This is a genomic window from Chitinophaga pinensis, from assembly GCF_007896845.1.
Classification (GTDB): Bacteria; Bacteroidota; Bacteroidia; order Chitinophagales; family Chitinophagaceae; genus Chitinophaga; species Chitinophaga pinensis_C.
This window is the reverse complement of record NZ_VOHS01000004.1, coordinates 288,358-339,069: the sequence shown is the minus strand read 5'-3', so window position 1 is coordinate 339,069 and position 50,712 is coordinate 288,358. Positions and strand designations below refer to the sequence as shown.

The 50,712-nt window shown below is 44.7% G+C and carries 48 protein-coding genes (1 of these 48 only partly in view); 16 read left to right on the top strand and 32 right to left on the bottom strand.

Annotated features, from left to right (window positions below):
- The 3 genes from FEF09_RS06425 to FEF09_RS06410 all read right to left on the bottom strand — a co-directional run.
- Positions 1–404, bottom strand: a 404-nt coding sequence (locus FEF09_RS06425; protein ID WP_146304348.1) for a DUF1398 domain-containing protein, incomplete at its 3' end; no start/stop codon positions are given.
- A 986-nt stretch (positions 405–1,390) separates the two neighbouring features.
- A complete protein-coding gene (locus FEF09_RS06415) occupies positions 1,391–1,582 on the bottom strand; it encodes an AI-2E family transporter (RefSeq protein WP_261387362.1) in 192 nt (63 codons plus the stop codon).
- Between the two features lie 50 nt (positions 1,583–1,632).
- Entirely contained in the window at positions 1,633–2,175 is a 543-nt protein-coding gene (locus FEF09_RS06410; protein ID WP_186774215.1) for an AI-2E family transporter, read from the bottom strand.
- An 18-nt stretch (positions 2,176–2,193) separates the two neighbouring features.
- Between FEF09_RS06410 and FEF09_RS30625 the strand changes: the two genes are divergently transcribed.
- The 7 genes from FEF09_RS30625 (at position 2,194) to FEF09_RS06385 (ending at position 7,798) form a co-directional block, all read left to right on the top strand.
- Positions 2,194–2,358, top strand: a complete 165-nt coding sequence (locus FEF09_RS30625; protein ID WP_186774214.1) for a hypothetical protein — start codon at positions 2,194–2,196, stop codon at positions 2,356–2,358.
- A gap of 155 nt (positions 2,359–2,513) precedes the next feature.
- On the top strand, positions 2,514–2,642 hold the full coding sequence (locus FEF09_RS32740; RefSeq protein WP_261387358.1) for a hypothetical protein: 129 nt from the start codon (positions 2,514–2,516) through the stop codon (positions 2,640–2,642).
- Complete coding sequence (locus FEF09_RS06405; RefSeq protein WP_146304345.1) at positions 2,639–3,184, top strand: DUF6910 family protein; 546 nt, start codon at positions 2,639–2,641, stop codon at positions 3,182–3,184. The genes FEF09_RS32740 and FEF09_RS06405 overlap by 4 nt, the downstream gene beginning before the upstream one ends.
- A gap of 294 nt (positions 3,185–3,478) precedes the next feature.
- Positions 3,479–4,906, top strand: coding sequence for a S41 family peptidase (locus tag FEF09_RS06400; RefSeq protein WP_186774213.1), 1,428 nt, complete (start codon positions 3,479–3,481; stop codon positions 4,904–4,906).
- Between the two features lie 118 nt (positions 4,907–5,024).
- On the top strand, positions 5,025–6,224 hold the full coding sequence (locus tag FEF09_RS06395) for an SPFH domain-containing protein (protein WP_146304343.1): 1,200 nt from the start codon (positions 5,025–5,027) through the stop codon (positions 6,222–6,224).
- A gap of 2 nt (positions 6,225–6,226) precedes the next feature.
- Positions 6,227–7,201, top strand: coding sequence for a hypothetical protein (locus FEF09_RS06390; RefSeq protein WP_146304342.1), 975 nt, complete (start codon positions 6,227–6,229; stop codon positions 7,199–7,201).
- Positions 7,202–7,225: 24 nt separating this feature from the next.
- Positions 7,226–7,798, top strand: coding sequence for a DUF6620 family protein (locus tag FEF09_RS06385; protein ID WP_146304341.1), 573 nt, complete (start codon positions 7,226–7,228; stop codon positions 7,796–7,798).
- 60 nt (positions 7,799–7,858) lie between these two features.
- Here FEF09_RS06385 and FEF09_RS06380 read toward each other — a convergent pair whose 3' ends face one another.
- The 7 genes from FEF09_RS06380 to FEF09_RS06350 form a co-directional block, all read right to left on the bottom strand.
- Positions 7,859–8,728, bottom strand: a complete 870-nt coding sequence (locus FEF09_RS06380) for a hypothetical protein (protein WP_146304340.1) — start codon at positions 8,726–8,728, stop codon at positions 7,859–7,861.
- Between the two features lie 38 nt (positions 8,729–8,766).
- Positions 8,767–10,506, bottom strand: a complete 1,740-nt coding sequence (locus tag FEF09_RS06375; protein ID WP_146304339.1) for an alpha-L-arabinofuranosidase — start codon at positions 10,504–10,506, stop codon at positions 8,767–8,769.
- A gap of 75 nt (positions 10,507–10,581) precedes the next feature.
- Positions 10,582–11,841, bottom strand: a complete 1,260-nt coding sequence (locus FEF09_RS06370; RefSeq protein WP_146304338.1) for a glycan-binding surface protein — start codon at positions 11,839–11,841, stop codon at positions 10,582–10,584.
- 16 nt (positions 11,842–11,857) lie between these two features.
- A complete protein-coding gene (locus tag FEF09_RS06365) occupies positions 11,858–13,501 on the bottom strand; it encodes a RagB/SusD family nutrient uptake outer membrane protein (RefSeq protein ID WP_146304337.1) in 1,644 nt (547 codons plus the stop codon).
- A gap of 20 nt (positions 13,502–13,521) precedes the next feature.
- Positions 13,522–16,719: a SusC/RagA family TonB-linked outer membrane protein gene (locus FEF09_RS06360; protein ID WP_146304336.1), complete on the bottom strand. Its 3,198-nt coding sequence runs from the start codon at positions 16,717–16,719 to the stop codon at positions 13,522–13,524.
- A gap of 198 nt (positions 16,720–16,917) precedes the next feature.
- The gene (locus FEF09_RS06355) at positions 16,918–20,001 is read right to left on the bottom strand and encodes a hybrid sensor histidine kinase/response regulator transcription factor (protein ID WP_146304335.1); all 3,084 of its coding nucleotides are present in this window, start codon (positions 19,999–20,001) and stop codon (positions 16,918–16,920) included.
- 17 nt (positions 20,002–20,018) lie between these two features.
- The gene (locus FEF09_RS06350; RefSeq protein WP_186774212.1) at positions 20,019–21,011 is read right to left on the bottom strand and encodes a two-component regulator propeller domain-containing protein; all 993 of its coding nucleotides are present in this window, start codon (positions 21,009–21,011) and stop codon (positions 20,019–20,021) included.
- Between the two features lie 143 nt (positions 21,012–21,154).
- Between FEF09_RS06350 and FEF09_RS06345 the strand changes: the two genes are divergently transcribed.
- Genes FEF09_RS06345 through FEF09_RS06335 form a run of 3 tightly spaced genes read left to right on the top strand, consistent with a single transcriptional unit; the run spans position 21,155 to position 23,117 of the window.
- Positions 21,155–21,991: a hypothetical protein gene (locus FEF09_RS06345; RefSeq protein ID WP_146304333.1), complete on the top strand. Its 837-nt coding sequence runs from the start codon at positions 21,155–21,157 to the stop codon at positions 21,989–21,991.
- A 20-nt stretch (positions 21,992–22,011) separates the two neighbouring features.
- Positions 22,012–22,554: an RNA polymerase sigma factor gene (locus tag FEF09_RS06340; RefSeq protein WP_146304332.1), complete on the top strand. Its 543-nt coding sequence runs from the start codon at positions 22,012–22,014 to the stop codon at positions 22,552–22,554.
- The gene (locus tag FEF09_RS06335; RefSeq protein ID WP_146304331.1) at positions 22,551–23,117 is read left to right on the top strand and encodes a hypothetical protein; all 567 of its coding nucleotides are present in this window, start codon (positions 22,551–22,553) and stop codon (positions 23,115–23,117) included. The genes FEF09_RS06340 and FEF09_RS06335 overlap by 4 nt, the downstream gene beginning before the upstream one ends.
- Positions 23,118–23,209: 92 nt before the next feature.
- Here FEF09_RS06335 and FEF09_RS31380 read toward each other — a convergent pair whose 3' ends face one another.
- The 11 genes from FEF09_RS31380 to FEF09_RS06290 form a co-directional block, all read right to left on the bottom strand.
- The gene (locus tag FEF09_RS31380; RefSeq protein ID WP_222596927.1) at positions 23,210–23,464 is read right to left on the bottom strand and encodes a helix-turn-helix domain-containing protein; all 255 of its coding nucleotides are present in this window, start codon (positions 23,462–23,464) and stop codon (positions 23,210–23,212) included.
- Between the two features lie 14 nt (positions 23,465–23,478).
- Positions 23,479–23,949 carry an AraC family ligand binding domain-containing protein gene (locus tag FEF09_RS31375; RefSeq protein WP_222596926.1) on the bottom strand — a complete coding sequence of 157 codons (471 nt, stop codon included), beginning with the start codon at positions 23,947–23,949 and terminating at the stop codon, positions 23,479–23,481.
- Positions 23,919–24,050 (bottom strand): hypothetical protein, encoded by a 132-nt coding sequence (locus tag FEF09_RS32735; protein WP_261387357.1) that lies wholly within the window; start codon positions 24,048–24,050, stop codon positions 23,919–23,921. The genes FEF09_RS31375 and FEF09_RS32735 overlap by 31 nt, the downstream gene beginning before the upstream one ends.
- 123 nt (positions 24,051–24,173) lie before the next feature.
- Complete coding sequence (locus tag FEF09_RS06325; protein WP_146304330.1) at positions 24,174–25,085, bottom strand: alpha/beta fold hydrolase; 912 nt, start codon at positions 25,083–25,085, stop codon at positions 24,174–24,176.
- Between the two features lie 75 nt (positions 25,086–25,160).
- Positions 25,161–25,745 (bottom strand): TetR/AcrR family transcriptional regulator, encoded by a 585-nt coding sequence (locus FEF09_RS06320; RefSeq protein ID WP_146304329.1) that lies wholly within the window; start codon positions 25,743–25,745, stop codon positions 25,161–25,163.
- Positions 25,746–26,202: 457 nt separating this feature from the next.
- The gene (locus tag FEF09_RS06315; RefSeq protein ID WP_261387356.1) at positions 26,203–27,075 is read right to left on the bottom strand and encodes an NAD(P)H-dependent flavin oxidoreductase; all 873 of its coding nucleotides are present in this window, start codon (positions 27,073–27,075) and stop codon (positions 26,203–26,205) included.
- A 31-nt stretch (positions 27,076–27,106) separates the two neighbouring features.
- Positions 27,107–27,262 carry a nitronate monooxygenase gene (locus FEF09_RS06310; RefSeq protein WP_146304327.1) on the bottom strand — a complete coding sequence of 52 codons (156 nt, stop codon included), beginning with the start codon at positions 27,260–27,262 and terminating at the stop codon, positions 27,107–27,109.
- A gap of 46 nt (positions 27,263–27,308) precedes the next feature.
- Positions 27,309–27,551 carry an Atu4866 domain-containing protein gene (locus FEF09_RS06305; protein ID WP_146304326.1) on the bottom strand — a complete coding sequence of 81 codons (243 nt, stop codon included), beginning with the start codon at positions 27,549–27,551 and terminating at the stop codon, positions 27,309–27,311.
- A gap of 10 nt (positions 27,552–27,561) precedes the next feature.
- Entirely contained in the window at positions 27,562–28,110 is a 549-nt protein-coding gene (locus tag FEF09_RS06300; protein WP_146304325.1) for a hypothetical protein, read from the bottom strand.
- An 81-nt stretch (positions 28,111–28,191) separates the two neighbouring features.
- Entirely contained in the window at positions 28,192–29,034 is an 843-nt protein-coding gene (locus FEF09_RS06295; RefSeq protein ID WP_146304324.1) for an oxidoreductase, read from the bottom strand.
- A 102-nt stretch (positions 29,035–29,136) separates the two neighbouring features.
- Positions 29,137–30,030 (bottom strand): helix-turn-helix domain-containing protein, encoded by an 894-nt coding sequence (locus FEF09_RS06290; protein ID WP_146304323.1) that lies wholly within the window; start codon positions 30,028–30,030, stop codon positions 29,137–29,139.
- Positions 30,031–30,261: 231 nt separating this feature from the next.
- Between FEF09_RS06290 and FEF09_RS06285 the strand changes: the two genes are divergently transcribed.
- The gene (locus tag FEF09_RS06285; protein WP_261387355.1) at positions 30,262–30,978 is read left to right on the top strand and encodes a 2OG-Fe(II) oxygenase; all 717 of its coding nucleotides are present in this window, start codon (positions 30,262–30,264) and stop codon (positions 30,976–30,978) included.
- A 94-nt stretch (positions 30,979–31,072) separates the two neighbouring features.
- On the opposite strand, the gene FEF09_RS06280 is transcribed toward FEF09_RS06285, so the two are convergent.
- The gene (locus tag FEF09_RS06280) at positions 31,073–32,068 is read right to left on the bottom strand and encodes a zinc-dependent alcohol dehydrogenase family protein (protein ID WP_146304322.1); all 996 of its coding nucleotides are present in this window, start codon (positions 32,066–32,068) and stop codon (positions 31,073–31,075) included.
- Between the two features lie 288 nt (positions 32,069–32,356).
- Here FEF09_RS06280 and FEF09_RS06275 point away from each other — a divergent pair, with 288 nt between their 5' ends.
- Complete coding sequence (locus tag FEF09_RS06275) at positions 32,357–33,586, top strand: serine hydrolase domain-containing protein (RefSeq protein ID WP_186774211.1); 1,230 nt, start codon at positions 32,357–32,359, stop codon at positions 33,584–33,586.
- 6 nt (positions 33,587–33,592) lie between these two features.
- On the opposite strand, the gene FEF09_RS06270 is transcribed toward FEF09_RS06275, so the two are convergent.
- A complete protein-coding gene (locus tag FEF09_RS06270; RefSeq protein WP_146304320.1) occupies positions 33,593–33,841 on the bottom strand; it encodes a hypothetical protein in 249 nt (82 codons plus the stop codon).
- A gap of 123 nt (positions 33,842–33,964) precedes the next feature.
- Here FEF09_RS06270 and FEF09_RS06265 point away from each other — a divergent pair, with 123 nt between their 5' ends.
- Complete coding sequence (locus tag FEF09_RS06265; protein WP_146304319.1) at positions 33,965–35,209, top strand: WG repeat-containing protein; 1,245 nt, start codon at positions 33,965–33,967, stop codon at positions 35,207–35,209.
- A gap of 51 nt (positions 35,210–35,260) precedes the next feature.
- On the opposite strand, the gene FEF09_RS06260 is transcribed toward FEF09_RS06265, so the two are convergent.
- Positions 35,261–35,881, bottom strand: a complete 621-nt coding sequence (locus tag FEF09_RS06260; protein WP_146304318.1) for a hypothetical protein — start codon at positions 35,879–35,881, stop codon at positions 35,261–35,263.
- 58 nt (positions 35,882–35,939) lie between these two features.
- On the opposite strand from FEF09_RS06260, the gene FEF09_RS06255 reads away from it, so the two are divergent.
- Positions 35,940–37,124 carry an acetate/propionate family kinase gene (locus FEF09_RS06255; RefSeq protein WP_146304317.1) on the top strand — a complete coding sequence of 395 codons (1,185 nt, stop codon included), beginning with the start codon at positions 35,940–35,942 and terminating at the stop codon, positions 37,122–37,124.
- A 10-nt stretch (positions 37,125–37,134) separates the two neighbouring features.
- Complete coding sequence (locus FEF09_RS06250; RefSeq protein WP_146304316.1) at positions 37,135–39,498, top strand: phosphoketolase; 2,364 nt, start codon at positions 37,135–37,137, stop codon at positions 39,496–39,498.
- 355 nt (positions 39,499–39,853) lie between these two features.
- Here FEF09_RS06250 and FEF09_RS06245 read toward each other — a convergent pair whose 3' ends face one another.
- The 3 genes from FEF09_RS06245 to FEF09_RS06235 form a co-directional block, all read right to left on the bottom strand.
- Entirely contained in the window at positions 39,854–40,306 is a 453-nt protein-coding gene (locus tag FEF09_RS06245; RefSeq protein ID WP_146304315.1) for a MarR family winged helix-turn-helix transcriptional regulator, read from the bottom strand.
- Between the two features lie 118 nt (positions 40,307–40,424).
- Positions 40,425–41,420: a type IX secretion system membrane protein PorP/SprF gene (locus FEF09_RS06240; protein WP_146304314.1), complete on the bottom strand. Its 996-nt coding sequence runs from the start codon at positions 41,418–41,420 to the stop codon at positions 40,425–40,427.
- Positions 41,421–41,424: 4 nt separating this feature from the next.
- A complete protein-coding gene (locus FEF09_RS06235) occupies positions 41,425–45,852 on the bottom strand; it encodes a gliding motility-associated C-terminal domain-containing protein (RefSeq protein WP_186774210.1) in 4,428 nt (1,475 codons plus the stop codon).
- 326 nt (positions 45,853–46,178) lie between these two features.
- Here FEF09_RS06235 and FEF09_RS06230 point away from each other — a divergent pair, with 326 nt between their 5' ends.
- Positions 46,179–46,613: a DUF2147 domain-containing protein gene (locus tag FEF09_RS06230; protein ID WP_261387354.1), complete on the top strand. Its 435-nt coding sequence runs from the start codon at positions 46,179–46,181 to the stop codon at positions 46,611–46,613.
- A 120-nt stretch (positions 46,614–46,733) separates the two neighbouring features.
- Here FEF09_RS06230 and FEF09_RS06225 read toward each other — a convergent pair whose 3' ends face one another.
- The 5 genes in view from FEF09_RS06225 to FEF09_RS06205 are tightly spaced (at most 25 nt apart) and all read right to left on the bottom strand, a layout consistent with a single transcriptional unit that may run on beyond the window.
- Positions 46,734–47,624 (bottom strand): DUF5777 family beta-barrel protein, encoded by an 891-nt coding sequence (locus FEF09_RS06225; protein ID WP_146304311.1) that lies wholly within the window; start codon positions 47,622–47,624, stop codon positions 46,734–46,736.
- Positions 47,625–47,631: 7 nt separating this feature from the next.
- Positions 47,632–48,174, bottom strand: coding sequence for a YceI family protein (locus tag FEF09_RS06220; protein ID WP_146304310.1), 543 nt, complete (start codon positions 48,172–48,174; stop codon positions 47,632–47,634).
- A gap of 11 nt (positions 48,175–48,185) precedes the next feature.
- The gene (locus tag FEF09_RS06215) at positions 48,186–48,593 is read right to left on the bottom strand and encodes a c-type cytochrome (RefSeq protein ID WP_146304309.1); all 408 of its coding nucleotides are present in this window, start codon (positions 48,591–48,593) and stop codon (positions 48,186–48,188) included.
- Between the two features lie 11 nt (positions 48,594–48,604).
- On the bottom strand, positions 48,605–49,027 hold the full coding sequence (locus tag FEF09_RS06210) for an OB-fold protein (RefSeq protein WP_146304308.1): 423 nt from the start codon (positions 49,025–49,027) through the stop codon (positions 48,605–48,607).
- A 25-nt stretch (positions 49,028–49,052) separates the two neighbouring features.
- On the bottom strand, positions 49,053–50,712 hold the 3' portion of the coding sequence (locus FEF09_RS06205) for an outer membrane beta-barrel protein (RefSeq protein WP_146304307.1). The gene runs 287 nt beyond the window's last position; only the last 1,660 of its 1,947 coding nucleotides appear in the window; its start codon lies off the right edge, out of view; its stop codon occupies positions 49,053–49,055.

The window sequence follows — 50,712 nt, the reverse complement described above, 5'->3', positions numbered from 1 at the left end:
TCAGGCATAATCACCTTGTGGAATGGGTCTTCTACCAGTATTCCCCCCTTTCTATCCAGATAAGTACATACCATCCGCTCTGTATCGATCACCCATTTTTCCACACCTGCATCCGCTGCCTGCTGACAGAAAGTAAGAAAAGCCGTCTGCCCTGTTGATGAATAGTAATCGTATGTCTTAAAGCTATTGCAGAGCATGGTATTGATCGCTTTCTCCTCATAGATCGGCAAGCTTTGTACCTGATGACCGTTATCACCGTAATAAACAGTGTTACCGTCTGTTACAAAGTATTCATATCGTCTCAGCCCCAATGCTTTAATCTCCTGTATATAGCGTGGAAAATCTGCGCCTGTCTTAACTCTGGCGTGTGCCGCTTTAATTGCTGTAATGTGAACATATGTCAATGATTATGCAGCAAATTACCTCTGTATCAACAGGGGAATTGTAAAAAACCGTTTATTTCAGGAAAATGGTGCATCAGGATGACGAAGAAAAAAATTGATCTGGTGTCTCTCCTGTGAAACGTTAAATTCCTGATAAAATGTGTGTCAAGAATCCGGCATCATATCCTAATGTTGTGAGAGAAGTATCCGGCGAATATTGCTGAATAGCATTTCTGAGGCGTACCAGCGACGCAAACTTTTTTGGGGAAGCACCTACTGCTTTGCGGAATCGCTTTTCAAGCGGACTCGGACTCGTGGTAATGTTTTAGCCAGATCAGCAATCCGGATATTGCCCTTGTAGCTGTATATCAGCCTCAATGCGGCAGCTACCAACGGATCAGGAGTCGTCTGCTGTAAAACGCGTTATAAAGAACTGCTCTACCAGCTTAATCCGCTGCAGGTCCTGCCCTGCCATTGCCAGTGCTCTTCCAATATTGCCAGCGCTGACTGTGTCACAAAATTATCCAGCGATACTGACTGTCTGAACAACTCATGCACCGGTGCCTTAAAAAAAGCCGGTAACCCTGCTTCTTTAAAATACACCAATATCGTCCCTATATCCGGCGGTTCCTAAAAAGACGATACCCATCCTGCAATCCGGTGATACCCGCTTTTGACAAAGCTATCGCTGCATTGTCAGTAATCGCCGATAATTGGCCTTTATATTGAAAACCGATCACCAGACTGGTATCAGGAAAAACTTTGTACACAGACGCCTCTTCCGCCTCAGCAACAACAAATTTCTGATATACGGCTGCAACATCTCACAAGGAATGTAGGCGTCAATTTCATCGCTGAACGGTTGGATATTTAGTGTTTATCAAAAGTAAAGAAAATATCCCCACCTGCTTCGTTGGTCACGGGAGCCCCTTCTACTTCTTTACCTTCTTCTCCTGTCCCAGCAGATACCCGTATGGCTGAAGCACAGGTATATGGTCAAGATACTTTCATCTGCCCATCAAAGGGATCGCCATCACCATCCCCGGAATGCCCCACAATAGTTCACCAGCTACCAAACCTACTATTGTCGCCATCGGATTGAGATCTACACCCGATCCAACCACCAGTGGTTCCAACAAATATGTCTGGATAAACTGCACTAATCCATAAGTCACTAAGATCCCCACTACCAACGTCATATCTCCACCCTGTACCAATGATCATTAGTGTCAGTGCTGTACCTGTAAGATTACCCACAAATGGGATGATCTCCAGCAAACCACATAAGATGGCAAAAAAGAATGCATGCTTTACGCCCACGATCGAAAAACCAATTGCATACATGATCCACAGGGAAATGATCATCAGCAATAATCCTTTCAGATACTGCTGTGCTGTTCCTGAGTTTTATGAATACAGGCAATAGTCTTTTCTTTCTCATTATGAGGTACCAGACGCAAATAAATCCCCTTATACGTCCTCTGAAAAAGGTAAACAGGAACACATATACCAACACCAGTAAAAAGTCTGTCAGAAAGCCGCCAAATCCGCTAATGATCGCTGTCAATGCTGCACCTGCTTTCCCTGAAGAAGAAGCCTGCTGTTCCTTTAACATCTGCTCCTGTTGCTCCTTACTGATACCATACTCCGTACTTAACCACTGCCGCAACTGCTGATACTTTGCCATCAATTGTTGCTCCAGTTGTGACGCATTTTCTGCAACATCAGCTATTTGCCAGCTGATAAACAAAATCACCAATGCCAGAAAACCCACAAAAAGTAATAAAGACAATAGAATAGCTACAGCGTTATGAACACCTTTTTGTGCAACCACTTACTGACCGGCAATAATAACATCGCTAAAAGACCCGCAAAGGCAATGGGTACAAAGAATGGCTTGCCATACACAAGGATCAGCACTACCAACGTCAATATCAGCAAAACAGCAGCCGCATTGATAACTTTTGTCCGATAAATCATAATGGGTAAAATCAGTTTATACTCATGTCAGTCACAACAACGATGCCATGCACTATCCTCATACCGGTTCGGCAGTATGCGCTGATACAGATGAGTCAGACTGCCCATTATTCTCCGAAACATTGTAGCTTAGTTGAAAATAAGCGCATCTTGAAAACCATTATCACTTTATTAAAATTCCTCCTGCTGAGCGAATACCCTTCCGGTTCAGCCATCAGTTACTATAACGACCAGTTGTTATTGAAGGCGCTACCCTTGCCGGCAAGCATCTCATATTGAGCAACCGTGGCAATGAAAATAACCCGGTCAATCATCTGATCATCACTACACCTGATTTCTGGCAACAACAGGAAAATGCAGCTATCGACATTGCAACAATCAACATTCCCTTCAAACTGCCGGGGTTTGCCGGTATCTCGGAATTATGCTACGTCGCACAGGAAGACCTGCTATTGGTACTGTTGTCAAGTGAAGCTACGGGTAATACCTACGATGACGGTGCTATTGGTGACAGCTATATCGGCTGGGTGACCCATTTCAATCAAAAACTAACTATCGGAGATATACCGCTTGATGGTATTATTAACCTGTCGGAAACAGATCCGGCTTTCAAAGGTGAAAAGATGGAAGGCATCTGTCTGGCTTCCATAAAAAACAATGAATGGTACCTCCATCTTGTCGCAGATAATGACAAAGGCGAAAGCAAAATATTTCATGTAAAAATGGTGGTCGACCAGCCGCACGCAGCCATCCAAAATGATTTACCAATACGGCGCAGCAGCCCGCTGATTATACTTTTGTTTATTATCAACATCATGTAGCTATTTATTTCAGCTGCAAATTACCCCTTGTTTCCGGTCAGATCAGACCAATGTCCACAGGACGCATTTTCATGTGCACAGGACGCCAAAATATGGGGACGGAAAATCAGCGCCTTGTCTCATATGTCGTACTATATCGCTATTAATCCGCCATTACAGCGGCATTATTCCGTTCATAACCGGAACAATAACGACCTGATTGCGATACAATGCCCTTGTAATGGGACAAGCAAAACTTTGATATTATTCAAACATCTCCTTATCTTACCTACAGATACTAATCCACAACCCGTTATGAAAAAAGGCATATCCATATTCATTGTATCCTGTTTTATTATATACAATATATCAGCACAAAGCATCAGTTGTAACTGCCTCAGTAACCTCGATTCCGTTATCAGTCATACAAGTACCAATTATGCCGGGTTTCCTGTAAAGACCAGTGGCAGTAAGGCTACAGGTTATAACAATATGGTAAGCTCCCTGCACAAACGGGCAACTGGGATCACTGATCCTGTTAAATGTTTTGCAGTCATTAAAGACTATGTATCATGGTTCAAAGACAGGCATTTCGATTTCTCCTATGCACTGGACAGCACACAGTGGCATATCTCCACATTCAATGAAGATCATTTCAGAAAAACACTGCCTAAAAAACATCACCCCCTTGAAGGCATCTGGCGGAATCCTGATTCCACTCTGCAGATAGCAATCAGACAAACAGCTCAGGGCAACTATGAAGGCATCGTAATAAACAGTCAGGATAAGAAAATTCCTTCCGGCTTAGTCTATTGTACCATCACCAAAACAACCCGTGGTTATGCCTATAGAAAATATAATTACATGACGATGGACTATCCCGCCCAACAACAAGGTGGTTTATTACGACTCTGGAATACCGAACTATGGGGCAAAGTCTATCCGGAAGAAATGAATGCTGCAGAAAAAACAGAGTTATCCACATGGAAGAATTATAACTTTGGATTAAGCTTCAAACAAGCAGACCCGCAAACTGCTTATCTGAAATTACCCACTTTCAACAGAGATAACCTTGTTCAAAAACTGATCAGTGACAATGACTCCATTATCCGTCAGTCAAAATACCTGATCGTTGATCTCAGAAGTAACGGTGGTGGCAACACGGGATGGGCTTATCTGCTACCCTATTTAATGACCCAACCGATAGATCAGGGGAATAACTATCTGCGGCTTTCTCCACAAAACACACAAAGAGCACTGGCCGAAATAAAACCTTTGGTGGAAAATCCTATTCCTGACGAATTGAAAAAATATTATACAAGGTCCCTTGTACAGCAATACCAGCATATATACAAAGAAATGCCACTTGCCATAACACCGTTCTATCCCATTCCTTCCATTACAATACCACTTGATATTGTTATACATTATCCCACTCAGATAGCGCTTATTTTTGATGATCTCTGCGGAAGCTCAACAGAATACTTCTTCCAGCTGTCCAAACAAAGCAATAAGATAAAACGCTACGGCACGGCTACACTGGGTATGATGGACTATGTCGGTATGCATCAACCGACACCGCTTCCATTTAGTGGATATTACCTTGTTATCCCAGATACAAAATCCAGCTGGACAGATACCGCTCCCATCGATGCCACTGGTCTGCAACCAGAAAAAGATTTGAGCAAAATACCTCAGGATGAATGGGTTGATTTTATCCGGAGAGACTTAAAGCAGTATTAACATTTTTTATATAGAAAATCCCGATTTTCAGTTATATCTTTCGGCCCGTTATGTATATATCTTTGTAGCATAATTAATAAACGGACACCCCAGCATTTATTAGTTATAACTGAAAACCATGAACTTACCATTTATTGAAATCATTGAGTGGACCGAGAAAGACCCAAATCTGCTCATGTGGAAATTCCCTCACCGGGATGCAGACATTAAAAACGGCGCAAAACTGATTGTACGTGAATCCGAAAAAGCACTGCTGTTAAGTGAAGGTAAACTCGCTGATGTATTTGAAGCCGGCACGCATACACTGAGCACAGAAAACATTCCGCTGTTAACCAGACTGAAAGGATGGAAATACGGCTTTCAGGCACCGTTTAAAGTAGATGTCTATTATCTCTCTGCCAAACAATTCGTCAACCTCAAATGGGGAACCCCTGCTCCGATTATGTTGTCTGACGCGCAGTTCGGACAGGTCCGTGTAAGAGCCTTCGGTAGTTACAACGTACGCATTGCCGATACGGCGAAGTTCTTCCGGGAATATGCAGGCACATTGCCATGGTTATCTGTAATGGATCTGCAACACAAACTGAGAGATTTTATTGCACCTAAATTCGGTGAAGCATTAGCCGCTGCCAACATTCAGGTACTCGATATTGCAGGCAATCTGACTGTACTGAACAATAAGATAAGACCGCTTATTCAGCCTTATTTTGACGCCTTTGGCATTGAGGTAACGGAGTTTGTTGTCAGCAGTGTCAACCTTCCTGATGAAGTAGCCAAACATTTTGACACCATGACTAATATGAACATGGTGAAAGATATGGATGCTTATCTGAAATTCAATCAGGCTAACGCTGTCGGACAAACAGGAACAGCATTAAACGATGCTGCACAGCAAGGTGCCGCCATGGCCTATATGATGAGCGCTATGAATGCACAGAAGACGGAACAAAAACCCGCAGATGATCTTGAATCCAGATTAAAACAGCTGAAAACGCTGCATGATAATGGACTGATCGATGCAGAAGAATACAAAGCAAAAAAGCCGACATCTTATCCAAACTATAAGAGGATGGAGCATGAAAATAAAAAGCTGTCGTTCATAGAACGTATGAAGCAGCGCGCCGTATCACAAGAACCTTACAGTGGAAAAGCCGAAGATTTCAACGCCGGCACCAACACTTCCACCTGCCCCAATTGCGGCGCCGGACGCGCTCAACAGGACGGACTGACACACTGCGCCTACTGCGGACATACCTTCATCATAACAACGCTCAGCGACGGACACTATATAAAAGGATCTGATAATTCTACAATTTAGTTATGGGTTTATTTAACCGCGGACAATCAAAAGAAGACAAACTCCAAACCGAAGCCATTCAAAGTGAACTGGCAGCCCTCGAATCAAGGCTGGACAATTTCCTCACAAAACTGAATGATCGGGTAGACATCCTGATCGAAGGTTTCATCGCTGAAGCACCTGCTATCATGGCGACTGATGACCGTTTCGGACAAGCCTATTACCGCTTCGCTTCCGGCATGAAAGGACAAGCCACCAATATGCGGGAGAAAGTAAGAGAAGTACTGGAGACACAGATAGAGCCTACTTTCAGCCGTTATACGGATACATTACCTGTCGGTACTGATGCCTATCGACTGGTACACGATTGGCGTCACCGGTGCGCTGATAAAGCCAATACGTGGGAAGACCAGCTGCAACACCGGGTAGATGCCGCTACCGAACAGGTAGAAAGGAAAGACTATGAACCCATCTTCCGGGATATGGTCAATCAATACCTGCAGCAATGTAAATCCATTCATTGTACACAATGTGGAGACAATCTGCAGATAACACAGGTCTACTATCACAGTGCCTATGTTGCATGCCCGTCCTGTAATACACAGAATATATTCGAGCCCGGCGTCATTGCCCGCGACCTCGAACAAAACGCCCGCAAACTGGCAGAACAGCGCAGCAAACATTTCATGGATGCACACGAGCAGAAAAGAGCGGAAGAAGAAGACCTCTATCAACAAATGCATACCCTGCAACTGAAGATGAGCTTTCAGGAACTGCAATCTAAAAGTGGACCGCTGTATGCACAACTGCTCGCATTGAATAAGCAACGTGTGGAAGCAGAAAACGAAATACCGGCGCAACTGGATAAATATTACAGAAACATATTCGATGAACTGAATGCCCTGCTCCCCGACCTGAAAGAACATCATGAAAAATTCTTCATATCGCTTCAGAATAACTACAAGCAATATGATAGTAAACGTAGCGTAAACCTTTAGTAAAATATAAAAAACAACAGAACCATGAGTCAGAACAACCCCCTTTTCGAACCTATTCACGGTATCAGCTTATTCGATTATTCCGCTGCCAACGCAAAACTGGCAAACGGTATTGGTGTTGATACGATCTGTGCTGCTCTCGGAGTAGAAATTCCGGTATGGGAAGACGCAAGCCAGGGATGGACACAGCGTATGCAGGAAGATTCCGACTTCATTGTGATCACGCAGATGGGTACTTACTTCGCGCAGGCTGGTGAACACCCGAAATTAGGTCATCTGCAACCTGCAGCTGGCGCAGGTAATGCAGCTAATCTGCAAAGACTGGCTACTGACCGTTATTTCTACGAAGAACTGTGTGGTGCGCGTACTGCCGCATATGAAGCTGGTATGGACGGTGCACGATGGATTCAGACCAACTACGGTATCTCTCTTGGCGACTTTCAGGAAGTAGCTATGCAGTGGATGCAGCAGCAATCGTCTCAGACAACAGAAGAAACCCTGGAATACGTAAACTATATGGATGCGAAAAGACAGGAATACGCGAGAAAATTTGCCGATGAAAATGGCGGCAATATCGCTGATGATGTTGACTTCTAATCAAATTAAAAAGCCTTTCAGCACTACACTGAAAGGCTTTTATTTTATATACACAACCAACTAAAAAACTTCGTCCGTCCGCTCCTGTACAAATGCAGGATGACCATTGATCCATCCACGCACGCCATTGTACATCACCTCATACCAGATCCATTTCTTCCCATCTGTTACTACTTGTTGCATATTGGCACCCATAAATCCCAGCACTGATTTTTCAGGGATCATAAGGATCGGTGGTAAAGTAGAATCAGCCGCTTCAAACATCGGTACATCTGCCACTGTCAGCAATTGCAGATCTCCTTTTAAAATGACCGCAGGCACATTAAACCGGATCTTATTCCGCGGATATAATTGTAACAGATCAGCTGCCTCGCGGATCAGATGCCCCATCTTTGCATCTTCCGCTCCCTCCGGCACATTTATCAACCTGAAATGACCCTGTCCGCTTCTGTTGAAAGAAAAATAACTGCCATCCCGTCTGAGCACATTGTAGATATGTGTATCTCCATATGCCAGCTCACTGACGATCGGATAGTCTTCAAAGAAATACATATTACCTATACCCGCAGCAGCACCGCCATCTTCAAAAAGTGTATACGTCATTTCAACCGGATTCCCATTATCATGGTAAAGCGTCGCATTCAGGGTATCTCCGCTACCTGCCGGCGGCAGACTGGCATTTGTAAGATGTAATGCCGGCTCAGAGATCAATGCGATTAATCCGTCAATAATATACATTTCCCTCTGCATAGAGTCTGGCTCCTCTATAATGGCTGTTGTCGCAATAATACTGTCAATGCCCGATGCGGCACTGTCAGTCGCTATACTATCGGTCGGAGGAGAACTGTTTGCATGGGAAATACAACCGACAGCTAAAAACGCACCTAAAGTGCTCAGGATAAATATGTTCACATTTTTTATCCAATTCATGGCACAGGAGTTATATTATTGATTTCTCAAATATAACTCTATTTCTTTTCTATCACCATATTCACCACTCCCATTGGTGGTAAAGATACCTTTACCCCCCCTGTTGCAGCAGCTCCATAAGGAGTCAGTCCAGCGTAATTATCCGGACCGCCGGATACACCTGTCGGACCAGCTCCGTTTACAAATACTTTCCGGGAAAAACCGGTTACACCTTCTCCGCCGGTCAGCACATACCAGTAAAAACGCGCGCCGGTCTGAAAGTTCTTAAAGTTCACTGTCACATTACGTGTCATATTAGCTCTGTTCACCAGTGTCAATCCTATTTCTCCTGAACTGAATGTGGAAGCGTAGGCACTGATACTCGAATTACTATCTGATACAATCGCCTTAATGCCTCTGTCACCCAGAAATTTCTGAAAGAAATATTGATAATAAAACGCGGGTCTTGGTGTCCATTTTGTTTCACCTGAAAGCGATTCGCCCTGACTGAATAATCCGTGATCATTCCCATTCTCCCATGCATTTGCCAGATCCCAGCGACTGGACATACCAAATTTATTACTGATCAATTCTCCCCATACCATCACGGCATGCATACCTGCCACCTGTGATACCATCTGCTGGGACCCTACCGCAAATATATTCCACTCCGTCAGAGCGATCGGTTTTGCGGCTACACTATTCGCAGCAAAAGAGCCATTGACATGATTATAGATCGCTTTCGTAACGGTTGCAGCAGATGCCAGTATTTCCTGCGGATTTGAATTCGTATTGTAAGGCGTGAAATAACTGTGTACAATATAAAAATCTGCTGAAGCACCTACCTGTTGTAACACACCTGCATTCCACTTCTTATCCGTATCGGTTGCCCAGATTGCCGGCTCATGCTCCAGCAACTGGGCGCCGATGTAGATTGTCCTCCCTGTTTCTGCTGCTGCCTTCCGCATGGAGTCAGCAAATATCTTATAATGACGTCCGTATAATTCGCCGCTGATCACCTGTGGCTGTGCATCTTTATTCTGTGTCACATCTATTCTGTAACCAGCCTGCCATGTACCATTACTTTCATTACCAATCTCCCAGTATCTTGTGCGTCCGTTATCATATCGTACCCAATCCGCTGCGAGATGTGCTGCGGCAGCTACCGGATTCGCAGCAGTACTATATCTGGCGTAGCCATAATTTACCGTAATCATCCCTTCGTTGCCGGTCTGCTGTAACATGTTGTAATAGTTATTCACAGATAGTGTCCAGTCTGCCGTATTGTTACCATACCAATATCCGGGATCTATCTTATTACCATCAGCATCGGTCAGTTGCGCAGGCGCATCCGCAGGCGGTACACCCACCTGTCCGTTCCAAAAATAAACACTGCTGATATTTCCTCCGGGAAAACGGATAATACCCGGATGCAGGTTAGTCAGATGTCCCATCAGTTTTGGCTGATTCACCATCTGGCTCATATAGGGATTACTGTTATTCCCGAATAGCGCCGGAGAGATCTTTGTGGTGATCGTCGATGCATCTACTGTGACAATATATGGCGCAGCAGCTGGCAGTGCCGACTCAGTAAAAGGACCTGCCTTAAAAGTCTTTGGCGCCCATGACGACATAAAGAAACCTATACTGGCAGCCAGTACCGGATCTTCAGGTACTATCACCGTAGTACCGGAGGTATCCGTCTCTTCTTCCTCGTACTGTTCACCGCTGTTTTTGTTGCAGGCCGTGCACAACAATATTTCCGAACATAAAAAAAACAGGACCAATATGCGCTTCATTCTTAAATACGTATTAATAAGTTTTTGCCATAACAGGTCCGTAATACAACTACTGCGGACCTGTCATTGATATTTCTATCTGATCTTCACTATCCTGAAATTGTCATATGCAGCATTGTAGACATCTACAGGTGCATCTTCTGTAATGAAACGATATCCAAAGGCAACGACACCACCGGCTTTCAACAGATCTCCCATTGTCTGGGCACCTGCGCCGGTTCCTTCTTTACCATCTGCCACTGTTTTGAAAGCAGACAAAGGAACAGTTACTGTCTGCCATGCTCCTTTCGTTTCAAACTTTGCACCTGCTGCACCTGACCATGGCATATAGCGATAGGCATAATTATCTCCGAAACGCAACACATTTACACCTGCTGTCCACGGCTCTTTTGTGCTGATCTCAAATTTCAATGCATAGTTAGCAGCCTGCTCTGTCATGATAGCGGCAGTGAACATCGGTACGTCATTGAAGTTACCCGAACGGTTGCCATTCCACCACGCGCCATCACCGGCGCCCACTCCACCAAAAATATTCTGTAGATAACCGCCCCGCGTACCCGGGAACAAATTTGCATCCGTCGTTCTGTTAGCCCCCCACCAGGCCCAGTTGAAAACAGCCTTCTCACCTGTCTCCCCGTCAGCCGTCAGATTACTGATCACATTTCCACTCTGGTGATCATTCAGCGGACCATCTGATACCGCGTTACCATATTTGGCCTGTATGAGCAATCTGCCGGTATCATCCCCCAGCGCTGGCATGATCATCCCTATCCTCGTACCTGCATCGTCTGCGATAAAATCGGTCACTTCTCTACCTCCAGGGAACACGATCTTATCAATCAGCCATAAACTGGAACCATAGATGATAAGGGAATCTCCTGCCAGCGCATTTTCATTCGATATGGCGGCGATCGATGGAGGAGGAATCTCTAGCGTAAATGAATAACTGGTTTCACCATGATTAGTGATAATGTGGATGGTATTGGGTACATCCGGATCTGTTGCCTCTGTAGGCGCATTATCCGGGATAGTGACAATCAGGTGCGTACTGGTATTGTAAGTCGGATTAAAGTACGCTGACTGTCCGTTAAAAGCTATTTTAACGATGCCATCAAGGTTTTGTCCTGTGATCAGGATTAAGGTACCGGGTAGTGTACCGGTAAATGTACTGTCAGTCTTGCTGGCATCCAGCAAGCTGACACCTGTTACTACAGGAGGTGCTCCGCTACCGCTGTCATCTTTGGAACAGGCAAAACAAAACACGGTGAACAGGATCAATAAATACAACGGCAACCTGTTCATATGACGGATAAACGTGAATATATTACGGGTCATGATCAATCAGTTTTAATTAGAATTTATAAGGCACCGGAGGCTTCCTTAAATTAGGTGCAGCAGTCAGCTCAGCTGCCGGCAACGGCAACAGGAAATTGCTTTGTGTCACAGCATAGAATGCCGGTACATCGGAAGTGATCGTCCACGATGTTGCATTCGTAGCTGCATTAGCTGCAACCCGATAAGTACCTCTGTCCTGTGCATTGATCAACGAAATCGCTTTCGCCGGGTCATAGTAATACAACCTTACGAGGTCATACCATGCTTGTCCTTCCATGGCCAATTCCAACCTTCTTTCAATGTAGATATCATCCCATGTAAGCACTGTCTTTTCAGGTACGCCTGCTCTTTTCCTCACCTTGTTGAAGTATAACAAAGCCTGTGCATTGGTTGTAGAAGCAGATTTACCCAGCAATGCTTCTGCATAGATCAGATAAACGTCTGCCAGTCGTAACATATAGGTGTTGATCTCTGTATGTTGCTGGGTTACTTTGCCATCATTATCTTCCGGACGTCCCACCACGTACTTCTTCACCCATGCCCGCGCATTATAACGCTCTGTACCTACATAGTTCCATGGCACCTGCAACTCCTGTATGATCTTCTTGCCGGGATTATTAGGATCATCTACTGACTGATGGATATAGGAATAATGATCGCCGGGGAACATAAACGTTCCTTTACGACGTTTATCATCTATCCTGTATAATTTCAGCTGATCCAGAGAGGCGCCAAGATCACCTCCCCAGCCATCACCAAAACCTGTTATTTCAGATCCGTAAGCAAGGAAGGCCTGCACACTATTCTGTGTACCCCAATCGCCGTCATACTTCCATTGCAGGGCAAACAGGCTCTCTGAATTATTGTTATTCTTCATCAGAAAGAGATCTTCATAATTGTCCATCAATGCTGCACCACTGTTCATGATCACATCATTGGCATACCATGCGGCGCTATCCAGATCTGTCTGATTCTTTGAACCGGAAATACCGGCGCGTGTCAGGTACATCTTCGCCAGCATACCTTCAGCCGCCCATTTTGTAAGACGGCCTTTCTGCATAGGCGCTGCCGGAAGATTCTCCGCTGCAAAACGGATATCACGGATGATAAATTCCCATACTGATGCTACGGTATTCCGGCTGATAGAAGTATCTGTCAACAACACTTTATTATCTGCGATAATCGGTACCGCGCCCCAGTTCTGTACCAGATAGGAATAAGCCACTCCTCTCATAAAACGACCTTCTGCAATACCGGCCTGTTTCACATTCTCAGGAACTGTCGGTGCGGTATAAGTAACCAGATTACTGATAATCTGATTGGCCTGTGCCACCACATTAAAGAAAGAAGTCCAGGAACTATATACTTCCGGTGTCACATCCGTCGTCTGCATACGGATATTATCCACCTGATAAGAACCTGACATCAGGATACCGGCCCTTCCATCTCCGATACCATGAGAGGCTTTATCATTATAGGCAAACCATACAATGTTGTACAATGGTGCCGTTCCTGCGAGTATCTGGTCAGTGGTCTGATAGAAGTTCACATCTACGATCGCATCTTCCGGTGGTCTGTTGAGAAAGTCTTTACTACAGCCCGATGCAAAAAGTGTACAGGCAAGGGCGATCAGATATATATGATAATTTGTCTTTTTCATACTGTCAGTTTTAAAGCTCATTAAAAATCAACCGCGATACTTGCACTATACAAGCGGGTCAACGGATAGCGGCCTGCATCCACACCTATCAGCTGGCTGCTTAACTGTACTTCCTTACCGAGATAAGAACCTACTTCAGGATCATATCCTTTGTATTTTGTGAAAGTGGCGAGGTTTTGCACACCCGCGATCAGGCGGATATTTTTAACGACAGACTGTTGTCTCAGCAATGCATGCGGAATGTTATATCCGAGCTGTACATTTTTGATACGGATATAAGATCCGTCTTCCACATAGAGGTTTGTAAAACGGTTACCATTACCGTTTACATCTGTACCAACGATCCTGGGTACATTGGCGCCGGGATTTTCTAAAATGGTCTTTCCACCTACATCTCCGACGCGTGCATAATTGAATGATTCCTGTAACAAGTTCCGGCCGAGATTGATATTATTGGGATTCGTATTCTCAAAACGGAGATAATTGAAGATGTCATTTCCCTGTGCACCGGTCACCAGCACACTCAGGTCAAATCCTTTCCATGAAAAAGTATTGGTAAAACCAAAGGTCAGCTTTGGCCATGGGTTACCGATAAATGTCTGGTCACGTGAATCGATGATATTATCACCATTCAGATCCTTGTATTTGATATCACCTACCCATACACCACCATCTTTCGCAACGGGTAAACGGGTTCCGTCAGATTGTGCGGGAATAGCACTGCTGTTGATCTCATCGACGGACTGGAACAGTCCTTCTGCGACATAACCATAGAACTGCCACGGCGCATCTCCGATCACAGAACGGGAAGTGAAATTATTCATGAACCACGCAGACCTTGAGAGGAAGGCTGCATCAGAATAGAACTTCGTGATCTTTGTTTTGAAAGCGGAGATATTGAAATTGGTCTTCCAGCTGAAACCTTGTCTGTTATCCACATTCACGGTATTCAGCGTAATACCAAAACCCTTATTCTGCATCGCACCAATGTTTACGATAGGTGCATTAATAGCTCCTTCTCCCTGTGTGCCCATGTAGGCAGGCAGTGGATTGGGCATCAGCAGGTTGTCTGTTTTCTTGATATAGAAATCGCCTTCCAGTTGTATGCGATCTTTTAACACACTCAGATTAAATCCGATATTTTTTGTTTCGGTGGATTCCCATTTAAGTCCGGAGTTACCATATTGTCCGGTACGGAAACCTGCACCCCATGGTGTAGTCACAGATGTCAGGGAAGAAAACTGTGCACCGCCACTACCATTGTTACCGGTAGTGCCATATTCTGCACGGATCTTCAGTTCATTGATAAAGGGTAATGATTTCATGAAATCTTCCCCTGTCAGACGCCATGCCACTGATACGGATGGAAAATATCCCCACCGGTCATCTGCACCAAAGTTGGAAGAGCCATCTGCCCTGCCGGCCAGTTGAACGATATATTTGTTATCATATGTATAATTCACACGACCGAGGTAAGACTCCAGTGCGCCGGATCCTTTATAACTACCGGTCGTCTGTCCTAATGCATTTCCAAGATTGAGAGAAGGAATACTATTGCTGGCAAATCCGACACGCTGCGCAGAGAAACCCTGATAGTTCCATGCCTGTGCTTCATGGCTGACCATCACACTGAAACTATGTTTACCGATATCTCTTGAGTATTGTAATAACTCATTCAGGTTCCAGTAGAAGTTCTTACCATTGGAAACAGCGAGTGATGCTTTTTCATTCACGTTATAACCCAACTGATAGGTAGGAATAAACTTACTGCCATCTGTATATTCGAAATTACCATTGAAGCTGGTACGGAAGGTCAATCCTTTGATGATAGAGATTTCGGCAGTAGCGCCTCCCAGACCACCGGTACGTTTATAATCGTTACTCACAAGGCTGGCGATAGCAACCGGATTAAGCGGTGCATATTTTGCATTTGAGCCATATTCATTCTCCGTAGCACCACCCCAGCTACCGTCTGCATTTTTCACCGGAATATTAGGCGCGAGATTAATGGCATTTCTGATCACGTCTTCACTGGTAGACGCCAGCTTCTCTTTTGTCTGATAGAAGTTCAGGGAGGTACTCAGTTTCAGCCATTTGAAAGCCTGATTATCGAGATTGAGACGGAAGGAATAACGGTTGAAATCAGAGCCGATAGCCACCCCTTCCTGATCAAAATACTCCCCTGACATATAATAAGTCGTATTGCTGGCGCCACCACTGATATTCACCTGATGCTTCTGTAATGAAGCGGTGCGGAACAGGCCATCCTGCCAGTTCGTTCCTTTACCTAATACAGCCGGATTCTGAAATTCCGGCGTCGGTGTGCGGTTCAGCAATTGGGCAATTTCATTATTCATGATGGCGAACTGCTGCAAGGTCATGGTGTTCACCGCTTCTGGTTTGTCCTGCAGAGAGTAGAGATAGTTATAAGACAGTTTCATCTGTCCGGACTTCCCTCTTTTGGTGGTCACGAGGATTACCCCGTTGGTCGCTCTGGAACCATATACAGCGGTTGCAGAAGGCCCTTGCAGGATCTCTAATGACTCAATATCTGAAGGGTTGATACCTGCCAGTGGATTCACAGAACTGGTCGCACCATAAGAAACGGTAGCCGGTTGCATTTGTACACCATCGATGACATACAGTGGCTCGTTTGTTCCGCTGAGGGTATTGACCCCGCGGATATTCACCGAAATACCACCACCCGGCTGACCGGAGTTCTGTGTAACATACACACCGGCGGCACGACCCTGTATGGCCTGATCGATGGTTGTATTGATGGTACGGTTGACCTCTGTGGAGGTAATGGAGACCTGCGCACTGCTCTGGTCTGTTTTCTTCATTTTACCATATCCGACTACCACCACATCATTGAGTTTACGGTAATCTTCCTGCATCACAATATTAATAGTGGCGGAATTACCTACTTTCAATTCCCGGGTGATAAAGCCCATAGAAGCAATGTTAATGACTTCTCCGGGAGAAGCCGGGATACTAAAGTTCCCTGCTCCATCAGTTGTGGTCATTCTTTTTGTTCCTTTAATAGTAATTGAAGCCCCCGGAACAGGTGTACCTGTTTCTCCGGCGGTAACGCTGCCGGAGATCTTTCGTCCCGGATCAGACTGGGTTTGTGCTTGCGCAGGCATAGTGACAGCCCAAAAGAAAATCATTACCCATACCGTCAGGTACGATTTTCCAGTAATACTGGCTCGTTTCATAGCGTGGAAGAATTAAGTTTTTAGATTAATGCGCGATTCATTTGATTTTGGTCATCATTGCTCATATCGTGTTCCCCTTGTATGATAAAAGTATCATCCCTCCCTGAGAAAGAGGGCTGTAGAATGTTTATTAAATAGGATAAAATGTTGCAGGAGGGGTATCAAATGTTGCCTTACGGGCATCATTTATTGCAATACTTACTTTCTGGCTGCAGTTGCGTAAGCAGAAGGCAGCATGTTATACGCCATTTTGAAGTACCTCGCGAAGTATTTTGGGTTGTTGAAACCAACTTCATAGGCCACCTCGGTGACGTTCATTTCAGTTTTGGATAATAACTGTGCGGCCCTTTTTATACGGATCATCCGTATAAACTCCACCGGTGTCTGTCCGGTCAGGTTGAAAATACGCCGGTAGAGGGACACCCGGTTCATAAATAGTTCCCGGCTGAGTTCCTCAACGGAGAAACCGGCATTGGACAGGTTCTGCTCTACTATTTCTAAAACACGGCGGAGGAACTTTTCATTGGGAGAAACTTCCTGTTCAGCGCTTTTTAATTCCGGCAGACTCACCTGATGTTTGGCCGGCAATGGTCTGGCCAGCAGATTACGTACCCGGGACAGCATGATTTCAAAATTGAAGGGTTTTACCAGATAATCTGCGGCTCCGGCTTCCAGTCCGCGGAGTTGCTCCTGTTCACCAGCTGCTGCAGTTACCAGTATCACGGGAATATGTCTGGTCCGGGGGTCAGTTTTGATCTTACGGCACAGGTCTATCCCGTTCATCCCCGACATATTCACATCACTCATGACCAGATCCGGGTGCCCTGACAAAGTTTTCTGCCAACCGGACAATCCATCTGCTCCTTCAATAATATGGTAACAGTCCTTCAGGTTCTCTTTCAGATAAAAGCGGAAGTCCTCATTATCTTCTATCAACAGGATCGTCTGCCGTTGGGTATCCCCTTCCATGACGCCGGCTGACAATTCCTCCTCCAGGTCTTCCGGTAACAGGGGTTCATCCATTAAGGCTTCTTCTGCTGCCGCTTCGGGTACCTCGTTTGGCACCTCGGGTTGTTCACAGGTTTCCAAAGGCAGTATAACGGTAAAACAGCTGCCTTTATTCACCTCACTATCTACCGTGATGGTCCCATTATTCAGTTTTACAAATTCCCGGGTAATAGCCAGTCCGATACCACTTCCCCTGTTCATCAATCCGCCCGGCATATCGCTCTGGAAGAACTGTTCGAATACCTTCTCATGTCTTTCCGCAGGAATACCGATACCGGTATCTTTTACCTTCATTTCCAGCCGGGTTTTTCCTTCTTCATCTTTGGTACTGCTTAGTTCAACATGTACTGAGCCGCCGCTGGGGGTGAACTTAAATGCATTGGACAGGAGGTTAAACAGGATCCGCTCTATCTTATCATTATCAAAATAGGTATAGATATGCGGGGTATTACTTTTATAGGAGAAGACAATTTGTTTCCTTTCCGCCAGATCTGCAAATGAAAAGGCTACCTCCCGGATGAATACGGCGATATCTCCCCAGGTAGGATTTAAACGCAGTTCCTGCATTTCCATCTTGCGGAAATCCATGAGTTGGTTCACCAGTATCAATAAGCGTTTTGCATTCCTGTAGATCAGCTGGAATTTACCTTTCTCTTTCTGATCTCCGCTTTGTTGCATAATCTCTTCCAGAGGTGACAGGATCAGGGAAACAGGTGTTCTGAACTCGTGACTGAGGTTTGTAAATAAACGGATCTTCATCATATCCATTTCATGCATACGTCTGGCTTCCTGTCTTTCCTGTTCCAGAGTAAAGCGTTTGTGTGCCCTTTTGATCACACTACGGCGCAACAGTAATAAAATGGCGACTGTCAGAAGTACATAGATAATATAGGCCAGAGGCGTTTTCCAGAAAGGAGGTTTCACAATGATCTTCAGGGAAATCCCTTCTTCATTCCAGAAACCGTCTTCATTGGCAGCTTTTACCTGTAATGTATAAGTACCGGGACTGATATTGGTGTAGGTAATACGGCGTGTGCTGCCATCTGCGACCAACCAGTTGTCATTAAACTGATCGAGGCGATAAGCGTATTTATTCTTTTCGGTATTGATAAAATTCAGCGCAGCGAATTCAACCGAAAAATCATTCTCGTTGTGCTTCAGCACAATTTCTTTTGTGACAGATAAGGCTTCCGGCAATAAAATCCTGTCATGTACTTTCGCATTCACTTCAATATTACGATCGAACAGGCGAAGTCCGGTGAATACAACATCAGGACGGGTTTTATTGCGCGGCAGTGAAGACGGATCAAACAGGTTAAATCCATCGGCACCGCCGAAAATGAGTTCGCCTGTACTGAGTTTAAAAGCAGCATTCACGTTAAATGCCTTGCTTTGTAAACCATCTTTGTCGTCATAGTTGCGACAGCTGATACTAAGTCCTTCCGGACCGTCTTTCACCGCGATGCGGCTAAGGCCGTTGGAAGTACTTACCCACAGATAGCCTTCATTATCTTCCAGCATGGTGATAATGTTATTATCCGGCAGACCGTCCTTTACGGTAAATGACCTGAATTGTTGTTCTTTTTCGTCAAATACATTCAGTCCGGCGCGGGTTCCGGCCCACATATGTCCCCGTTTGTCATAGAGCAGCGAACTGACATTATCATTGCTCAGCTGATGAGTGGAACTGAGGTAGTGTACAAAGACACCTTTTGAATTATCGAGTACATCGATACCATAAGCGGTGGCAATCCATAGATTGCCCCGGTTATCTTCTGCGAATCCGGAGATATAATTGGAATGAACGGACGCCGGCATATTTACATTGTTATGGTAAAAGATGCCATTACCCGGATCAAACCGGTCTAGTCCTCCGCCCAGTGTGCCTACCCAGAAATTGTTTCGCTGGTCGCGATATATCTTCCAGACGGATTTATTCGCCAGACTATTCGGATCATCATCTTCATGGCGATAGTGGTTAAAGCGTCCATTGCTGTAGAAGTCCATGCCACCAAAATAGTAGCCTATCCACAGGTCATTATTGTTATTCACATAGAGACTTACGATCACATCTTTGCTGATGCTGTTGTCATTGGCCGGATCGTGCTGAAAGCGTTTGAATGTCTGGTTAACACGGTCGAAGTAAATCAGTCCGCCGCCATTCGTACCGATCCATATATTCCCTTTTTTATCTTCTTCGAAGCAGTTGACGTCATTATAACTCAGGCTATTATTATCCGCATGACTGTGCTTATACAAGGGGAATTTCACCATATTCTCCGTGAAATAACTCAGGCCTCTTTATACGTACCGCACCAGATGATGCCAAAATTATCTTTATAGAGTGCGTAGACGGCATTCTCCGCGAGCGTCTTCAGATCGCCTTCCTTATTCAACAGAAAGCGGGATTTGAAATTGTTATTTTTGTCAATCAGGTTAATACCTCCATGATCGGTACCGATCCAGATGATATGTTTATCGTCTTCCACAATGCTGTTGACGATATCGTTATTCAGGGCGCCTGTTTTGCTGGACAGCATCTTCACTTTTCCGTCTGTCCTGCTCAGATAAGCTACGCCGAAATCACTTCCCGGCATATACACCCACATGTCTTTTGCATCGTCGATAAAGATGCGCAGTGCTAAGGGAGTTTTACCGATATATTTTCTGATGGCTGTGTTCCGGTAGATAATTTTGTTACGGGTAATATCCAGTTTTTCCACATCTCCATTCAGGTAGAGAATGACGAGTTGATTTTCGCCCTCACTCTGCAGATCTGCGATAGCGGCATTGGCTCTATCGGGTAATAATATGCTGGTAGTACGTCCGGTGCTGTCTGTTTTGTACAGGCGGGCATCACCATAAGCGATCCACCAGTGATTACCTGTTTGTGCCAAACCGGTGATCCCATATTCAGACAAGCCTCTTTTCTTTAGCCAGACGGTCGCATCGGAGAATTGTTCCGTGACAGGATTATAGAAATTATCCCCGTTCCTTGTGCGGATAAAAAGCTGATTGTCGGGTGCCGGATAGATACCAGTGATGTAGTCATCGTTAATGGCGCCGGGTTCTGCGCTATGCCGGAATGTTTTAAAGGTATACCCATCATAGCGGTTCAATCCGCTCATGGTACCAAACCACATAAATCCTCTGGCATCTTTATAAATGGAATTCACCTGGTTATTGGATAAACCATTGTTCACATCTAAAGAAGAGAACTGGTAGGATGGCTGTGCATAGGCATAGCTTACCAGCAATAATAGTGGAAGCAGCAAATTTTTCATTAACATGGAATACGACTCAGTGCGTTATATTAAAAATAAGCTTTTTGGATCAAAAAAAATTTCCCATCTTAACCCAACCCTTTCCCCTCCCCCGGGGTATTACCTATATCACTGAAACTAATTAATATTGACAAATGATACGAATGAGACACATACTCTTACCTATATTACTTGCTGTAATCGTCTCCTGTAGCACCACAAAGCTGGCCGTACCTGACCAATTCAGCAGTGTATCAACACGTTATCCCGTTAAAGGAGCACAGGGTTGGCTGGTAAACCAACACCTCAGTTTTGGGGATTATTCGACCTCCCGTATCAAAAGGGGCTGGCATATCAAATCCAGCGTCCGCTATAATAACATATGGATCCCGCCGCAGGATGTGCTGATAAATATATTCGGGGCAGAGGTGATGGAAGAGGGAAAGCATGAAAAAGCCAAAATCAGGTATACGCTGACCAATAGTCATAACAGCGCCGAGATTTTTGGTTCTGAGTTTTATAACAGCCATGATGTGGTATTGAACGCCGGCCGCATTCCGGTCATCGGAGGAGAATATTCCACGCTGCTTAGTTCCAGCTATATCTATACGGCGGCTATTGTACCCAATGACACCAGTGGTACAGGGCTCTGGTCTTTGCTCATGGCCCGCGACTATGATATCAGCAAAGACACTTCGCACCGTATTTTAGATGCGCCTTATGTGAAAGAAGAAGGTTATGCAACCAACGGCAGGGATACCGTCAGGATAAGAACACTCAACCTCAATACTTTTATGACCAAAAGCGGGAAAGTGTCCAATACCCTGCTGGGTGCAAGGATACTCTCGGGTTATGAACTGAGCACTACAGACGGGGTTGTCGGTATCATCGATTCTATGGATAAAGCAATCTGGCTGTACAATGATCAGGAAGAAAAGTTAAAGTTCATCCTGTCTGCCATGGGGACAGCCATTCTGTTGAAACAAATAGAAAAAGAATAAGCCTTTATATCTGAATAACATTGCAAAGCCAGGAGCAGGACATATCACTCCTTATTGAAGGCTGCCTTGCCAATAACCGCAAGGCGCAGGAACAGCTTTACCGGCTGTTCTATGGCTTTGCTATGTCCATTGCGATGCGCTATGCCAGAAGCGAAGCGGATGCTGCAGATATCATGAGCCATGCTTTTGTGAAAATCTTCAAAAGTATGCATACCTACGATGCATCGAAAGGAACGATGTATGCGTGGATAAAACGGATTGTTGCCAATGAAGGCATAGATTATATCAAAACTCAGAGTAAATTCAATCCTATCGAACTGGAAGAAGCGATGGCGCCATCCATCGACAACTCCGTTATTGCCAGACTGGAGGCTGAAGATATCATGGATATGATCAAAAAGCTGCCACCTGCCACCCACGCGGTGTTTATACTATATGTCATGGAGGGACATACGCACAAAGAAATAGCCGTCAAACTAAACATCAGCGAAGGCACCAGCAAATGGCACCTGAGTGAAGCCAGAAAAATACTTAAACAAACATTACAGTTACAAACTGAATGAATCAAAAAGAAACATATGAAATCATCATCGCCCAAAAGCTGGAACAGCTGCCTGTTCCTGCTATGGAAGACGCTATCTGGAACCGGATAAGCGCACAGCTGGACATTGAAATGCCCGAGACAACACCACCTGATAATACTCCTCCTGATAACAGCGCATTGCTGAATATTGCCACACTTTTTGTACTGCTCACCGCACTTTCCTGTTACCTGTTTATTGAATTTTTCCATCAGACGCCTAAAGCGGTAACACCGCCAGCAATACCAGCCACGATCATCAAAGACAGTATCTGGCATGAATTACCACCGGCACTGTTACCACCACCGGACAAGCAGCCCGTTGAAAAGAAGAAGACTATAGAGCCTGACACAGTGAATGCGGTTCATCCTGTTATAGCAACACCAATACCTGACAGTATTGCAACAGATCCACCCGAACAGATCATTACACCGCCGGTAATTGCACCATCACCGCCAGTAGTGGACACTACTCCTAAGAAGAAGCCCAGAGGGGTAAAAGGTCTCACTGATGATGATTACAGAATAGCACCTAAAAAGCATTAAATAGGGAAGCTGAATGACAGTCTGATTGGACTTGTATGTAAAATTTGTACATCTAACATAGTTAATTTGTACATTTTTACAATAATAATATTTTAGGAAACTGGCAGGTTTTTGCGATATTCTGAAGGGTTCATCCCTTTTTGCTTCTTGAAGAACTTGTTAAAATGGCTCTCGTCAGCAAAACCCAGTTCATCGACTATTTCTGACAGCCGCATTGTGCTGTAGCGCAGTCTGTTTTCGATGAGTTTAGTTTTATAGGAAGCAATATAATCCTGCATGGTTTTCCCTGTATGCTTCTTAAAATAACGCCCCAGATAAGCCAGTGAAATACCGAATTCATGGCTCACATGCTCAGCCTTTATCAGCTGTGGATTATAGATGTTGGCCTGTATATACTGAATGATGTCCAGCGCCTTTCTTCTTTGTTGTCTTCATAGACCTGCGGCAGATTCTTTTCGATGTTACGTGCGAGTACCACTACGAGGGTATTCACCAGTGAGAGGATCAGTTTATCCCAACAGGAATCACGGTTGATCTGTGCGCGGATAATTGCTTCTATCATCGCTTTTACCAGCGGTTTATCAGATTCATTCTGCAGAATGGAACCTGGCACCTGTTTGGCATTGTATAGCAGGTATTCAAGCCGCTGGATATTGTCTTTGACAATACCATTGGATTTCAGGTACACATCATTGAAGCGCAGGAAAAAGAATTCCGTTGTGTTATCTATGGCAAAATCGTGCAGGTCATTGGGTGTCAGGAGAAACATATCGCCCTGTTTATAAGCAAAGCGGTTGTCATTCACACAATGCCTGCCATCTCCGCCCAGCACATATACCAGTTCAAAAAAGCAGTTTGTCTGGCTCCTTTCGGATACTCATTCATCGTCTGTACGGAGATTGCATATGGCTCGTACAATTGTTCTCTGATCATACCTTAAAGTTAAGCAAAATGACAGAATTGTACAAATAAGGAAAAGGCGCCGGAACGATCCGACGCCTTCAGATATGACACCCGATTAATGTACTATTTGGTACAATATCGTATACTAAAAAACTATTTCACTTTTCTTGTCAGGAAATCATCAATCAGGGAAGTAATCACTGTACCATCTTCTTCCAGTGCAAAGTGACCGGTATCCAGCAGATGCAATTCTGCATCCGGCAGATCTTTCAGATAAGCTTTCGCACCACTTGCAGGGAAGATTTCATCATTGGCACCCCAGGTGATCAGTGTTGGCGGCTGATAAGTACGGAAGAATTCCTGCCATTCAGGATAACGTTCAGGATTACTGCTGTATGAGTAGAATAAAGCCAGTTGTATATCCACATTACCGGGACGATCCAGTTTACTCTGATCATGTACCCATGTATCAGGACTGATCTTAGCCACATCTCTCACACCTGTCAGATACTGCCACTTTGTGAAATCCAGCTGTGAAGTTGCCTTCATACCTTTAATGTTTTCTTCATGCTGTGGGTCAGCCCAGAAAGCTCTGATCGGGTCCCAGAATGGAGATAAACCTTCTTCATATGCATTGCCATTCTGTACCAGCAAAGCCTGCACTCTTTCCGGGTGTCTTGTAGCGATACGGTAACCTACAGGAGCGCCATAGTCCATTACATACAGGCTGTATTTAGTCAGTCCTTTTGCGGTGATAAACTGATCCACGATATCTGCAAGATGATCGAAAGTGTATTCGAATTCAGTCACCAGTGGCATACTGCTGTTACCAAAACCGGGATAGTCAGGAGCAATCAGGTGATATTTTCCTGATAATGCCGTAATCAGGTTACGGAACATGAAGGAAGAAGTCGGATAACCGTGTAGCAGCAGAACGGTCGGATTGTCCGGAGAACCTGCTTCACGATAGAAGATTTCCTGTCCTTCAATAGTCAGCGTTTTATACTCAACATTGCTGATGTCTATGCCTTTTGTGGCAGGCTGTGTAGTTGTTGCATGTGCCATTTTGATAAGTATTAAGTTGAATGTAATTTGTTTTTATAATTATGTACTAATTAGTACAATATTGGGCAAAAAAATTTAATCCAGTACTTTCAGGCTCATTTCGAGCATCTCTCTCAGGTCTTCAGTATTGGGATTGCTTCTTCTGGTGATGTTTATACCATTCCACAGATTAATCAGGTACTTCCCGATCACTTCCGGCCTCGCGGTGTTCTTTATTTTCTTTTCTTCCTGTGCCTTTCTGATTACCGTGGTGAAAATATGTTCTGTTCTTGTCAGCAGTTGCGCAGCGACGAGTTTCGTATCCCGGTCTCCATCTGACAATTGCACCAACGCATTCCCCAGATAACAGCCCTTTATGATCTTTGCTGTCGGATCATCCGCCAGTGAAAGAAAGAAATGCCGGATAAACTCCACCTGATCTTTACTTTCTGACAGATCATGTGATAATTGCTTATCATAAGTGTCGGAAAACTGCTTCAGGGACTTTTCATATAACTCCTTCTTACCACCCTTAAAAGCCAGATAAAAGCTTCCTTTACCAATCCCCATGGCAGCCAGTAATTCATCTGCAGACGCCGCCTCATATCCTTTCTTCCAGAATACGTCAACCGCCTTCTCCACTACCTCTTTCTCATCAAATATTTTTGGTCTGCCTGCCATATTTCCTTGTTGTTTCTGATGTAAAGGTAAATACTGTACTAAATAGTACAAAATATCTTTTACTTTTTTCTTCGGATAATTTTTCTTATCTATAATTACAATATGGAGGGTGGAAGCAAACGGTAAAAAGAGGCATCAGACATGGAGATATTGCAGGGAATAAAGCATAGATGCGTCATGTCAAGCAGTCTCTTGGGCCTGATAGGAGGCATTCTGGACAAGCCCGATAACAGATCAATTACTGATCAAGTCCACCTCATGTCCTGATCAAGTCCACATCAAGTCCACCTCAAGTCCACCTCAACAATAGCGCTACAGGCAACACAACTTACTGTTAAACAGCAAATAAGCCACAAACAAGCTATCAATAACCCATCTCAGTGGCAAAAGCCTGTATCTGGATTATTTATAGCTTGCCTGTGGCTTATCCATCCAATACCGTTCTGATTAAACGATATCACAATTCTTCCGTCCCGGCGACCAGTTGAAGGAAAATATCCGCTGAAGACTTGTCTGCGGTTCCCGCTGACGCCTGACCGGCCCACATATTTGTGAACTCTTTCCTGTCAGCCTGCTGCGCTTTAGCCCGCAGTCCTGCTGTAATGATGTTTTGTATGGGGTAAGGAGGAATATTCAATCCGGAGGCCTCTATAGCGTCCATAAACTGATTTCTGATCCCTCTCGCCCAACGACCGGAAAAGGCACGGGTCAATGCGCTGTCAGTCACCTGTGCCTTTGTAAGGGCCGTTTTATAAGAACTAATCGCCAGACTCTCCTGACTGGCTATAAAAGCCGTTCCGATCTGCACTGCTTTCGCACCCAGCTGGAATGCCGCTCTGATAGTACGACCTCCTTTGATCCCTCCTGCGGCTATAACAGGTATCTTCACATGGGCCCCTATCTCAGGTACCAGCACAAAGGTGCCGACCATGGGCAAAGGCTCCTCCTCCAGAAAACTGCCCCTGTGTCCACCTGCTTCAATACCCTGTGCCGCCACAGCATCAGCACCAGCCTTTTCTACCAGTATCGCCTCCTGCACAGAAGTGGCAGTTCCCACCAGCACAATACCTCTCTGCTTTAACGCAGTCATGCTTTCCTCATCCGGAATACCGAATGTAAAACTGACTACAGGTATGCCTTCTTCTATCAGGATCTCTATCTGTTCTTTATAACTATAAAACCGTAATGCATCCAGTGATAAACGTTCAAAGCTCAGCTGGTTTTCTTTAGAAAATATTTCGAGGAAATCCTGCATAGCTTCCGCATCTGCGTGGTTGTACTCTGGTACACCGTTCGTGAAGAGATTAACGGCAAACGGTTTATGGGTCAATGATTTTGTCTTACGGATAAGTTCTCTTGTCCTATCCGGAGAGACCTCCTACGGGCAAAGAGCCAAGACCACCTTTTTCTGAAACGGCTGCCACCATCTCCGGAGTTGTAACACCCAGCATGGGGGCCTGGATAATGGGGTAGTCAATGTCTAATAAAGCTGACAATTCATTTTTCCATTCCATCATTCGATCTTTTGGACCTTACAAATTTAGGTCAAAAGAGATCCGTCAATTACTGCTCTCTATACAATACCATACCTGCATGATACAGTATGTCATCCCTGAAATCACCGTCAGCCGTGAAGCCAGTGTCGTCTTTATAGTCGATATGATCGCCGGTGATGATATAGCTGCCCTGATAAGCACTTTTCTTATTACCTCTTGCTTCATCATAGCGTCCGTTGGGTAACAGTTCGTGTCTGATATAACCGTCTTTGGTTACCCACATACCCAGATATTTATTTGCGTTGTCCATGCTTTGTTGATTAATTGAGATGTGCTTTGTTATTGTAACTTTCTCCTTTCTTACTGTCCACGTCAGTCAATTGCATTTTCAGTGCGAGATGAATCAACTGTGTCACATAATTCCTTAGCAGGTCGTATTTATACCTGTAATCAGATGGCCATTCTTCCAGCATGCGGATAAAGATATCTGCTGCTGCTTTATCCTGTTCCTTTGTCAGTATGTGCACCGGTTTTCCACCGGCCATAAACATGGGAAGTGCATTGATCTTCTCCTGCATCTGTGTCGTAAAAAACGGAGGGCTGAACACGCAGCAGAATCCCGTTTTATCTGCTTCCAATGATTCCCATGTATATGGCGCATGTGGATTGAAAAACACCAGTGTGGTTGCCGGCCCTGCTATGCTGTTATCAGCATAGTGAGCGCGATTGCTTCCTCTTATCAGCCCTATCTTATAATAATCCATGCATTGTTTCGTCTTTCCAGTCTTGCACTGCCATACATCCTCCAGCCTGAATACGCCGAAAAGTCCTGTCTGTTGTTCCGGATGTCCGTGTTGTTTTCTAAACACACGATGGCAATACGTTCTTATCCGTTTAATATTCGTCGTCAGACAAACCACTATCACGATTGATAAAAGGAAGCCCATACGCTACGCTTCAATCGCTGTAGAAACAGTCAGTTCTTTCCATTTTTCCAGTTCATTTTTCAATGAATCCAGTTTCTTGTGTACAAATTCATATGCATCTGTACCAAGATAAAAATGTAAAGGTGGGTTTTCCACTTCTGTGATCTTAATCACGGCTGCTGCTGCCTTTTCAGGATCGCCCGGCTGATTACCATCTATTGACTGCTGGTGTGTGCGTTGAGATTCCCGCACGGTGGTGTATGCATCTATAGGATGCTTTGGTATCACCAATGAATCTGAAGCGAGGAAGTTCGTTCTGAAATAACCCGGAGATACAATCGTTGTATGTATGCCAAAAGGTTTCACTTCAGCAGACAGTGCTTCTGAGAGTCCGTTTACTGCAAATTTTGTGGCACAATAAATACCGAATCCCGGGAAATCGCCTACTATTCCACCAACGGAAGAGAAGTTAATAATATGACCGGAGCCCTGTGCTCTCAGATGAGGCAATGCTTTCCTTATAACGTGTAACAGACCGAAGACATTTACGTCAAAGTTCTGACGGCTTTCTGCATCTGTTAACTCTTCCAGACCGCCTGCCAGTCCGTATCCTGCATTGTTCACTACCACGTCTATACGTCCGAACTTATTTACAGTAGCAGCGATTGCATCTTCCACGCTTTTTTCTGCAGTCAGATCCACTGCGAGGGGCAGAAAATTCTCATCTTCACCTACTGCTTTATTCAGTTCTGCGAGGTTTCTCGTTGTTGCTGCTACAGGAATACCTTTCGCGAGTAATTGTTTTACGATAGAGAGCCCGAATCCTTTTGAGGCACCGGTTACAAACCAGACTTTTTGTTGTTTCATACTTTGTTTCTTTTGTTGTTGATACAAAGCTACAGCAACAAGTGCCGGTCGTCATTACACCATTCAAAGCGATACTTATATCTTTCAAACAGTGCCTTTTTTTTAGATATTTCTATAAGCAGTAGGCGTAGTATCTACTTGTCTGCGGAAAAACTTATTAAAATGCGCAGGCTCTTCAAAACCAAGCGCATAGCTGATTTCCGAGATATTCCAGTCTGTATGTTTTAATAAGGACTTTGCTTCACTGGCCAGTCTTTCAAAGATATGCTCTGTCGTAGTACGTCCGGTTGTTTCTTTGATTGCGCGGTTCAGGTGGTTCACGTGTACAGACAAGTGCCGTGCGAAATCATTGGCAGAGCGCAGTTCAAAACGCTGATGTGGCGATTCAATGGGAAACTGACGTTCCAGCAGTTCTGTAAAGACAGATGTAATACGTGTCTTTGCATCACTGTGCTGATACAGTTTCTCCGAAGGAGACAGTTTCAAGGCATAATGAATGATCTCCATCACATAGTTATTCAGCAGATCATACTTATATATATAGTCTGACTGGATTTCTTCCATGATCTTTTCAAAGATGGCGGTCACCTGCTGATCTTGTATATCATTCAGGAAATATGCTGGTTTTCCGCCCTGTGCAAACATGGGAAAATCAGTTATGCTACCGCGGATTCTTTCTGTAAAAAAGCCTTCTCTGAAAATACAGAAGAAGCCACTCAGATCCGGCGCGAGCGACTGCCATGTATAAGGTACATTCGGATTGAAGAACATCAGTGTAGTTCCTGATACTTCTATACTCTTATCGGCATAATGATAGAAACCATGTCCTCTGGATAAGCCTATTTTATAAAATGTCTTACGGCTGTAACGAGGTGGCGTGGTTCCCATATGATTCTCCAGACTGAATACATTAAAATGCCCGGTTTCCTTACTCAGGTTTGCCGGCACTTCTTTGATCTTATTCTGATAAAAATCTTCGAGTGTTTCTGTCAGCATGCGTGCTATTGTTATATACGATATGTTAAACTTGAGATATGATCTTGCGGGGGAATACCTGTCTTAAAAACGGCCATACTTTTTCATACACTGCAAAATTAAGGTGATGTAGACGGACTGTTATTACGATAAACAAAGGATTACTTATAAAATTCAAACAATCCGCTTTCCCTGAATAGCAAGTTTCGGGTTTTCCGCCCCTGCTCCCTTCCCTACTTTTACAGAAAAAAGATGATGAAAAATATCGCGGAACGCCTGCATAGCAAGGATTGGCAGCAGATCAGCAATGATATGCATGAGCGCGGTTATTCGCTGATACGGGGCTTATTATCCGGGCAGGAATGCCAGGAACTGATTGAATTGTATAATGACAATGCGTCTTATCGTAAAACGATCTCCATGGAACGATACCGTTTCGGTCTGGGAGAATACAAATACTTCCGGTACCCGCTACCGGACCTGATCACCACTGTCAGAGAAACTGTCTATCCTTATCTGGCTGCAATCGCCAATAAATGGATGGAGGTTTTACAGTCTGATCATCGCTTTCCTTCCGCCCATTCCACGTTAAGGGAACAATGCAGCGAAAAGGGGCAGGATAAACCGACCGTCCTCATCCTGAAGTATGGCGCCGGCGGTTTCAACACCCTGCATCAGGATCTTTACGGCGATATATGGTTCCCCATGCAGGCCGTCCTCTTTCTGAATGAACCCGGCGAAGATTATAATGGCGGCGAATTTGTACTGACAGAACAGATTCCCCGTGCACAATCCAAAGCCAGTGTAATAGCTGCCCACAAAGGCGACATGTTATTATTTACAACCAATTTCCGCCCGGTAAAAGGCAGCAGGGGGTATTACAGGGTGAATATGAAACATGGGGTAAGTCCTTTACATAGTGGCAACAGACATACATTAGGTATCATCTTCCATGATGCGCAGACCTGAGTATAGCCGGGATAAACAATCTTCAGAGAAAGGCAACAAAAAAGGGACTTCAAAGCTGAAGTCCCTTTACTTATACTCCATATGGAGCAATCACTTAAATCTCAACGACGATATTACCTGTTTCACCTCTGCGTACGATCAGGGTCAGTGCCTGATCTGCGGTCTGCAGATGAAAATGGCGTGGATCCAGTAATGGCAGTATCTGTCCTGCTTCTGCCATTCTTGTGGCTTCTCTTAAGATAGCACCATGGTGCTCTCTGCCCATTCCTGTCAGCATTGGCAGCAAGGTGAAGACGCCTGAATAAGTAGCAGCTTTGGATGATAATGGTGCCAGACTGTGAGAACCCCATCCCAGTGAACTGATCACATGACCATTATACTGCTTTACAGCCTCAAAGGAAGCGTCTAAGGTCGCGCCGCCCACCGTATCGAATACGATGTCAAAACCGGCGCCACGGGTGTATTTATTCACATAATCCGATACACTGACTGTATCTGCATCAATATGTGTCGCGCCAAACCACTCAATGATCGCTTGTTTATCATCTGTGTCAGTCGCGTAAACATCTGCACCGAAAGCACGGGCGATCTGAATGGCCATTTGTCCGATACCACCGGAACCACCATGAATCAGCACTTTCTGTCCTTCTTCGATCTTTGCTTTGTCTACCAGTCCTTCCCATGCGGTAACAAATCCAAATGGTATTGCTGCTGCTTCACGCATGGTCAGATTAGCTGGTTTGCGTGCGATCAGTTCTGCGTCTACAGCTACATACTCTGCGAGAGAGCCCTGTAAACCGGCCACACCACCTGTCATACCATACACCTTATCACCGGGCGCATAACTTGTTACGCCCTCTCCCACTTCTACAACGATACCTGCCATGTCAATACCGAGTATTGCCGGCAATGGTTGTTTTGCATGCTCCGCTTCTCCGGCTTTAATTTTTGCATCCAGTGGATTTACACCACTCGCCTTTACTCTTATCAGAACCTCTCCAAAATCCGGTCTTGGCCTGTCTATTACGCGATATACGAACGGCGCGCCATAATCCTCGAGGACTAGCGCACGCATGTGCTCACTACTCATAGTTAGTCGGTTAATCTTTTATTGTGCTGTTTATTATCTTAATAGTAAAGGACACACGACGAAATATTCACAGTCATTGGCTACATGGGCAAATAATGTTGCCCTTGAGGCAAATATTGAACTGTCAGCTTCCTAATAGATTTTGTCTATGCTAAAAGTGTTCCATTTTGCAAACTACTGACAAACAATGTATTTCCTGAACGTCAACTTGACATTTTGACTATATTTCGTGCATTTCTGACAATTTCACGATATATAACATATAGAAAAGATGACTATCTTACCTGCATGAAACGCCTGCTTTTCTCCATCATATTCCTAAGCGCTGCCACACTGGTTTTCGCGCAATCAAAAAGCACTAAGAACAGTACTTATTTTCCTGCAAAAGATAACTGGCAGCATCGTGCGCCGGCAACACTTGGACTGGACGCTGCAAAACTGGCAGCTGCCATACAATTTGCAAAAGACAACGAGACAAAAGCGCCCCGGAACATGGAAATAGCACAGGCACTCAGTTTCGGGAAAGAGCCTTTCAGCAATGGTGTCGGCCCTTTTTCCACACGTGGTGATGCTACGGGCATTATCGTATATAAAGGTTATATCGTAGCAGAATGGGGAGAGACGTTCAGAACAGATATGACACATAGTGTGACAAAAAGTTTTTTGTCAGTTGTAGTGGGACTGGCAGTAGACAAAGGACTTATCCACAGCGTACAGGATACTGTCGCCAACTATGTGCCACCAATAGAAGTATATAATCCTGCGGCTATCGGTCCGGGGGCAGAGCAACTGGGACAGGCACAACTTCTTTATCCTTTTGCAGGTGCGCATAACAGCACCCTGACATGGGATGTCATGTTACGACAGACGAGTGACTGGGAGGGCACCTTATGGGGAAAACCGGATTGGGCGGACAGACCGGAAGGCAATTCTTCCGAATGGATGACCCGTAAACGGAACAAACCCGGCACTGTATGGAAATATAATGACGTTCGGGTGAATGCCCTTGCGCTGGCAGCTACCAGTGTCTGGCGCAAACCCTTACCGCAGATACTCAAAACAAATATTATGGACGAAATAGGTGCTTCTGACACATGGAGATGGAATGGCTATCGCAATTCCTGGATCGTGCTGGATGGTGCTCCTGTACAGTCCGTGAGTGGCGGCGGACATTGGGGCGGTGGTATGTTTATCCACGCCTATGATATGGCGCGTTTTGGTCTGCTGACATTACATAGAGGTAACTGGAACGGAAAGCAGCTGATCTCCGAACAGTGGGTGAAACAATCCCTTACACCCACTACAGCCAAACCGACCTATGGGTATATGAACTGGTTCCTGAATACAGGAAAAGAATTATTGCCCGGCGCTCCGGCAAATGCATTTGTCCATATAGGTAATGGCACAAATTTCATCTACGTAGATCCGGACCACGATCTCGTGGCAGTGGTGAGATGGATAGAAAATAAATCGATGGACGAGATGGTCAGACATATACTGGCTGCCATTCCGCAGTAAACCTGATTAGCAGGTTGCTGCTTCCGGCATCAGTAACTTACTGAAATTGATGCGCGCAATCCTGAAATTACGCCATTCCTGACTGGTACATTCCAGTGGAGAGATATTACCAATGAGCGCTTCCAGTTGCTCAAAGAGTGCCTTTTTGTTGGACGCTATTTCTGCTGCTGCAAATACAATCGCCTCTACTGCCGTGTCGTTAATCGCCTGCTTTACCTGTTCAATGATGGACAAAGCCTGTTCACTTGTTCTCATAATTTGTCGATACATTTTCGCCGCAAATATACCGTTCCCTCTTCAACCATCCAACATATTGTGGAGAAGATCCATATATTTATTAAAAACGTTATATTTGCCAGTACATCAATCCTGTACTTTATGAAAACCGTATATTTTCTCCCTGTCCTGCTGATCAGCTTATGGTGCAAGGCACAGGACGGTCTCTATCCTTATGCAGAAAAAGGAAAATGGGGACTTACCAACAAGAAACATGCAGTCGTATTAGAACCACAGTTTGACAGTATTCACCTGTTTCAGGGTGATTATGCCCGCGTGGAAAATAACAGAAAGGTCGGATTGATCAATGGCTCCGGCAAGATCATTTATTCCTGTGCGTACAATGATATGCCGATAGTTGCACCCAATGGTATGGCTGTCGCGAAAACCATCAAAGGGTATATCCTGCTTGATCCTGCTACCGGTAAGCAGAAAGGTTCCCTCGTATTTGATGAAATACCCGGTATTAATCCGCTTTCTAAAGCCACCAATCTGCTGGTTGTAAAAAAAGAAGGTACCATCGGTCTCGTTGATATGAACACCGGTAACCTTGTAAATAAAACACTCAAATTTGATGATGGTGAATTCTTTGAAGAACCATCACTCAAAAATTTCCTGATCGTTGCACTGGATGGTAAATACGGTGTTGTAGAAGCCTCCAGCGGTAAAGAAGTCATTCCTGCCACCTACGGTGAAATCAAAAGTGCCACCGATGGTTCACAGGACCTGATCAAAGCTGTTACCGATGACGAACGTGTAGTATACTTTGACGCCAGCGGTAAGGTGGCTCCTGCTGCTGTAGCCAAAGCTGCACAAAAAGCGGAAGAAAGCAGTAATCATGATGCAGCTGCCCTTGCAGGTTCCGGAGAGAAAAAAGATATGCGTATCTACAAAATTCCGGGCGGCAGATGGAGAGTTGTATTGGAGATCGGCGAATTTCAGCGTCCGGGCAGAGCATTGGACAGCATTGAATTCTCCGGATATTCAACACTGGAATACCTGTCTTACCGTGAAGCACAACGTATCCCCGGTATGATCAAAGCCGTGAAAGATAACAACACAGGTGTGATCGATCTGAAAGGGAATGTGATCGTTCCATTGATCTATGATGATGTGAAATACAGAGAAGATAATTTCGGTCACTATGCCTTCATCGAAACAAGAATAGGCAACCGTGTAGGCATCATTCCTGTTGAAACCATGAAAGAGCTGAAAAAGCCGGTATTGGTACAGGTGATCGATGAAGATGCGAACCGTCAGGCATTACTGGTACAAACTGCCAGTGGTACAAGAGGATATATGGATAAAGCAACTGGTGAGATCTATATTCCCGGATACAAAGACTAATCATCTTATCATACACAATAAGAAAAGGGCTGTCGTCTGACAGCCCTTTTCTTATTCCTCATCTTCCAACAGCGCATTGACCAGCGCCTTCCATTGCAGTTTTGAAATACCTATCGCCCCTGCTGACCCGATCACTGCATTACGCATCTTATCCAATGTCTCTTCTGTATCTGTATTGGGCATCTCGTTTCTGCCATAAACCGTTGCTGTTACAAGGTTCTCATCTCTCGTTACTACGAAGGAACTGGTTGCTTCTTCTTTCAGAAAATGTGCTGTACCGGCATGTTTTTGCTGCGGATGTCCTGAAGGACGCGCGCGTATAAAAAATAATTGCTGGTGCTCACTCAACTGTATTTCTTCCACCTGTTCTATCGACACCCAGTCATAACCTTTTCCTGCACTATTGCCGGGTCCGGGTATATCAATACGTATAAACAAACCCGCATTGGCAGTTTCATCAATTTCTTCTCCCAGCTTATCCACCAGTTGAAATGATGAAGATAAAGCTCCACACAATTTGCCCCATTCATTCACCTGCTGTAATCTTTTCACAGCACGTTCAAAAACAGTGATAGCGGCCTGTTCGTTGCCGGTCTCTTTTTCTGCTGATGTTTCCGTTTCTTCTCCCGTATACTGCACGGGGATAAAGGGCGCTGAAATATGATCTGGCATACAATTGAATTTATATAAGACAACTGTAAAATTTTATGCCAGAACAAACACAGCTGATATGGATAATAAAAATACCGTCATCTTAACCATTAACTGCGGCTCTTCCAGTCTGAAATTTGCCTTGTTCGATTTCACTTCCTTAACACTGATCAGTAAAGGAAATATACAGAACATTGGTGCTGACAGCAGCGTCCACATTGAAGATGCTGCCGGGCATGAAGAACGTGCGATACAACCCGTTCCCGATCTGAATGCAGCAATACAATTACTTACCGGACTGCTGCAGGAAAGTTACGCACCTTATGCTATCCATGCCATCGGACACCGGATTGTACAGGGCGGCAAAGCACATTATCTGCCGGAGCGGATCACACCTGCGCTACTTGATGCATTTGAATCTTTAATACCACTCGCTCCCGGACATCTTCCGGCTGAAATCACCGCCATACGTGCATTTGCATCCGCTTACCCGACGATTCCACAGATTGCCTGTTTTGATACCGCTTTTCATAAAGACATGCCCTTCGCAGCAAAATATTTCGCCATTCCCCGGCACCTATGGGAAGACGGTATCATCAGATACGGTTTTCATGGCCTTTCGTATGAGTATATTTATCAACAACTACAGCAATCGTCACCACAGGAAGCCAAAGGAAAAATCATCATCGCCCATCTGGGCAATGGCGCCAGTATAGCTGCTATACGCGATGGCAAAAGTATTGATACCACCATGGGACTGACACCTGCCGGCGGACTCGTCATGAGTACCCGCTCCGGCGACCTCGATCCCGGCATTATACTTTACCTATTAAAAGAAAAACAGTTCATCAGCGAAAGAGCATTAAATGAGCTGCTCAACAAACAGTCCGGCTTAAAAGGCGTCTCTGGTACCGCAGCAGATATCCAGACCCTGCTGGAAATGGAAAGCACAGATCCGAAGGCAGCTGAAGCAGTACAATTGTTCTGTTATCAGGCTAAAAAATATATAGGCGCATTAACTGCTGCTGCAGGTGGTATTGACACCCTGATATTCACTGGTGGTATTGGCTTACATGCACCGTTGATAAGGCAAAGGATCTGTGCTGATCTTGATTATCTCGGCATACAGACAGATGCGGCACTGAACAATGATAACCGTGACATCATCTCTCTGGAAAGTGCGCGGGTAAAAGTCAGGGTGATGGCTACAAACGAAGAGTACATTATTGCACAACACACGCAGCAATGGCTGCTGACACATTAAATCAGACGACATGGCAACACTCACCAACGAACAAATACATCAGATACAGGGTTATTGGGAAGCGTCTAATTATCTGGCAGCAGCACAGATCTACCTGCAGGATAATCCGCTTTTAAAAGATCCTTTGCTGACCGATCATATCAAACCAAGACTGTTGGGGCATTGGGGTACTTCTCCGGGATTGAACTTCATTTATGTGCATCTTAACAGACTGATAAAATCAAGCGATGCAGATATTCTCTTTATCTGCGGACCCGGACATGGCGCACCTGCAGTCCTTGCACAGACCTGGCTGGAAGGCACTTATACGGAGACCTATCCTGACATTACACAGGATGAAAAAGGTATGAGACAATTCTTCCGTCAGTTCTCCACTCCCGGCGGTATTCCCAGTCATGTGAGTGCACATACACCGGGCTCTGTGCACGAAGGTGGGGAACTGGGTTATTCACTGGCGCACGCAGCGGGTACTGTAATGGATAATCCGCATCTCATCGCCGCCTGTGTGATCGGTGATGGAGAAGCAGAAACCGGTCCGCTGGCAGGGAGCTGGAAACTCAACTCTTTCCTTAATCCCGCACGTGATGGCGCGGTATTACCCATATTACACCTCAATGGCTATAAAATATCCGGTCCGACAGTAATGGGACGCATGCCGGATGATGTACTTGCCACACTGTTTAACGGATACGGCTATTCGCCTTTATTTGTACGTGCTGCGGATACGCTCAGCACCCATCAGGAAATGGCAATGGCACTCGATACCGCTTACGAACGGATCAGGGAGATACAGCAACATGCGCGGGAGGGGAAGAAAACGGACGAACGCATGTTATGGCCACTAATTATACTACGTTCTCCTAAAGGGTGGACGGGGCCTGTCATGTGGAAAGGGAAACCAATAGAAGGCACCTTCCGTTCCCATCAGGTTCCCCTGCCGGATGTCAGGGAAGATCAGGATCAACTGGCCTTGCTGGAACAATGGCTACGCAGTTATACACCGGAAAAACACTTTATGGGAAACGGTGTACCACAAACTGCATTGACCGCCCTTGCGCCTGTTGGCAATAAACGTATGAGTGCTATACCATACGCTAATGGTGGTAAAGATCCACAGCCACTGGTCATGCCGGATTTCAACAACTATGCAGTAGCTGTCAGTGCCCCCGGTGTCACGATAGCTGAAGGAACGCGTGAACTTGGCAAGATGCTACGCGATATTTTCGAACTCAATGCATCGCAGCAAAACTTCCGGCTGTTCTGTCCGGATGAAACGACTTCCAACAGATTGAACGCTGTTTTTGAAGTCACCAAACGCTGTTTCATGGAACACCTGATTGACATAGATGATCATCTGTCGCCTGATGGCCGGGTTATGGAAGTGCTGAGCGAACATCTCTGTCAGGGATGGCTGGAAGGGTATCTGCTAACCGGCCGGCATGGGGTTTTCCCTTGTTACGAAGCTTTTATTACCATTATCGATTCGATGTTTAATCAACATGCAAAATGGTTAAAAACATGCCGGGAAATTCCGTGGAGAAAAGACATTCCTTCACTGAATTATCTGCTTACTTCTCATAGCTGGCGACAGGATCACAATGGGTACAGTCATCAGGGGCCCGGTTTTATTGACACTGTCGCCAATAAAAAAAGTAACGTCATCCGTATCTATCTGCCACCCGATGCGAACTGTCTGTTGTCTGTTATGGACCACTGTCTTAAAAGTAAAAACTATGTTAACCTTGTAGTAGCAGGCAAACAACCCGCCTTACAATGGCTGAATATGGAAGATGCAGCTAAACATTGCGCGCAGGGAGCTTCTGTCTGGGAATGGGCCGGCAATGATAATGGTCAGCAACCTGATGTTGTGCTCGCCTGTGCCGGCGATGTACCTACACTGGAAATTATTGCTGCGGCGTGGTTACTCAGGAAGCATTTACCCGACTTAAAAGTAAGAGTTGTGAATGTAGTAGATCTGATGTCACTGTCTCCGAAAGATTACCATCCACATGGTTTGGAATCAGCGTTATTCACATCACTTTTCACAGATGATGCACCGGTGGTATTCGCCTTTCACGGATATGTCAGAATTGTACATGATCTTGTGCATGGTCGTCCGCATCCGGCAAGATTTCACCTGAGAGGATTTATGGAAGAAGGGACGACCACTACCCCATTTGATATGGTGGTACTTAATAAAATGAGCAGATTCCAACTCGCTATTGCAGCTATCCGGCGTACTGAACGGCAACTGGAAAATGCAGCAGCAGTGATCGGATATTTCGAAGATAAACTGAGTATGCATAACATCTATATCAGAGAATGTCTGGAAGATATGCCCGATATCAGTAACTGGAAATGGAGTGATGAGTGAGTAAAAAACGAAGAAGGAGCTTACTAAAAAAATAACACCGGAATAGGACTATTCCGGTGTGCTGCTTAAACCTACAACTGTTACATTATCTGTAATCAAATATTTTTACTGCAACAAAAGTACGGGAGCATTTTTGCACGGCTGCTGTACGAAGTCTGGAATTTATTGGACAAATCACGGTTTTTTCCTTTCAGGGTATTTTTCATGCGTATTACAAGGTTTATTTAAATGAAAACACCGGCCTAAGAATAGGCCGGCGGCTTATAAACCTACAACTGTTACACTGTTAGTAACAAAGCGTTTATGACATTTGTCCTAAATAGTTAAATATTTAACTATCAGGACAAAAAAAAGGCTATTCTACCTCGAGATTGCCCTTGATCACGTGTAAAGACCTGGTCACGTTTTTCAGATAATCAACTGAAAGTCCTGTGCTGGCTTTTTCATGCAATTCTTCCACTATAGGAGTCAGCAGATCGGTGATTTTACGGCCTGCGTCTGTCATATGAATGATTTTATTTCTTCTGTCGGCGGGATCTTCTACTCTGCGAACCAATCCTCTTTTGGAAAGGTTATCCAGCAGGTAGGTAATGCTTGTTTTGTCTTTATTCAGCAGGTTGGCAATTTCCTGCTGGTTAATCTCTCCTTTTTCCGACAGTGTATTGATCACCTGCAGCATTTCGAAGGTCAGGTCGATGTTTTGCTCCCGGAGTCTGCGCTGCACAAAATGCCGCATAGCGTCTCTCAGATTGGATACGACTTCGCCCAGTGCCTTGATATGAATGATGTTGTCGGGTGATTTCACCATGCTAAATTACGGTTATTAGTTAAACATACAACTATTTTTTCCAGACAATTGTTATCCTTTATTCCCCGGAGGCGGGTGATCAGTTCTTCCCTACTATGGGGAAAATAGCCTTAATTTCCTAGAAATACCGCGCACAGCGCGTATTATCCACCTTATTGTTATGCGGGAATAAGATGCCTATAGACAGCTCGTGTGAGCCTCTTTGGTATCTGGACATACCATTCGTTGTAAGATCATAAGAATACCCCAGCCGCATATTATCCGACACAAACACTTCGGCCATTGCGCTGATGCCACTTCCCTTATACAGCTCATCGGGTAAAGCCGGTTTTCCCCACAGATTGACACCTGCTCTATAGGAAGCACCCAGCCACAGCCGTTCCTGTAAGAGCACAAATACATTGAGGTCTATATTTGTCGGTCCTTTCAGGTCTTCTTTAATCATAACAGAGGGCTTCAACTTGACGTCATTGGACAGATATACCACTGTTCCTCCACTGAGATAGTAATGGCGGGACTTCCGTAAATTAGAATACAGGGTACCATTGCCGAAATAGATCTTTCCGCCTGTATAGGCAGAAAAGAGATCCATAACAGAAAAACCGATAAATGTTCTGTAAGTATTATAGTAAATACCGAATCTCGCATCAGGCGCCAGTGTACTTTGTTTACCCAATATCAATGCCGGGTCATCTGCATCTACATATTTCCGGGAACTACCGTCCACCGCATACTGTGTAGCGCCGATACCCAGACCAAAACATAAACGACGGTCGTTTTCCAATGGAATACGGTAGGCATAGAAACCATACAATGATAAAGACTCCTGTGGTCCCAGACGGTCCCAGGTGATCTGTGCACCAAGTCCCACCCTTTTTGTATATACATCTGTCACGCCATCCAGTGCGACTGCTCCTGTCTGCGGCGCTCCCTGAAAACCTGCCCATTGCTGACGATAAGCACTGTGCAGGTACAATTCTTCCCTGTATCCTGCATAAGCAGGATTTACACTCAAGCCGTTAAACACATACTGACTAAACTGCACATCCTGCTGTGCCTGCAAAGAGCAGGTCATCAGCAACAGAAAGATGAACAGTAAAAGGCCATTCTTCATAACACTATTTTTGGATCAGTTCTATGTATCCTTTATATACTTTTACCGTACGTGACATATTAATCTTCAGCACATAATAATAGATACCGGAGGAAAGGCCCACACCACCCCAGTTATTGGAATAATTCACTGCATGGTACACCATACTGCCCCAGCGGTTATATATTTCCAATACAGACCCCGGATACTGTTCAATACCTCTCACAACGAAATAATCGTTCTTGCCGTCACCATTCGCTGTTACCACATTCGGAATAAACAGATCAGGCGAGATCTCCAAAGGCTGGATAGCTGATTCGTTATTGCTCAGATCAGGATCTGTTTCACGACCGGAAATAATAGCTGCATTCTCCAGCATACCACCGTAAATGATGCGTGTGGTAAACGACAGTTGCATGGGTTTATTCACATAAAGCGTATCGATATTCCACACCACCTGATGCGTACGTGTATTGAAAAAGGCACGTCCACCTGTTGTTGTCATGTCTGTAATTTCATCCAGCATACCTGAAATATCATCTGTCACGATTACCTGTGAAGCGTGGTCCAGTCCTTTATTGTTAACCGTCAGTGTGAAGGTAACAGGATCTCCTACCGTTGGTGCTTTCGCGATCGTCACACTCTTGATAATAGAAAGGTCAGCGGAAGTGCTGTTATTGTAATCAATATATTTCACACAATTTCCTTTGCTGGAAGGATCGGTTACTGTTATCGTTATCCTGCCTGTCCCGACTACGCCGGATGACAAAGTACTGAAGTCCCCTCTTCCATCTGTATGTGTCGTAGTGATGCTTCCATCAGGATAGGTAACCAGAATATCTGCGCCCGGCATGGCAGTGCCGGTAATTCTTAATAGGCCTCCTTCCTGCTTTACAGGATCATTCACCAGAAATACCGGGAACAGTTCTGTAAGTGGCATTCTCATTGTCGAGAAACAACCATTCTGGTCTGTTACTGTAACAGCATAATTACCCGCCGGCAGATTTGTGATCTTATTACCCGTAGCCCCTGTGCTCCATGCAACACGGTATGGCGGTGTGCCGCCTGTTGCTGACAATGTAAGTGACCCGGAATTATCACCATGACAGGTAATATCTTTTGGAAGAATGATCAATGCAATGTCCAGCGGTGCCGGCACCGTCACTGTTGACATAGCAGATACGCAATTCTTTTCATTCATCACCTGCACACTATAATTGCCACCTTTCAGATTGGAGAAGGTATTATCATCTGTCCAGTTGCCGCCATTCAGGCTGTATTTATATCCGGTACCCGGTGATGGTATGGTAATACTACCATCACTGCTACTATTACAGGTAGCACTTTTGGTGGTCGTGGTAAACACCGGCATTGGTGGTACTTCTACTGTAAAATCTCTTTGGTTACGGCAACCATTTACCGTCGTTACTTCATAGGTAATGATCGCTGTACCCGGTTGTATACCTGTAATATGTCCTGCGGCGCCTACTTCCAGAATATTCACATCATTGCTGCTCCATATGCCTCCCGGGGTTATACATTGCAGATCAGTACCCTGATTATCGATACACACCATATTCCTGCCGCTTATCGGTGCTATTACCGGAGGACCTTCCACAGCAAGCGAAGTAGTAACTGTATTGGCGCATTTGCCATTATTGAAGCTATAGGTAATTATATAATTGCCGGGTGTACTGGCCGCAAGATCTATCACTCCGGAGTGAAGATCTATTTTCAATCCTGCGCCGGCAGCGAAAGTGCCACCAGTTGTACCAGTCACAGTTACACTGGTAGTACCAGCTGTACAAAATACAGTCTTATCATATGCAATCATTGCCTCCGGTAGAGGATTGACAATAACATCTCTGCTGATGGTATTCTCACAACCGTAATTGTCTTTGATGGTATATACCACCGCAACCGTATCAGCCGTAATTCCTTTCAACTGACCATTTGCATCTATTGTAGCAACAGATGGGTTATCTGTCATCCAGCTACCACCGGTAACTGTATTCTGCAAAAGCAACTGTTCTCCTTCACAAACTTCTGAAGCACCGCTGATCGCAGGTACTACAGGAAGATCATGAATATTTACGCTGGTGGTGGTGGTATTGGTACATTTTCCGTTACTGAATGTATAAGTGATGTTATGTGTACCGGCTGTACTGTTTTCCAGATCGATAGTTCCGGTGGTAGCGTCAATCACCAATCCGGTGCTGCCGGAATAAGTGCCACCGGTAATACCGCTCTGCGTTACTGTACCCCTTCCTGATTTACAGAGATCAGTGGTATAGTTGATCACTGCTTCCGGCAAAACATTTACGGTAACTGTATCTGTCATTCCTGATGCAGTACAACCACGCGCATCTGTCGCTGTAGCGATATATACAAAACTACTGTCTTCCAATCTGGGGGCAGCTGTTGTCTGTTGTAACTGATCATCGGCAATCGTACTACCGGTCTGCGGAATAGCGGTCCATTTAAATGTATAGGGGCCGGGGGTATTGCTGGCGGTAACAGATAAATTCAGGGTGGTACCCGGACAAATTGCTTTGCTGTCAGCAAGCGCAATGATATCCGGTAAAGCATATACCTGTAATGTTTTAATGGCCGTTGCATTACAACCTGTTGCATCTGTTACAGTGTAGGTGATGTCAGTATATCCTGCGCTGAGTGCTTTAATTTTTCCATCTGTATCTACCGTTGCAGCGACTGCATTACTGGTCGTCCATATACCATCCGGCGTACCATTGGAAATAGTAGCAGTAGTCCCTTCGCAGATGCCGGTTGTAACAGGGATCATGGTACTGGCCGGCAATATACCTGCCATCGGAACTACGGCGATATCATCCAGTGCGAGATCGTTCCCGTTGATGCCACTGGCATTGTTTTGCAGAAAAATATCAGCTGTATTGGCGGGGGCGATAAAGGTAAATGTGTATTCCGTCCAGCTGCTATTATTAATAGTGCCCGTGCTGAATGTCACGACGCTACTTCTGTCGGTAGCGATCATACCTGCCAGTATATCAGGTTTCACTGGCGCAGCAGGATTGGTATTCGCTGCCCAAAACTTTAATTTATATGGTTGTCCGATCAATAAATTCGTCAGGCGTTTCCAATAAAAATACTCTCTATGAAAACCTGCTTTCACTAACATCATATTACCTGTGCCTGTTGTATGATCTGTCAGCGAGCCATTTTTATCGGCAGACTGAATCGCATAATAGCCATCACTGATATCATTATTATTATGATAGTGGTAAGATGTACCAGTAAAAGGCGCAGCTATTTCAAAATCTTCTGTTGAGATCACACCACATGCCTGCGAGATAGCCAAAGGATTCAGTTGTGCCAGATGCGCTATCACATGTACGGTTTCTCCTGCGGAAACATCGATCGTTGCGTTTGTCTGACCCGCAGTACTGGTAGAATTATTGCCCGGATCGTAGAGGGTAAATCCAACTAAATTCCAACCGGCAGGTACAACAGATGATAAGGTATAAACGCCTGCATTCACTGGCAATACGATAGCATTTCCTCTTGTTGTAATCCGTTCATCATCAATCCAGATACCTTTATCTGTGCGGGCCAAAAGTACACCGGCACCAGTTGGCAGACTGGAGGCACACCATATTTGTTGTGCTCCGGTAATGCGGTTAAAAGCGGTGTACGATGTAATATCAGCTATCCAATTACTGCCATTCCAGCTATAGCCAGTTGCATAAATAGTACCGTTATCACCAAAAGCAACATCGGTTGTACCGGGTGCTCCCAGATCAAGTGCTGTACCGCCGGCAAATGGCAAAGTGAATACATTACCACTACCGGGATTGTAATAAACAATCTCTCCGGAGGAAGGCAATATATCGAGGCGACCGGCATTGGTACCTGTTCCTGCCAGCAGACTCCAATCATCTGTATAAGGTGCTGATATTACGTTATTCTTCCAGATAGTACCATCTGCTGCGACAATTGCAATGCGCCCATCACCGTAACTGACATCAGTTGCTTTCAGACCAGCGTGTGCTGCAGAAGAATAAATAAGTTGTTGATTATTACTATCCATGAAGTATACATCACCGTTAGCATCAATACTGACAAACTGGCCGGGGCCTGCTCCGTCCAGTGCAATACCGTTCCATGATGTCAATGTCCATTCGCTGCTTCCTGCTATACGATGATAAATCTGTGTATTAGTCAACGACACCCATAACTCTCCATTTCCCAGACCAGTGCCTGTCATACCATGACTTGCACCAATATCACTGATAGCGTCTGAGGTAAAGGGTTGATCATTCAGGTAGTAATCGGGTATGATAGTCGGGCCTCCGTTTACAGTGAACTGAAAATCAGGAGATGAAGCTTCATTTAACGCGCTGAGGTGTACGTAGATGTATCCGTTTTGTGCTGTGGCTGATGAGACAAAAGATAGTACGATCAGTAAGATTTTCAATAATCTAATGGCAATTCGGTTCATAGGTTCTTTGGGAACTACAGGCGACTGTAGATGGTAATCCACTTATTATACATCAATCCGGTACGTAATTTAGATATATTTATGATATAAATATAATATGAAGGTAAAATAATATGCCTTCCACCGTTACGGCATACACGAAATCATTGACTTTTATTGTGTTCCGTTTTTGCAGTTAGTTGACAACCGGATTCAAAAAAATGTAAATTAAAGGGACTGGCCCTTTAAACGGACCGGCCTGAATATTGCAGTTTAATTATAAGTCCTGATTCGCGGGGCACAAACACTTTAAACATTCCATGATGAAAACGCTCACGCTTCTTTTCTTTTCAATGATTATTGCCACCGGCAGTCTCTTTGCACAAAATGGTACGGCGGATAAGATACTGGGTACCTGGCTGAATGAGGAAAAAGACGGTAAGATAGAGATCTATAAATCTGGCAATAAATACTTTGGCAAGCTGGTATGGGGTAAAAACATGTATGAACCAGATGGCAGTTCACGTACTGACATTAAGAATCCTGACACAAAGCTACGCACCCGTAAGTTGCAGGATCTTGTCATACTGACCAATTTCACCTTTGACGATGATGAGTGGGAAGGCGGAAAGATATATGATCCAAAGAGCGGGAAAACATACAGTTGCGTCATGAAATTTAAAGGTAGTTCATTACAGATCAGAGGGTATATAGGTATCTCCATGTTGGGTCGGACAACCATATGGACCCGTAGCTGATGAATAATAATAAACCGGACAGATTGCGGAAGGCGGCTTGTTATAAAAGCCGCTTTCCGCAATCCGCCGGTTAAACCTGTTGGCTTAGGTTTGTTGATAAAAGCGTTGTTTCTTTACTCCCTACTTCCTGAAATTGAATGATCTTGAGATATTGAATCCGAAGAAGATATCTCCTTTACCCCAACTACCATTCGTCTTTGACAGATAATAAGGTCCGATCATACCATTTGAATTGGTAAAGACCAGCTGGAACACGTGTCCTCCTGTTTCGATGTCTACTCCGAGAGAAAGTGAATTATACACTTTCGTTGATACCACCTGATCAGGCAACAGATAACTGTATTCTGCGGTAACACTCATTCTCTTTGTAAACTTCATCCTACCACCTGCCGTAATGGCAAACAAGTCATTATTATCTTCCGGTGTGGCAACCAGATTATAATGTGTCCATGACGGCGCCAGTTGCAGCGATAAATTCCGTGAAAACTTCCTGGCTATGAGTAACTGAGAAGTATAACTGGTACGGAAACGGGAATTTAGATAAGGTTTATCCGTATATCGCTGTGTATAATGAGTCACGAGTTCATACAGACTAAGTGAAATGGGCATCGCGCCCTTACCTGTGGATTGTTGCAATATTTTGTACTTGATATTTCCATCAAATGCCTTGTCTACAGAGCTTCTGCCTACACCTGCGGATAACCTGTCGGTGAATCCGTAGTCCAGACCAAAGCGGATAGAAGCATTATCCAGTCCGAACAGTTCATATGCACCTTCATTCAGTTTTCCGAAACGGTGCATGATCAGGAACTGTAAGCTTTGTTTACCAGGCGATTCTACAGTAGGAACATTGATCAGCTGTGTAGCTTTGAACGTACCCGTCACTACATGGGATTGATCCGAAGAGTTCTGTGATTCGTCCAGCATTTTCAGCAGACTGGTATCCTGCGCGAAGGCAGTTACATTTCCAAGTAATAAACACAATATGATATAACAGGCGATCTTTTGCATATTCAAACTATTTTGCCGGCTGACATACCGCTACTATTTGTATGTTGATTTGTGACGCAATTTTGTCTTTAACCAGTGATGGTATTTTAATATTGTAATCAGAAGGTTTCACTGCGAAGGCAGCTTTAGCTGTCATTTTCCCTTCTTCGATCTGCAATTCGGCAGGCAGATTCTGTACCTGTTGTGTTACACCGTGAATGGTCAGTTGTCCGTTTACCTGTACTTTATAAGTACCGGGCTTATTAGCGACATCTCCGGTGAAGGAGCCTGTAAACTGTGCTTTAGGAAACTTTTCACTTTCCACATAATTCTCATTATAGTGCTCCTGCATCAGCTCTTTGGCAAACAGAAAGTTGCGCTGCAACAGTGTGAAAGCAAGCGATTTTTTCGTGAGATCGACAGCTGCAAATGCCTGATTATTTTGTGCTTTAATATCTTCCAGTGGTGTCTTAGAATAAAAGCTGACATTCCCGTTTCTGGTCATATATGTCTGTGCCTTCATTGGCAGATATAACAGACAGGCCAGTACAATAAAGCATATGGTTTTCATATCCGTATTTTTTAATTGTTCTGTGCTCCGCGTGCAATCCACGCTTTGATCTTATTGATATTACAATCTGACAGTTTAGCTCCGCCTTGTGGCATTGCAGGATATCCTGCTGCATGTGTGATCACACCTATCAGGTTGCCATTGTCAGCCTGTGTTTTAACAGAAGCATAACTACCCAGAGATACGCCACCACTAACGTTACCGTTACCATGACAGCTATAGCAACTTGACTGAAGGATTGGCAATACATCAGCGGCATATTTCATATTAACAGTGTCGCAGGTGTTACCACCACCGCCGTTACCACCACCATTACCCGGAGGATTAACGACATCCTGTTCGTTACTTTTTGAACAGGAAACAATGATGGTGCTGCAAGCAATAGCCACTGCTATTAAAGAGAAAAACACTTTTTTCATAGTCTGAATTGTTACTTGTTATTTATAATAGTTGCGTCAACAATGCTTACATCCATCAGTAGCCCTGTGCACATCCCTTTGATCAATACTGATTGTCCAACTTTTGGCAGTTGTACTTCTTCTCCCGGCGCCATACTGCAATTCACCCCTCCCATACCATCTACCTGTCCGGCCAGTAACACAGAAACGGCTGTTCCTGTCTTTTGTACATCGGCTACAGTACCAGCCACCTCTACTACTTTATTCACATAGGTAGTGTTTGCAAGCTTTTCATCTTTTGAAAAATCTTCATAGAGCTTCAGCGCGGTAATCTGTTTATCCGTGTGCGCCTCTGCGGCGGAAGTTCTCGGTTTATTGTACAGGTAATACCCTGTTCCCGCTGCTATCAGGCAAAGCAATGCCCCAGCGAGAATTATCAATTTTCTTCGCGTCATGTCGTTGCTTATTAAAGTGCTGTTCTTATCTCAGGCGTAAAGGCCGGGTCAGGCCAATATTCATACCTACACTTGTCACAGGCAGATCACCAATACCGATACCTCTGGATGGTATCTTAATATATGGTTCTACCCGTAGTGTGCCTAACACGCCTACTGGCCGTTCGTATCCAACGCCCAGGTGTATAATAGAGAACCAGTCTGCAGTTGTTTTCCTGTAGGTCCAATTTCTCTCTCCATACTGGCCATAGTATTTATAACTATAATCGTACTTCTGTTTTTTCATAATGTACGATGACATTCCTGCGCTTGCGTACCAGCTGCTCTTTTCACCCGTTGCAAAGGTGAATCGTACATTCACAGGTATTTCATACATATTACACCATCCATCCACATTCAACAGTTCCATGTCCGCAGGCCATGGTGTTTTCTTTGTATTAAAATATTCTCCGGTAGAATAATAATATTTACGTTCGTACAATATGCCTGTTTCTACAGCCAGTTTTTTACCGAAACGATAACCGGCGAGCAGTCCCAGATTATATCCGAGACTGGAGGTACGCTGGAATTTTACTGTAGTAATATCCGGACTGAAAAGCAACCCGTAATACAGTCCCTTTTTCAATGAAGCAGGTTCCCGTTTAACTTTTGTCGCACTCGCCGCTGCATCATTCTCCGCTGATGCAACGACCGGTATATTGATCTTTCTATCCACATGTAAGATGCTTGTCTGTGGTATTGTAGTCTTTGCTGTCGCGCCTTTTATATATTCAAGGCTCAGCGGACTTACAATGACAGCAGTTATCCCCGGTCTGGCAGCAGGATAACTGCTGTTGTTGGGGATATCCTGTGTTTCGCTGTTGCGTACAGGTATATTCCCATTCTTCCTGTTCACGATGGATTGTTCACTGTCCGCGGTGGACGAACGTTCATCGCGGCCTGCAACATTTGCTGCAACCTTCTGTTGTTTCTGCGAAACTACACGTTCACGCGTGTTCAGTCGATCATCTCCGTCAATAGTAGATCTGTTTCCTTTTATGATACCAATGTTGTTGGTTGCTGATGGCTTATTTTTTACCGAAGTACCCACCAGTCCGATGGCTGTTTGATCGGTGTTTCCTTTAGTGTTTTTCCCGGCCACACTTACCGGAGTATTGCCAATTGTTACGGTACTGTTGATATTACCGTTGTTTTTCTTTCCTGCAGCACTTACCTGAGTATTACCAGTTGTTACAGTGCTGTTGGCGTTTTCAGTATTTTTCTTTCCTGCAGCACCTACAGGAGTATTGCCAGTTGTTATAGCGCCGTTTGTATTTACCGGAACTTTTTTCCCTGTCATTACACCCGGGGATTTAACTGTTTCATCATTGTTACCGCTGCTTACTTTTTGAGCAGCAGCAGTTGCAGGTTTGGTAATGCCTTCGCCTGTTCTGCCGGGTTTTCTGTCAGCAGGTATATAGGCTTTATCCGTGTTAGTCACTGTTGAAGAAGATGATCCTTCTCTACTATCTGATGTATTCGGATATCCATTTTCTACGCTTGTCGTTCTGGTATCGTCTGTTGATACAAGCCCTTCGTCTTCATTCTTTCCTGTTGTATTCTCAGTGGCAAGGGCGTCTTTTTTGTCATTGATCCCCTGTCCGTCTCCCGCTGCTGCTGATGTCTTATTATCTGTTGTTGTTACC

What these genes read in the sequence shown, in the direction of transcription:
- FEF09_RS06415 (WP_261387362.1), bottom strand. Translation starts at nt 1,582, where the DNA reads ATGACGTTGGTAGTGGGGATCTTAGTGACTTATGGATTAGTGCAGTTT.
- FEF09_RS30625 (WP_186774214.1), top strand. Translation starts at nt 2,194, where the DNA reads ATGAACACCTTTTTGTGCAACCACTTACTGACCGGCAATAATAACATC.
- FEF09_RS06400 (WP_186774213.1), top strand. Translation starts at nt 3,479, where the DNA reads ATGAAAAAAGGCATATCCATATTCATTGTATCCTGTTTTATTATATAC.
- FEF09_RS06395 (WP_146304343.1), top strand. Translation starts at nt 5,025, where the DNA reads ATGAACTTACCATTTATTGAAATCATTGAGTGGACCGAGAAAGACCCA.
- FEF09_RS06390 (WP_146304342.1), top strand. Translation starts at nt 6,227, where the DNA reads ATGGGTTTATTTAACCGCGGACAATCAAAAGAAGACAAACTCCAAACC.
- FEF09_RS06385 (WP_146304341.1), top strand. Translation starts at nt 7,226, where the DNA reads ATGAGTCAGAACAACCCCCTTTTCGAACCTATTCACGGTATCAGCTTA.
- FEF09_RS06380 (WP_146304340.1), bottom strand. Translation starts at nt 8,728, where the DNA reads ATGAATTGGATAAAAAATGTGAACATATTTATCCTGAGCACTTTAGGT.
- FEF09_RS06375 (WP_146304339.1), bottom strand. Translation starts at nt 10,506, where the DNA reads ATGAAGCGCATATTGGTCCTGTTTTTTTTATGTTCGGAAATATTGTTG.
- FEF09_RS06370 (WP_146304338.1), bottom strand. Translation starts at nt 11,841, where the DNA reads ATGACCCGTAATATATTCACGTTTATCCGTCATATGAACAGGTTGCCG.
- FEF09_RS06365 (WP_146304337.1), bottom strand. Translation starts at nt 13,501, where the DNA reads ATGAAAAAGACAAATTATCATATATATCTGATCGCCCTTGCCTGTACA.
- FEF09_RS06360 (WP_146304336.1), bottom strand. Translation starts at nt 16,719, where the DNA reads ATGAAACGAGCCAGTATTACTGGAAAATCGTACCTGACGGTATGGGTA.
- FEF09_RS06355 (WP_146304335.1), bottom strand. Translation starts at nt 20,001, where the DNA reads ATGGTGAAATTCCCCTTGTATAAGCACAGTCATGCGGATAATAATAGC.
- FEF09_RS06350 (WP_186774212.1), bottom strand. Translation starts at nt 21,011, where the DNA reads ATGAAAAATTTGCTGCTTCCACTATTATTGCTGGTAAGCTATGCCTAT.
- FEF09_RS06345 (WP_146304333.1), top strand. Translation starts at nt 21,155, where the DNA reads ATGAGACACATACTCTTACCTATATTACTTGCTGTAATCGTCTCCTGT.
- FEF09_RS06335 (WP_146304331.1), top strand. Translation starts at nt 22,551, where the DNA reads ATGAATCAAAAAGAAACATATGAAATCATCATCGCCCAAAAGCTGGAA.
- FEF09_RS32735 (WP_261387357.1), bottom strand. Translation starts at nt 24,050, where the DNA reads ATGATCAGAGAACAATTGTACGAGCCATATGCAATCTCCGTACAGACG.
- FEF09_RS06325 (WP_146304330.1), bottom strand. Translation starts at nt 25,085, where the DNA reads ATGGCACATGCAACAACTACACAGCCTGCCACAAAAGGCATAGACATC.
- FEF09_RS06320 (WP_146304329.1), bottom strand. Translation starts at nt 25,745, where the DNA reads ATGGCAGGCAGACCAAAAATATTTGATGAGAAAGAGGTAGTGGAGAAG.
- FEF09_RS06310 (WP_146304327.1), bottom strand. Translation starts at nt 27,262, where the DNA reads ATGATGGAATGGAAAAATGAATTGTCAGCTTTATTAGACATTGACTAC.
- FEF09_RS06305 (WP_146304326.1), bottom strand. Translation starts at nt 27,551, where the DNA reads ATGGACAACGCAAATAAATATCTGGGTATGTGGGTAACCAAAGACGGT.
- FEF09_RS06295 (WP_146304324.1), bottom strand. Translation starts at nt 29,034, where the DNA reads ATGAAACAACAAAAAGTCTGGTTTGTAACCGGTGCCTCAAAAGGATTC.
- FEF09_RS06290 (WP_146304323.1), bottom strand. Translation starts at nt 30,030, where the DNA reads ATGCTGACAGAAACACTCGAAGATTTTTATCAGAATAAGATCAAAGAA.
- FEF09_RS06285 (WP_261387355.1), top strand. Translation starts at nt 30,262, where the DNA reads ATGATGAAAAATATCGCGGAACGCCTGCATAGCAAGGATTGGCAGCAG.
- FEF09_RS06280 (WP_146304322.1), bottom strand. Translation starts at nt 32,068, where the DNA reads ATGAGTAGTGAGCACATGCGTGCGCTAGTCCTCGAGGATTATGGCGCG.
- FEF09_RS06275 (WP_186774211.1), top strand. Translation starts at nt 32,357, where the DNA reads ATGAAACGCCTGCTTTTCTCCATCATATTCCTAAGCGCTGCCACACTG.
- FEF09_RS06270 (WP_146304320.1), bottom strand. Translation starts at nt 33,841, where the DNA reads ATGAGAACAAGTGAACAGGCTTTGTCCATCATTGAACAGGTAAAGCAG.
- FEF09_RS06265 (WP_146304319.1), top strand. Translation starts at nt 33,965, where the DNA reads ATGAAAACCGTATATTTTCTCCCTGTCCTGCTGATCAGCTTATGGTGC.
- FEF09_RS06260 (WP_146304318.1), bottom strand. Translation starts at nt 35,881, where the DNA reads ATGCCAGATCATATTTCAGCGCCCTTTATCCCCGTGCAGTATACGGGA.
- FEF09_RS06255 (WP_146304317.1), top strand. Translation starts at nt 35,940, where the DNA reads ATGGATAATAAAAATACCGTCATCTTAACCATTAACTGCGGCTCTTCC.
- FEF09_RS06250 (WP_146304316.1), top strand. Translation starts at nt 37,135, where the DNA reads ATGGCAACACTCACCAACGAACAAATACATCAGATACAGGGTTATTGG.
- FEF09_RS06245 (WP_146304315.1), bottom strand. Translation starts at nt 40,306, where the DNA reads ATGGTGAAATCACCCGACAACATCATTCATATCAAGGCACTGGGCGAA.
- FEF09_RS06240 (WP_146304314.1), bottom strand. Translation starts at nt 41,420, where the DNA reads ATGAAGAATGGCCTTTTACTGTTCATCTTTCTGTTGCTGATGACCTGC.
- FEF09_RS06230 (WP_261387354.1), top strand. Translation starts at nt 46,179, where the DNA reads ATGAAAACGCTCACGCTTCTTTTCTTTTCAATGATTATTGCCACCGGC.
- FEF09_RS06225 (WP_146304311.1), bottom strand. Translation starts at nt 47,624, where the DNA reads ATGCAAAAGATCGCCTGTTATATCATATTGTGTTTATTACTTGGAAAT.
- FEF09_RS06220 (WP_146304310.1), bottom strand. Translation starts at nt 48,174, where the DNA reads ATGAAAACCATATGCTTTATTGTACTGGCCTGTCTGTTATATCTGCCA.
- FEF09_RS06215 (WP_146304309.1), bottom strand. Translation starts at nt 48,593, where the DNA reads ATGAAAAAAGTGTTTTTCTCTTTAATAGCAGTGGCTATTGCTTGCAGC.
- FEF09_RS06210 (WP_146304308.1), bottom strand. Translation starts at nt 49,027, where the DNA reads ATGACGCGAAGAAAATTGATAATTCTCGCTGGGGCATTGCTTTGCCTG.